This window comes from Granulicatella sp., assembly GCF_057274575.1.
The window spans coordinates 1-42,095 of record NZ_DBHISP010000013.1 but is presented as its reverse complement, the minus strand read 5'-3'; the positions used below and the strand labels follow the sequence as shown (position 1 = coordinate 42,095).

General features: G+C 40.0%; 37 protein-coding genes, 1 other RNA gene and 1 other annotated feature. Of the genes, 36 read left to right on the top strand and 2 right to left on the bottom strand.

Features of this window, described 5'->3' with window-relative positions:
* Positions 1-421 precede the first annotated feature (421 nt).
* From ACO5V7_RS07255 to serS, 3 genes are all read left to right on the top strand, one after another.
* A complete protein-coding gene (locus ACO5V7_RS07255; RefSeq protein WP_298646480.1) occupies positions 422-1,090 on the top strand; it encodes a Crp/Fnr family transcriptional regulator in 669 nt (222 codons plus the stop codon).
* Between the two features lie 323 nt (positions 1,091-1,413).
* Complete coding sequence (locus ACO5V7_RS07250) at positions 1,414-2,790, top strand: serine hydrolase (RefSeq protein WP_485485638.1); 1,377 nt, start codon at positions 1,414-1,416, stop codon at positions 2,788-2,790.
* Positions 2,791-2,843: 53 nt separating this feature from the next.
* Positions 2,844-3,056 (top strand) — a binding site (T-box leader).
* Positions 3,057-3,112: 56 nt separating this feature from the next.
* Positions 3,113-4,390, top strand: coding sequence for a serine--tRNA ligase (serS, locus tag ACO5V7_RS07245; protein ID WP_204703553.1), 1,278 nt, complete (start codon positions 3,113-3,115; stop codon positions 4,388-4,390).
* A 65-nt stretch (positions 4,391-4,455) separates the two neighbouring features.
* On the opposite strand, the gene ACO5V7_RS07240 is transcribed toward serS, so the two are convergent.
* Positions 4,456-6,246 carry a glycerophosphoryl diester phosphodiesterase membrane domain-containing protein gene (locus ACO5V7_RS07240; RefSeq protein ID WP_485485637.1) on the bottom strand — a complete coding sequence of 597 codons (1,791 nt, stop codon included), beginning with the start codon at positions 6,244-6,246 and terminating at the stop codon, positions 4,456-4,458.
* Positions 6,247-6,397: 151 nt separating this feature from the next.
* Between ACO5V7_RS07240 and ACO5V7_RS07235 the strand changes: the two genes are divergently transcribed.
* The 17 genes from ACO5V7_RS07235 (at position 6,398) to ACO5V7_RS07155 (ending at position 22,663) form a co-directional block, all read left to right on the top strand.
* Positions 6,398-7,405, top strand: coding sequence for a hypothetical protein (locus ACO5V7_RS07235; protein ID WP_485485636.1), 1,008 nt, complete (start codon positions 6,398-6,400; stop codon positions 7,403-7,405).
* A gap of 175 nt (positions 7,406-7,580) precedes the next feature.
* Positions 7,581-8,738, top strand: coding sequence for an ABC transporter substrate-binding protein (locus ACO5V7_RS07230; RefSeq protein ID WP_485485635.1), 1,158 nt, complete (start codon positions 7,581-7,583; stop codon positions 8,736-8,738).
* Positions 8,739-8,832: 94 nt separating this feature from the next.
* The gene (locus tag ACO5V7_RS07225) at positions 8,833-9,714 is read left to right on the top strand and encodes a branched-chain amino acid ABC transporter permease (RefSeq protein ID WP_298646495.1); all 882 of its coding nucleotides are present in this window, start codon (positions 8,833-8,835) and stop codon (positions 9,712-9,714) included.
* A 9-nt stretch (positions 9,715-9,723) separates the two neighbouring features.
* A complete protein-coding gene (locus ACO5V7_RS07220; RefSeq protein WP_485485634.1) occupies positions 9,724-10,686 on the top strand; it encodes a branched-chain amino acid ABC transporter permease in 963 nt (320 codons plus the stop codon).
* A complete protein-coding gene (locus tag ACO5V7_RS07215) occupies positions 10,686-11,456 on the top strand; it encodes an ABC transporter ATP-binding protein (RefSeq protein ID WP_485485633.1) in 771 nt (256 codons plus the stop codon). Before ACO5V7_RS07220 ends, ACO5V7_RS07215 begins: the two co-directional genes overlap by 1 nt.
* On the top strand, positions 11,457-12,161 hold the full coding sequence (locus tag ACO5V7_RS07210) for an ABC transporter ATP-binding protein (RefSeq protein WP_485485632.1): 705 nt from the start codon (positions 11,457-11,459) through the stop codon (positions 12,159-12,161).
* A gap of 2 nt (positions 12,162-12,163) precedes the next feature.
* Positions 12,164-12,805, top strand: a complete 642-nt coding sequence (locus ACO5V7_RS07205; RefSeq protein ID WP_485485631.1) for a CBS and ACT domain-containing protein — start codon at positions 12,164-12,166, stop codon at positions 12,803-12,805.
* A 723-nt stretch (positions 12,806-13,528) separates the two neighbouring features.
* Positions 13,529-14,758, top strand: a complete 1,230-nt coding sequence (locus ACO5V7_RS07200) for a MalY/PatB family protein (protein WP_485485630.1) — start codon at positions 13,529-13,531, stop codon at positions 14,756-14,758.
* A gap of 10 nt (positions 14,759-14,768) precedes the next feature.
* Positions 14,769-15,164, top strand: a complete 396-nt coding sequence (locus tag ACO5V7_RS07195) for a RidA family protein (RefSeq protein WP_298646512.1) — start codon at positions 14,769-14,771, stop codon at positions 15,162-15,164.
* 28 nt (positions 15,165-15,192) lie between these two features.
* Positions 15,193-15,627 carry a hypothetical protein gene (locus ACO5V7_RS07190; protein WP_298646515.1) on the top strand — a complete coding sequence of 145 codons (435 nt, stop codon included), beginning with the start codon at positions 15,193-15,195 and terminating at the stop codon, positions 15,625-15,627.
* A 70-nt stretch (positions 15,628-15,697) separates the two neighbouring features.
* A complete protein-coding gene (locus tag ACO5V7_RS07185; protein ID WP_485485629.1) occupies positions 15,698-16,252 on the top strand; it encodes a transposase in 555 nt (184 codons plus the stop codon).
* Positions 16,228-17,082 carry an IS3 family transposase gene (locus ACO5V7_RS07180; RefSeq protein ID WP_485485639.1) on the top strand — a complete coding sequence of 285 codons (855 nt, stop codon included), beginning with the start codon at positions 16,228-16,230 and terminating at the stop codon, positions 17,080-17,082. Before ACO5V7_RS07185 ends, ACO5V7_RS07180 begins: the two co-directional genes overlap by 25 nt.
* 100 nt (positions 17,083-17,182) lie before the next feature.
* Positions 17,183-18,436, top strand: a complete 1,254-nt coding sequence (locus tag ACO5V7_RS07175; protein ID WP_485485628.1) for a BaiN/RdsA family NAD(P)/FAD-dependent oxidoreductase — start codon at positions 17,183-17,185, stop codon at positions 18,434-18,436.
* A gap of 254 nt (positions 18,437-18,690) precedes the next feature.
* Positions 18,691-19,401: a hypothetical protein gene (locus tag ACO5V7_RS07170; protein WP_298646521.1), complete on the top strand. Its 711-nt coding sequence runs from the start codon at positions 18,691-18,693 to the stop codon at positions 19,399-19,401.
* Between the two features lie 21 nt (positions 19,402-19,422).
* Positions 19,423-20,172: a DUF4336 domain-containing protein gene (locus ACO5V7_RS07165; protein WP_485485627.1), complete on the top strand. Its 750-nt coding sequence runs from the start codon at positions 19,423-19,425 to the stop codon at positions 20,170-20,172.
* 158 nt (positions 20,173-20,330) lie between these two features.
* Complete coding sequence (locus ACO5V7_RS07160; protein WP_485485626.1) at positions 20,331-20,609, top strand: DUF6110 family protein; 279 nt, start codon at positions 20,331-20,333, stop codon at positions 20,607-20,609.
* A gap of 212 nt (positions 20,610-20,821) precedes the next feature.
* A complete protein-coding gene (locus tag ACO5V7_RS07155; RefSeq protein ID WP_485485625.1) occupies positions 20,822-22,663 on the top strand; it encodes a heavy metal translocating P-type ATPase in 1,842 nt (613 codons plus the stop codon).
* A 602-nt stretch (positions 22,664-23,265) separates the two neighbouring features.
* Here the strand turns inward: ACO5V7_RS07155 and ACO5V7_RS07150 are convergent.
* Positions 23,266-24,045 (bottom strand): D-alanyl-D-alanine carboxypeptidase family protein, encoded by a 780-nt coding sequence (locus ACO5V7_RS07150; protein WP_485485624.1) that lies wholly within the window; start codon positions 24,043-24,045, stop codon positions 23,266-23,268.
* A 198-nt stretch (positions 24,046-24,243) separates the two neighbouring features.
* Here ACO5V7_RS07150 and guaB point away from each other — a divergent pair, with 198 nt between their 5' ends.
* From guaB to ACO5V7_RS07070, 16 genes are all read left to right on the top strand, one after another.
* The gene (gene guaB / locus ACO5V7_RS07145; RefSeq protein WP_485485623.1) at positions 24,244-25,722 is read left to right on the top strand and encodes an IMP dehydrogenase; all 1,479 of its coding nucleotides are present in this window, start codon (positions 24,244-24,246) and stop codon (positions 25,720-25,722) included.
* A 900-nt stretch (positions 25,723-26,622) separates the two neighbouring features.
* On the top strand, positions 26,623-28,431 hold the full coding sequence (glmS, locus tag ACO5V7_RS07140) for a glutamine--fructose-6-phosphate transaminase (isomerizing) (RefSeq protein WP_485485622.1): 1,809 nt from the start codon (positions 26,623-26,625) through the stop codon (positions 28,429-28,431).
* An 802-nt stretch (positions 28,432-29,233) separates the two neighbouring features.
* Positions 29,234-29,719 (top strand): low molecular weight protein-tyrosine-phosphatase, encoded by a 486-nt coding sequence (locus tag ACO5V7_RS07135; protein WP_049554545.1) that lies wholly within the window; start codon positions 29,234-29,236, stop codon positions 29,717-29,719.
* 1 nt (position 29,720) lies between these two features.
* A complete protein-coding gene (locus ACO5V7_RS07130; RefSeq protein WP_049554546.1) occupies positions 29,721-30,842 on the top strand; it encodes an AI-2E family transporter in 1,122 nt (373 codons plus the stop codon).
* Positions 30,829-32,124: a hypothetical protein gene (locus ACO5V7_RS07125; RefSeq protein WP_485485621.1), complete on the top strand. Its 1,296-nt coding sequence runs from the start codon at positions 30,829-30,831 to the stop codon at positions 32,122-32,124. Before ACO5V7_RS07130 ends, ACO5V7_RS07125 begins: the two co-directional genes overlap by 14 nt.
* Before the next feature lie 4 nt (positions 32,125-32,128).
* Positions 32,129-32,623 (top strand): tRNA adenosine(34) deaminase TadA, encoded by a 495-nt coding sequence (gene tadA, locus ACO5V7_RS07120; protein ID WP_485485620.1) that lies wholly within the window; start codon positions 32,129-32,131, stop codon positions 32,621-32,623.
* A 122-nt stretch (positions 32,624-32,745) separates the two neighbouring features.
* Complete coding sequence (locus ACO5V7_RS07115) at positions 32,746-33,012, top strand: SemiSWEET family transporter (protein ID WP_289015091.1); 267 nt, start codon at positions 32,746-32,748, stop codon at positions 33,010-33,012.
* 215 nt (positions 33,013-33,227) lie between these two features.
* On the top strand, positions 33,228-33,773 hold the full coding sequence (locus tag ACO5V7_RS07110; RefSeq protein ID WP_485485619.1) for a DUF6609 family protein: 546 nt from the start codon (positions 33,228-33,230) through the stop codon (positions 33,771-33,773).
* Positions 33,774-33,952: 179 nt separating this feature from the next.
* Positions 33,953-34,171 (top strand): hypothetical protein, encoded by a 219-nt coding sequence (locus tag ACO5V7_RS07105; RefSeq protein WP_485485618.1) that lies wholly within the window; start codon positions 33,953-33,955, stop codon positions 34,169-34,171.
* A gap of 644 nt (positions 34,172-34,815) precedes the next feature.
* Positions 34,816-35,037, top strand: a complete 222-nt coding sequence (locus ACO5V7_RS07100; RefSeq protein WP_485485617.1) for a hypothetical protein — start codon at positions 34,816-34,818, stop codon at positions 35,035-35,037.
* A gap of 619 nt (positions 35,038-35,656) precedes the next feature.
* Positions 35,657-35,743: signal recognition particle sRNA small type (gene ffs / locus ACO5V7_RS07095), an RNA gene on the top strand.
* Positions 35,744-35,821: 78 nt separating this feature from the next.
* Positions 35,822-37,966 (top strand): HelD family protein, encoded by a 2,145-nt coding sequence (locus tag ACO5V7_RS07090; RefSeq protein ID WP_485485616.1) that lies wholly within the window; start codon positions 35,822-35,824, stop codon positions 37,964-37,966.
* Positions 37,967-38,027: 61 nt separating this feature from the next.
* Positions 38,028-39,746, top strand: a complete 1,719-nt coding sequence (gene dnaX, locus ACO5V7_RS07085) for a DNA polymerase III subunit gamma/tau (RefSeq protein WP_485485615.1) — start codon at positions 38,028-38,030, stop codon at positions 39,744-39,746.
* A 29-nt stretch (positions 39,747-39,775) separates the two neighbouring features.
* Positions 39,776-40,093 (top strand): YbaB/EbfC family nucleoid-associated protein, encoded by a 318-nt coding sequence (locus ACO5V7_RS07080; protein ID WP_048713938.1) that lies wholly within the window; start codon positions 39,776-39,778, stop codon positions 40,091-40,093.
* Between the two features lie 17 nt (positions 40,094-40,110).
* Entirely contained in the window at positions 40,111-40,707 is a 597-nt protein-coding gene (recR, locus tag ACO5V7_RS07075) for a recombination mediator RecR (protein WP_371490986.1), read from the top strand.
* A gap of 706 nt (positions 40,708-41,413) precedes the next feature.
* A partial coding sequence (locus ACO5V7_RS07070; RefSeq protein ID WP_485485614.1) for a helix-turn-helix transcriptional regulator occupies positions 41,414-42,095 on the top strand: 682 nt, incomplete at its 3' end.

The window sequence follows — 42,095 nt, the reverse complement described above, 5'->3', positions numbered from 1 at the left end:
ACAGAACTAAATCCTTTGCTTAAATTAATTGTCTAACTTTTTGGGGTCAGTACACTTAGCTGGTGGATATTTATTTTGAATAGATATTTCTGAGAGTAAATGTTGTAATGCTATTCGAGGAACTGAACCTGTGTACCCGTAATAATTACTACGATTTCTTTCATACCTTTGTTAGTTTTCGTAATGTTAGATCATTAATTCGACTATCTATTGATTTTTTACTGTTTTTTATGTAGAAAAAAGGTATGAGAATGGGTAAACTTAACCTCAGTCAATCGGATAAAGTTTTTGTGATAAATCTTATAGCAATTATTATTCTCTACGGTAGTTGAATTTGATACAGAAGTAAGATATTTTTTGATTTATTTTATGATAAGGTGATAATAGTGTATATAAGGAATTGTTTGAGAGGAGTTTTCAATTGAACAGTGAAAAATATTTAATTGAGTTTTTAGAAAAAGAAAATACCCCTACTATTAAGAAGAAAAAACACAAGTACCTGGCTTATCGTGGATTGGAACAGGCATATACTTATATATTGATTGATGGGATAGCAAAGACTAGTATCATTATGAAAAATGGTCGTGAATTTAATTTAGAATACGTAACTCCTGTAGATATTGTGTCTCTTGTTCGTGATGAAGTATCTAATTACACTTCCGCACCATTTAATGTCCGAATTGAAAGTGACGAGGCAACGTTTTATTGTATTCCACGAATTAAGTTCTGGGAATATGTAAAGGCAGATAAACATTTACAAGATTATATTCGGGAATACTATCGGAATAAACTGTCTGAAACGATTGAAACATTACAATATATGACAATGAATGGGAAAAAAGGAGCAGTCTGCTCTTTCCTATATAAATTAATGAATCAATTTGGTGTTGAAATAGACGGTGGAGTTCTTATTGATTTTAATGTCACTAACGAAGATATCGCTGGTTTTTGCGGAATATCTACACGTAATAGTGTGAACCGTATTATTCATGACTTAAAAGAAGAAGGTATCGTAGCAATTTACAATCAGAAATTATTGATTTTAGATAAACTCTACTTAGAGGAATTTACAAGCAGAGAGAATTTTTAAATCAATAGGAAGAAAATCGACGTTAGAAGAAGAACAATTTTTGGAAAAACATAAAGGATTTTAAAGAAAACACAAAAAGAAAAGGGTTCATTTCTTTTTGTGTTTTTTCTTGTTAAAAAATGGAAGGGCATCCATTATTGATGTGGATACATTAATATTTTCTCCTCGAACAGCAAGCGAATATGAGATTAAAAAGAAACTGCAATTTTGTAATAAAAGATTAATCAGATTACCATTGTTTTTCCTTTATTTTTTCGGTAACATGAGTAAGCAGATTTGAGAGATTTAGGAGATATAAAAACATGAAAGGTCCTCGTAAATGGATGAAAAAATTCGTGTGTGCCCTTAGCGTTTTTGCTATGAGCGCTGCGAGTTTTACGCCAGTTATTTATGCGCAAGATGCCGCAAAAGAAAAAGAAGAAACAGCTGCGATTCAAGATGTACAAAGCTACATTGCAATCGAGCAAACGAGCGGAAAAATTTTGATGCAAAACAATCAAGATGAAGTTCGTGGAATTGCTTCAATGAGTAAAATGATTTCACAATATTTAATTTTAGAAGCGATAAAAAAAGGAGAAATCACTTGGGAAACAAAAATCCCCATTAGTGCCAGAGCCAATCAATTAAGTGCCAATTATAATTTATCCAATGTGCCACTATGGCCAAATGAAAAATATACGATCAAAGAACTTTTTGATGCTATCTCGATTTATTCAGCCAATGCAGCCACTCTTGCTATCGCTGAATATATAGGTGGTTCCGAGGCGAATTGGATTGAACGCATGGAGGCAAAACTAAATCAATGGGGCATTAAAGATGCAACGATTATTAATGTAACAGGATTACCGAATAAATATGGCGGAAGCGAAAAAAATCCAGCCTTTGGAGACGAAGATGAAAATAGTATGTCCGCCCGTTCTGTTGCGATTATTGCTAAAAATTTAGTGAACGATTTTCCTGAGATTTTGAAGGTATCGTCGATTCCAACTCAAACTTTCCGTCCAAATGGATTAGGAACAACTAAAATGGATAACTTCAATTACTTACTTCCAGGTCTCTTGTTTGAGTATGAAGGGGTAACAGGATTGAAGACTGGAACGAGTGAATCTAGTGGAGCATCGATTACTACAACAGCAACAAGAAATGGCTTTTCTGTAATCGTGGTGAGCATGGGTTCTAAAGAGCCACTAAATCGATTCAAAGTCACAAGACATCTTCTAGATGAATTGTTTAAAAAATACGAAGGTCTCATTGTCGGTTCTCCTGCAAAATCCGTGCAAAATTTAGCGCCGATTCCTTTGGAAGGTGGAACGGAAGAAACACTTAGTGTAGACTATGGAAAACCTTTTGTTGCAGCAGTCCCAAAAGGGACCGCTCTTAGCCAAATTAAAATAGGATTTACTCCGTTAGATGAATTGAAAACAGAAGATGGAAAATTAAAAGCACCTGTTCAAGCAGGACAAACGGTTGGGACATTGACCTTTGAAATGCCAGGTGAAAATCTAGGATATGTGGATGGCAAGAATCACGGAACGGTAGAAGCATTAGCCGCTTACGACGTGGAGCAATCAAATATTGTCACAGAAAGCGTCCGTGGAGCAAAAGTTTTTGTTGGACAAGTTGTTCAACAAATTCAAAACTTCTTTGGAAATGTATGGAGTGAAATCCAAAATGTATTTACCCCCACAGCCTCTAAATAAAAATACAGTAAAAGGCTTGCACTTTTTGCTTAGGACGTGTACAATCTTAGACAAATGATACAGTATGAATAGTACCTGCAATCCTTTAGTAGAGAGTTAGTGATTGGTGAAAACTAGCAAAGAGAGACCAGCGAATCCACATACAGTGCGAGAGCGAAAACATTGATTAAGCTATCCGGAGAAAACCGTTATCTCACAAATGAGCGCAATGGCAACATTGAAACCGGGTGGTACCGCGAAGACAATTACTCTACTTCGTCCCTAAGACTAGAAATAGTCGGGGGCGGAGTATTTTTTTATACAGAAAATGGAGGGAAAACATATGTTAGATATGAAACGCATTCGTGAGAATTTTGAAGAAGTAGCAACAGCTCTAGAGAACCGCGGTGTCGACCGTGCAACAGTAGAAGAGTTACGCAACTTGGATGAAGAACGTCGCGCACTCATCACGAAAACAGAACAATTAAAACAATACCGTAATACAGTGACGGAAGAGATTTCTCTTCTTAAACGAAATAAGGAAGATGCTAGTGCTAAAATCGCTGAAATGAAACAAGTCGGTGAAGACATCAAAGCAACCGATGCCGAGTTAGCCGAAGTGGAAGAAAAGGTCGAATATATCGCATCTCGCTTACCAAACACTGCAGCGGAAGGCGTACCAGTAGGGGCAGATGAAACAGAAAACGTAGAAGTTCGCCGTGAAGGGACTCCTCGGGTATTCGATTTCGAACCAAAACCTCACTGGGAAGTAGCAGAAGCGTTAGACATCTTAGACTTCGAACGTGGAGCTAAAGTATCAGGAAGCCGTTTCTTATACTACAAAGGCCTTGGAGCTCGCTTAGAACGTGCTATTTACAACTACATGCTTGATTTACACGTTGAAAAACATGGGTATACTGAAATGATCACACCATACATGGTAAATGAACAATCAATGTACGGAACTGGTCAATTCCCTAAATTCAAAGAAGATGTGTTCCAATTAACAGACGAACGCAACTTAACATTAATCCCAACAGCGGAAGTACCACTTACAAACTACTACGCAAACGAAATTTTAGACGAAGCGCAATTACCGATTTACTTCACTGCGCTTAGTCCATCATTCCGTTCTGAAGCGGGTAGTGCGGGTCGTGACACTCGTGGTTTAATTCGTCTTCACCAATTTAATAAGGTAGAAATGGTGAAATTCGCGAAACCAGAAGATTCATTTGATGAATTAGAAAAAATGACAGACAACGCAGAGGATGTACTGCGCGGTTTAGGATTACCATTCCGTACGATTGTCTTATGTACAGGAGACATGGGATTCTCAGCAGCGAAAACATATGATGTAGAAGTATGGATTCCAGCGCAAGATACGTACCGTGAAATCAGTTCTTGCTCAAACTGCGTGGATTTCCAAGCGCGTCGTGCGAAAATTCGTTTCCGCCGTGAAGATAGTGGCAAGATTGAATTAGTGCATACATTAAACGGTTCAGGACTTGCAGTTGGACGTACAGTCGCTGCCATCCTTGAAAACTATCAAAATGAAGACGGTAGTGTGACGATTCCAGAAGCGCTTGTACCATACATGGGTGGCGTTACAAAAATTGGATAAAGCATCCGCTTTGAAATAGAAATGAGCCTCTGTGGAAACCCCACAGAGGCTCTTGTTTTTGTCAATTACTTGCTGAAGACTAAAGTAATTCCAAGTGCTCGTAAAAATTGATCCATCAATGTATTGTTCTTTTTATAATCGTCTTGGAAATCTTTCACTAGTTGAACTTCATCAGTAATAATCCCATTCACAGGACTGTTCAAATATTTTTGAATGACATCTTCACTATTGATGGTCCAAACATAGACTTCATGTCCTTGTTGCTGCGCATTTAGAACGAGTAATTCTTGATAAGAAAAGTCTTCTATGACGAAGAAATCAACTTTAGGATTGCCAAATCCTCCGAATTGGAAGGGAATGACATAGCCCGTATTAATTTCTGGAGCTTTTTCTTCTAGTTCTTCCATCACTTTCAAATCGAGGGACATGACTTTGTTAGAAGAATCGATGCCTAACTCTTTATATTTTTGGATAAAGAGGTCAACATAATTTGCAGGTTCTCCCCCATGAGGTTTTAATTCAATGATGAGTGGAATATTCAAATCTTTAGCTTCTCGGTAAAATTCCTCGAAGGTTGGGATATGGCTAGCAAATTCCGACTGATAAATCGGTAATCCCCTTATTTCCTCCAAGGTCATATCTTGAACCCGTTTATTCAGACGAGCGAGTCGTTTTAGATTGTAATCATGCATCACTACGAATTGATGATCTTTGGTAAGGAGGATATCCATTTCTACCATTGTAGCTCCTGCCTCTTTTGCAGCTTTAATTCCTTCAAGGGAATTTTCGACCGCCTTTGAAGTATATCCACGATGGCCGATAATCGCTTGGTCAGGCATTGCGTCTTTGGCATAGGTTGATAGCGTTGTGGAGGCCGCATTTCCAATCACAAAAATGAGAGCAACGGCTGTGACGATTTTTCTCTTATGTTTCACTTCAGGAAGATGTTGGTATAAATGAAGGGAAACTAGTTTTCGTTCGTGAATCACTTTTGTCATGACGATAAATGTAGCCATTTTCGTATAAATGATAATGAACTCTTGAATGAGTTTGGCGATGGTAAGGACACTACTCAGTAGAAAAACATTATCTCCTTCAGGGTTGATAAGGGATACCAAAGCAACGCTCAAAAAGGAAATAGCCACAACAAAGATGAATAAAACAGCCTCGACGACACCAACGATAAAGAGGAGTCTCCACGTATTCCCTTTTGTAATATTCCAACTTTGTAGAATATTTTTCGAAAAAGGTTGATCTGTTAAAATTTGCAAAGGAATTGCAAGAGAACTTCTAGCGTGCAAATAGAGGAGCAATAAAATCAAAATTATGTAAAGAACGACGCCATTCCCGGTTTTAGTGATTTCTCCCGTTATGAAACTAGGAATATAAATATTTTTGGAAATAAAGGTTAAATCCCCTAAATTGATAATCGGAAGGAGTGTTATAAAATAGAGTAAAAACGCAATAAAATGTCCGTTTAAGAGTTGCCTTAATTCAATAAAGGCATTTTTAACACTGGTTCGCCAAGAAAAATGTGTTTGTCGAATCGTTCCGTATATCATAAAAATCAGAATCGAGAATTCCAAAAACAAAATAAAGGCAAACGCGAGTAAGTAAATAAGGATGAAAGGAATCATCCAAGGGTTTAATAAAACATGTTTAAAATTTGAAAAGGTTAAATTGGCTTGACCCGCAAAGAATAGCATCCCTTTAAAGATGAGAGATAATAATCCAAATCCAAAGAAAGAGATAAACAGCTGTAAGAATAAGGAGTTGCGTAAATACATCCAACTATTCTTGGTTAAATTGCTGAAGGTAAAGCGAATCGTTTTCCACACTGGAATCTTGGGTTTCATGGGACCTCCAATAAATTTCTTTCTATCAACATAGCATGAACAAACGCGTCTATCAAGTTGAATTCTGAAATCTTAATAAGATTGACACTTATTGAGCAAATTTAATATAATGAAACATATTTAAGAGTTTTTATACTTTAGGAGGACTAAAATGAAAAAGAAGTTATTAACATTTTTATGCTTAATGGCAACGGTTGTATTAGCTGCCTGTGGCTTTAAAAAAGTGGATGCAGGGGATTACATTAAAACAGCCTTTAGTGGTATAGATACCAAAGGACGTTTAACGTATCAATTCAGTACAGAGGAGTTAATCACTACTTTCTTAGTAGAAAATCCTAAAGTGGATGCAAAAACTGAAACAGAGTTAAAAAATGCACTTTCTGAAGTTAAAATCACTCCAAGTAAAACTGAAAATTTAACAAATGATGAAGAAATTACTTTAACCTTCACAAACACTAAAAACTTAGAAAAATTTGTAACAATCCCTTCAGAGAAAAAGGTAAAAGTAACGGGATTAACAGCTGTTAAGAAGTTAAATTCTGAAGAATTAGCTAAATTGGTCACCTTAGAAGCAACTGGATTCAACAAAAAAGGAAAAGCGCAAGTTCGTGTAAACGACCCTCGTGTAGCTTCCATTCGTTTTGTAGTTGAAAATGATGGACAATTAGAAAATGGGAAAGATGCTAAAATTAAAATTGCTGGAAACTTTGATAGAGTTTTAGAATCAAACGGTTATATATTAGAAGGCGATGGAAGCTTCACTCTTCCTGTAAAAGGTTTAAAAACCGTTGCGGACAAATTTGAGGATGCAAAAAACAAAGATGAAGTTGTTAAAAAATTAAAAGAAGAAATCAACAAAAAGTATACAGATGCGACTGTTACTTTTGATAAAACTTATTATCGGGGACTATCAAGCGGTATAGGAGAAAGTAGATATGGCGATGGTTTAATTGAAGGAAACGGAAACCTCGTTATGCTAATTCGAGTAGAATACAAATATGCTGGTAAACGTACGCTTGCAATTGGTCTTACAAACTTAGTAACGAATGCTGAGGGAAATATTGAATTGAAAGATGCACAACTGGTTGATAAATATTTTGACGATTTTGCAACCGCTGCTCAAAAATTAGAAGCGATTGGATATACAGAAGTAAAATAAGATATTTTATAAGAGACTGCCCCATGTAAAGGTGGTCTCTTTTTCTGTAAATAAAAGTATTTTTCATTTTTATGAAAAAAATTTTTATAAATGAATAGAAAACAGTTGCGTGAATTGTCAGAATATTATATACTACTCTCATCTTATAAATTAAAAGTATGAAAAGAGGGATCTTATGAAATTAAAACAATTCACATTAGGAGCTGTGGTTGCAGCCATTTTAGCAGGTTGTGGAAGTGCAGCAGATGGCAACACAGTCAAAATCGGAGGGAACTTCGAATTAACAGGGAACGTAGCAACTTACGGAACTTCAATGAACAATGCAGCACAATTAGCGGTTGAACAAAAAGGAAAGTTACTCGATAAGGAATTAAAATACGTTTCATATGACAACAAATCAGACAAGACAGAAGTAGCTTCTGTTGCGAAAAAATTAGCTTCTGAGAAAGTAGTCGGTGTAGTTGGACCAGCAACAACAGGGGATGCAGCAGTATCAACCCCTGTAAACGAACAAGCAAAAATTCCAACAATCTTCCCAGCAACAACAGGAGACGGTGTAACGTTGAAAAATGCTGCAGATGCATCTTCAGTATATGAATACATCTACCGTGTATGCTTCTCTGATAGCTACCAAGGGGTTGTAGGAGCAAACTTCGTTAACAAGAAATTCGGAAAAGCTAAAGTAGCCATCTTGCAAGATACAGGTAATGACTACTCTAAAGGGTTAGCAGATGCTTTTGAAAAAACTTACACTGATAGCAAAATTGGTGGTTCAGTTGTAGCACGTGAATACTATCAATCTAAAGATACAGACTTCCAAGCGGTATTAACAACATTGAAATCTAAAACATTCGATGTATTATACGTACCTGGTTATTACGAAGAAGTGGGTCTAATCATCAAACAAGCTCGTGAAATGGGAATCACTCAACCAATCGTTGGTGGTGACGGTCTTTCAAGTGATAAGTTAGCGGCATTAGCTGGAAATAGTTCAAATCTTTCAAACGTTTACTATACATCTCACTTCTCAACATTGAGTAAAGATAGTGATGTTCAAGCGTTCGTAAAAGCCTATAAGGAAAAATTTGGTGCAAATCCAGATACTTTTGCAGCTTTAAGTTATGATGCTACTCAATTGTTAATGAAAGCTATCGAAAAAGCAGGTTCAACAGATCCTCAAGCAATCACAAAAGCTTTAGCAGAAACAAAAAACTTTGACGGTGTTACAGGAACATTCTCAATGGGTGCTGACCATACACCAATCAAATCAGCAGTTGTAATCGAGTTCCAAAACGGCCAAGAAGTGAGTGCTCAAGAGTACTCTGCTGAGTAATTTTAGGATAAGCATATTTTGAAGAGAGGCACGGAGAATTTCTTCCGCCTCTCTTTTCCACTAGATAAAGGATAGAAATGAAAGGAGAAAATATATGGAGTTGTTAATGCAACAATTGGTAAACGGGCTCGCAGTCGGAAGTATTTATGCTTTAATTGCACTCGGATATACCATGGTTTATGGGACGATTAAACTGATTAACTTCGCACATGGAGATGTGTATATGATGGGGGCATTCATTGGCTATTTTGCGGTAATGGTCTTGAAATTGAATGTATTCCTGGCTTTACTTGTAGCAATGGTCACTTGTGCAATTTTAGGGGTTGTCATTGAACGTGTGGCGTATAAGCCACTCCGTAAATCGACTCGTGTGGCTGCTTTAATTACAGCCATTGGGGTTTCATACTTGTTAGAAAATGCAATGAGTTATTTCTTTGGAGCGGAGTCCCGTCCGTTTCCTTCAGATTTTGGAATAGAGACATTCACTTTATTCGGAGCTGTTTCAGTGAATGGAAAACAAATCTTGATTTTCGGCATTACAGTTTTATTAATGGCTTTATTACAATTTATCGTTCGTTATACAAAAATGGGGAAAGCCATGCGTGCTGTTGCCGTTGATGAGCAAGCAGCTCAACTCATGGGGATTGATGTAGATGGAGTGATTTCATTTACATTTGCACTTGGGTCAGCACTTGCTGGGATTGCTGGTGTCCTTGTTGGGGTTTACTACAATACAATTTCTACAACAATGGGGATTACAGTGGGCTTAAAAGCCTTCGTTGCAGCCGTACTTGGAGGTATTGGAAGTATTCCTGGGGCCATGGTCGGTGGTTACCTCATCGGTCTATTAGAAACAATGGTAAGTTTCTTCGGTTACTCACCATACCGTGATGGAGTCGTTTACTTCTTATTATTTATTATTTTAATCATATTACCAGCTGGATTGTTTGGTAAAAACGTCAGAGAGAAAGTGTAGGTGAAGAAGATGCAAAGATTTCATAAAAAGAATATTCGTTGGACATTGTTCGCGTTGGGAATGTACGCTCTTCTTTTCGTACTTGTAAAAATAGGAGTCATCAACTTCTACTACGAAAGTACCTTCATTAATATCATGATTAATATTATCTATGCTGTTGGGCTAAACTTGATTCTAGGGGTTGCCGGACAGTTCTCACTTGGACATGCCGGATTTATCGCTATTGGTTCTTATAGTGGTGCAATTCTTGGAAAAATGATGAATGGGTTACCAGGACTATTTGCTGGAATGGCAGTAGGGGTTGTCATTTCTGTCATCGTAGCGTTTCTTGTTGGGTTACCAACGCTTCGATTAAAGGGAGACTACCTTGCGATTGCGACTCTAGGGGTTGCTGAAATCATTCGTGTAGCCGTGACCAATATGAAAATCACAAATGGAGCTGCTGGAATTAGTGGGGTACCTTTAACGAACACATGGACGATTACTTATATTTTCTTAGTGGTAACAACGATTTTAATCTTAAATTACACTTTCAGTAGTGCCGGTCGTGCGACTTATGGGGTGTTACAAGATGAAATTGCTGCGGAATCAATGGGAGTTCAAGTAACGAAGTACAAAATCTTGGCCTTTGTATTAGGAGCAGCTACTGCAAGTATCGGTGGTACGCTTTCTGCGACAACGCTAGGAGCGGTAACACCTGGTGACTTCACTTTCATGAAATCCATCGATGTATTAATAATTGTTGTATTCGGAGGAATCGGAAGTTTCACAGGTTCGTTTGTAGCAGCAGTGCTACTTGGCATTATCAACCTTGTCCTACAACCATTTGGACAATTAAGAATGATCATCTATGCAGTAGCGTTAATTTTAATTATGATTTTCCGCCCGGGTGGATTACTTGGAACATGGGAATTCAAACTAGGGAACTTGAAGTTTTCTAAGAAAAAAGAGGCAAAGGAGAGTGGGAAGTAATGTTATTAGAAGTAAATGGACTAACTAAAAACTTTGGTGGACTTTCCGCAGTTTCTAATGTTTCTATGAAAGTAAACAAGGGAGAACTCATCGGACTCATCGGGCCAAATGGTGCTGGGAAAACGACATTCTTCAACTTGTTAACAGGCGTATATGAACCAACAGAAGGAACCGTAAGTTTGGAAGTAGATGGGCAATTGAAAAACTTGAACGGGCTTCCACCTTACAAACGTACCAATCTTGGAATGGCGCGTACCTTCCAAAATATTCGTCTCTTCAAGGATTTAACGGTACTAGAAAATGTAATGATTGCGATGCACTCGCATTCTAGCGATTCATTATTCTCAACCTTATTCCGTACAAAGAAATACTATGATACAGAAGCAAAAATGCGCGAAGAAGCGATTGAGTTGCTAAAGATTTTTGAGTTGGATACACTTAAAGATGAAAAAGCAAAAAACTTAGCTTACGGACAACAACGTGAGCTAGAAATCGTTCGTGCTTTGGCGACAAAACCCAAAATCTTATTCTTGGATGAGCCTGCAGCAGGGATGAACCCTCAAGAAACAGCTGAATTGACAGAATTAATTGCGAAAATTCAAAAAGAATTTGATTTGACAGTGGTTTTAATCGAACATGATATGTCGCTCGTCATGAAAATCTGCCAACGCATTTATGTGTTGGAATATGGAAGACTTCTTGCAGAAGGAACTCCAGAAGAAATTAAACAAAATCCTGCGGTTATTAAAGCGTACTTAGGAGGTGAGTAGATGTTAGAAGTTAAAAATTTATCAGTTCATTACGGAATGATTCAAGCCGTACGTAATGTCGATTTTAAGGTGAATGAAGGCGAAATCGTGTCTCTAATCGGGGCAAACGGGGCTGGAAAATCAACTATCTTGAAGACTTTATCAGGACTTATCCATCCTTCAGAAGGCGAAATCGTATACTTAGGTGAAAACATCGCTTCAACATCTGCGAAGAAAATCGTTGAGAAAGGACTCGTGCAAGTGCCAGAAGGACGTCACGTATTCCCAGGATTAACGGTAAAAGAAAACCTTGAACTAGGGGCATTTCTACGCAAGGATAAAGAGGGTATTCAAAAAGATATGGAAGCCGTCTTCGAACGTTTCCCAATCTTGAAAGAACGTAAAGACCAAGATGCACAAACTCTCTCTGGTGGGGAACAACAAATGTTAGCGATGGGACGTGCGTTAATGAGCCGTCCAAAACTATTGCTGCTGGACGAACCTTCAATGGGGTTAGCGCCTATCTTCATCCGTGAGATTTTCAAAATCATTCAAGAAATCCAAAAGACAGGGACAACGGTTTTACTCATCGAGCAAAATGCGAAAATGGCATTATCGATTTCAAATCGTGCGTATGTACTCGAAACTGGGTCAGTAGTACTTAGCGGTACAGGACAAGAGTTGTTAGAAAGTGATGAAATTCAGAAAGCATATCTAGGAGGGTAATCATGGAAGTTAAAGATTATATGTCAACCAACGTCATTACAGTAACACCTGAAACGACGGTTATGAAAGCTCTAGACTTAATGAAGGAACACGACATTCATCGTCTACCTGTTGTGGAAGGTGCAAAGTTAGTCGGTTTACTCACAGAAGAACTCGTTGCGGGGCATTCGCCTTCTATGGCAACAAGCTTATCAATGCATGAGTTGAACTATTTATTAAATAAGACAACAGTAAGCGAAATTATGCAAAAACAAGTCTTAACAGTGAAGGCTCATACATTATTAGAAGAAGCTGCGTCCCTCATGCGTCAACAAAAAGTCGGCGTACTGCCAGTAGTAGATGCGCGTGGCCACGTGGAAGGGATTATTACGGACAAAGATATTTTTGATGCGTTTATTGAAATTTCTGGATATAACACGCCTGGTTCTCGTTTATTTATTGAAATCAATGAAGATAAACCAGGTCCGTTGGAAGAAATTTCGAATGTGTTACGCGAGAATAACGTGAACGTTTCGACGATTTCGGTATACCACCGTGATGGTAAAGTGCAAGTGGTTCTTCATGTGGATTCGACGAATCCGGATGAAGTGGCGGACTTTATCGCGCAAAAAGGATATCGCGTGATTTCGGCGTTGAGAAAATAAGTTAAAACTTCGTCTCCCTAGGACGTCTTCATAGTATTGACAATAGAGGCACCGGGCCAAGCCTACGTCTTGGCTCCTACCGAGCTTCAAGCGGACTGCTAATAATGGATATTCTGAGATGAGTTAGACGCAGTAGACAAATGGATTGACCTTCGCCTGTTTAAGCTGGGTCAATCCTATTTGTCCTTGCGGGGGCAAGACGACGAAGAAAAAAGTTTCTTCTGTCTTGCACCCATTTCACATCGGTTGCATCTCTCTATTGTTCATACTATAGAGTCCTAGGGAGACTTCGTTTTTTAACCTATTTTGTGATGCGCAGTTATCACGTGATATCGTTTTGCGGAGTCCACACTTCATCTTTGGCAAGGAACGGGACTAGTATTTAATAAGTGATAGAAATAACTGCACCGGACTGGTAACATTATAAAAAAACTGCATAGATTTAGACGCAGTAGACAAATGGATTGACCTTCGCCTGTTTAAGCTGGGTCAATCCTATTTGTCCTTGCGGGGGCAAGACGACGAAGAAAAAAGTTTCTTCTGTCTTGCACCCATTTCACATCGGTTGCATCTCTCTATTATTCATACTATGGAATCCTAGGGGGACTCCGTTTTTTTTGCACGTACTTTTCACGTGATGTCGTTTTGCGGAAGTGACGGCTGACGTTGAGTGGATGCGAGGGACGGTGTATAATAAAAGTGAGATTCTAGGAGGTTATGCGGATGAAATTTGATTTTACAACAGAATTTGATAGGCGTGGAATGGACGCACTGGCCGTTGATGGGCTGGGGTTGATTCCAGGAAAGTCACCAGATAGACCGAAGAAAGACTTCGATGTGATTCCAATGTGGATTGCGGATATGAGTTTTGCGACGGTACCAACTGTTATTGAAGCCATGAAAAAACGGTTAGACCATCCTCTTTTCGGGTATTTTATGCCTTCTAAAGAGTACTACGAAAGCATTATCCAGTGGCATGCGCGTCACCATCAAGTGACAGAATTAAAGCGTAAGCATATTGGTCATGAAAATGGAGTGTTAGGTGGAGTTGTTTCGACATTAACCTCTTATGCAGCACCTGGAGATGCGGTGTTAGTGCATAGTCCAACGTATGTAGGATTTACACAATCGCTCAATGACAATGGATTAAAAGCCGTGCATAGCCCGCTTGTGAAAGATGCTCAAGGTGTCTACCGTATGGATTTTGACGATATGGAACAAAAAATCAGAGCACATAAGATTCATGTAGCGATTTTTTGCTCACCTCATAACCCAAGTGGCCGTGTATGGGAAAGAGAAGAAATTGAACGCGCAATGGAAATTTACCGTAAGTATGATGTGATAGTCATCTCGGATGAAATCTGGTCGGATATTATTTTTAAAGGCCATAAGCATATTCCAACACAATCGATTTCAGAGGATGCAAAGAATCGTACAGTGGCCATGTATGCACCAAGTAAGACGTTTAACTTGGCAGGGCTCGTGGGAAGTTATCATGTGATTTATAACGATGCACTCAGAGACCGCGTCGAGTCAAAAGGGATGAAACCTCACTATAATGCGATGAACGTGATGTCTATGCATGCTTTAATTGGGGCATATCAAGAAGAAGGATACAAGTGGTTAGAAGAATTGCGTGAAGTGATTGAAAAGAATGTGAACTTCGCGTGTGACTTTATTCACCGTGAATTTGAAAGTGTGGAGGTCACAAAACCAGAAGGCACGTATATGCTTTTTATCGACTGTTCGCAGTTTTTGAAAAAATACAATCTAATGCTGGAACAGCTTGAAAAACGCGGGTGGGATGTCGGCGTGGCTTGGCAAGACGGCAAGATGTTCTTCGGGGAAGGATGTATTCGTATAAACCTTGCGTTGCCGTATGCGCGTCTTGTAGAAGCATTTGACCGTATGAAAAAATATGTATTCGTGGACACAGTACCGCCATTAGACTAGGAGGAAGAAAATGACAAAAAGAGTGATTCAAACAGAACAGGCTCCAAAAGCAATCGGACCTTATTCACAAGCTGTTGCATATACAGGGGAGACGATTGTTGTTTCAGGGCAATTACCAATTGTTCCAGAAACAGGGGAGTTTGCAGGAAGTGATATTGTGAGCCAAACGCATCAATCATTGAAAAATATCCGTGCGATTTTAAAAGAAGCAGGAGTAGGAATGGACGCGGTAGCATCGACAACCGTACTACTAGCAGACATCAACGACTTTGCGAAAATGAATGAAGTATATGGAGAATATTTTGCATCTCCATATCCATCTCGTATGGCGTTCCAAGCAGCCGCTTTACCTAAGAATGCCCTAGTGGAAATTCAAGTGACAGCTGTAAAACATTCTCATAAGTGATTCTTGCTGGATAGGAAGGAGAATTTGTATGGATCGTAACAATTTAGCCCGCTTTTGTGGAATTGTTGGGCTTGGGTCAGGAGTATTGTTCTGGTTAGCGCCAATTGTCGCGTTAAAATTATCTTTTGTGAATACTGTAGATGTTTCCTCACAGTTCTTTTGGATTTTGTTGATGCTCAATTTAATTGTTATTTATTTTGGAATCAAAGGTTTTCAAACATTTAAAGGAGATTCAAGAATCAAAAACGGAGTGCGAATTTTCTATTTAGTCGCAGGTATTCTGATTTTTATGCCGACGCTGCAACAAATTTTGCCAGCTATTCCATTTTCCCAAGTGATTATTACGATTCTTTACCGGATTAGTTTAGGAACTTTAGATATTCTCCCTTATTTTACGGGAGGAAGTATATTAATCGTCTGTGGAGCGTTCTATTTAGCTTCACTAAAAGAATGGAAAGAGTAAGTGGAAAAGGTCTAGAGAGTTTTGATATGTACCCCCTTTACTGGACAAACCAGTAAAGGGGGTATTTATTATGCGTTACTCATTTGAGTTCAAAATGAAATGTGTCGAATTATATCGACAAGGAATATGGGCTGAGACACCTGAAAAAGTTATGAAGAGGAGTTTTCGAAGAAAAATATTGAATTGGGATAAAATTGAAAGGATTCGTGGTCCTAAAGGATTGGAGCGTGTTAAAAAACAAAGAAATTGGACGGTAGAAGAAAAATTGACATTTGTTTTACAGGTTTTAAATGGAAAAGCTCTAACAGAGGTTGCTTTTTCAGCGGGAATAAGTGAAGGATTATTAGGTTCTTGGGTTCACAAGTATAAAACTTATGGATATAATGGTCTAAAGAACAAGATAAGAGGACGACCATTATCTAAGGAGCCTATTATGAATAAAAAAGCTGTACCTGATAACCTTTCAGAATCCGAACGAGAAGAATTAGTTCGATTACGTGAACGAAATGCATATTTAGAAGCTGAAATTGCTGTTATAAAAAAACTGAGAGACTTGAGAAAAGAACAGGAAGCTGCGCTTCTCAAGGCGAGAAAGCAGCGATCATCAAGGAGTTACGAGAAGTAGGATACCAACTAAAACATCTTCTTAAAGCGATGAAAATGGCTAAATCTACTTACTATTTCGAATTGAATACAATTGATGCTGTGGCTGAGAAGAATGGTGTTTTATTATCAGAAATCAAAAAAATATTTCATGAAAATAAAGGTAGATATGGCGTTAGAAGAATTTACCAAGAACTTTGCCGTAGAGGTCACGTTGTTAATCATAAAAGAGTTCAACGTCTTATGCATGTAAATGGATTGTTTGGAAAACGACCTAAAGAAAAATACCATTCTTATCAAGGCAATGTTGGAAAAGTTGCTGATAATATTATTAACAGAGATTTCACGGCCGATAGGCCACTTCAAAAATGGAGTACAGATGTATCTCAATTCACTTTCCCTTGGGGAAAATGTTTCTTTTCTCCAATTTTAGATATGTCTTCTAATGAAATAATCTCCTATGATCTTTCTTTAAGTCCCAACTTAGAACAGATTCAAAGAATGTTAAATAAAGCTTTCAAAAAATTTCCTGATGTTAATGGGTTAATTCTCCATTCTGATCAAGGTTGGCAATATCAACACGCATTTTATCAACAATCATTAAAAGAACGAGGAATTGTTCAATCAATGTCTCGAAAAGGAAATTGTTATGATAATTGCATTATAGAAACGTTTTTCGCCAGAATGAAGAACGAAATGTTCTATGGTTTGGAAAAGGAATATTCTACCTTTAAGGAATTTCAAACGGCAGTTAAAGATTATATAGATTATTACAATAACAAAAGAATTCAAGAAAAAACAAAATGGATGTCCCCTGTTCAATACAGGGAAACATCCATGCGTTCAGCTTAATTATTAATGTGTCCAGGATTCTGGGTACATATCAGTTTCTCTAGGCTTTTTTATTTTGCATGCTTTATAATAGTTGGGACAACTAGAATTGGAGGCAAGTATGAAAGTTATTGTAATCGGTGGTGGAACGAGTGGGTTGATGGCTTCAGTTAGTGCAGCGATGCATGGTGCTGAAGTGGTCTTATTGGAGAAAAATACTACTTTAGGGAAAAAATTATTGCACACAGGAGGCACACGTTGTAATGTCACCAATCGACGTTCTTCTGAGGAAATCGTTAAACATATTCCGGGGAATGGACGTTTTTTATATAGTGCCTTTTCTCAATTTGACAATCAAGATATTATCCAATTTTTCGAATCGCGTGGAGTTCGTTTGAAAGAAGAAGACCATGGACGCATGTTTCCTGTGACAGATTCTGCTAAGACGATTTTGGAGACCTTTATTCAGGATATCAAGAAGCTAGGGGTGCAAGTGCGTACGAATGTGAAAGTGAAGACGATTCGTGTAAACGAGGGAGCCTTGGAAGTGGTGGAGCTTGATAACGGCGAGCAACTACAGGCCGATGCAGCCATTTTAGCGACCGGAGGAAAATCCTATCCGAAGACAGGTTCGACTGGAGATGGATATGGGATTGCCCGTGTTGCTGGTCATACAATTACGCCTCTCTTTGCGACAGAAGTTCCCTTGACAAGTAGCGAAGAATTTATTCAAAAAGGAGAGCTTCGTGCGCTATCCTTACGAAATGTTGCACTCAGTGTCCTCAATGGGAAAGGGAAAGCGGTTGTTACGCATCAGATGGATATGATTTTCACCCACTTTGGTATCAGCGGACCAGCAGTGTTACGTTGTTCAAGCTTTGTGCATCAGGTACAAGAAAAGGAAAATAAGAAAGAAGTCGTAATGAGTTTAAATGCATTACCAGACTTCAGTGCTTCAGAACTAGATGCGAAGTTGAAAGGTTTTGTGGAGGAAGCGCCTCTAAAATCGATTAAAAACCACTTGAAGGGGCTACTTCCTGAACGATATGTAGAATTTTTACTAGAAAAAGTCGGGATTGATGACCAAATGGCGGTAAGTCGCTTGACGGCGGCTAACTGGATTGCTGTCAAAGAATGTCTGACGAATTTCCGTTTTACGGTGAATGGATCTCTCCCGATTGAGAAAGGCTTTGTAACTGGCGGAGGAGTGCATCTAAAAGAGGTGAATCCGAAAAGTTTGCAATCGAAATTAACACAAGGTTTGTATTTCTGTGGGGAAGTGCTAGATATTCATGGCTATACAGGTGGATATAATATCACCGCTGCTTTTGTGACAGGTTATGTGGCGGGCATGCACGCAGCTTTTGGTGATTAAATTTCTCTATTTATAGCAAAAATTGTCATAATTTATTCATAAAATTTGAGTATAGTTTTTCTATTCCCAAATAAGATTTATTTACTAATAGTAAATAAAACTCTATCCTTTTTTCCTCTCATCCATGATGAGAGGTTTTTGTTATGGAAATTTTGATTGAAAAGGATTCGAAAGTATTAGATTTTCTAAAAAAGACTGTTTAGAAGAGACATTTATGCTAAAATGAACCTATCTGAAATTTTGAGGAGTTTGTAATGGCTGAGAAGAAATTAATGGAGAAAGTGTTGCATCAAGTGGTGCGTACATTTCCGAAAGTAAATATGCCAATGGAATACGTTCCCTATCCAATTCCATATCCACCACTAGCAAAGAGTCGCTTTGAAGTCTTTGTGCATGTGGCGGAGCGCGGAAATGGCCCTCTTGGACATGTAGATATATGTATTGATGGCTATGTCTATTCGTACGGAAACTATGATGAACGTGATTTGAAATTAGGTGGCTGGATAGCAGAAGGGGTGCTTATTAAAGCACCACGTGAAGAGTATATGCTATTTTGTAAAAATCATTATCAAAAAGCGCTACATATTTATTCGATTGCGGTCACTTCTGAGCAAATGGACGCTATTCATGCGTATTTAGAAAAAATATTAGCACCAACAAAGACATGGGAGCCGACGAGTGAGGCCATTTATTATAATCCAACCTTTGATCGTTTTGAGGAAATGTATGTGTACTTTATGGCACAGCAGATGGATACCGTGTTTTATAAATTTAATCGTTCCAAATTCATGACGTATAATGGCTGGACTAGAAATTGTTTGAGTTTTGCCGACCACACCGCAAAAGTGCTACATGAAAAAACATTGCGTGCTAAAAATATGATCTTCCCGGCCCAATATCATAAGCGCCTTCAAAAACTCTTGAAGAAGAACTCGCCGTTAATCACCCATTATGAAGTGTACTAAGCATAAATGGAGAAATACGTAATGAAATCTTCAGTGAAATTATATGGACCACTATATACATTAAAGGCAATTGGTGAAGATATTTGGATTGTTGATGGAGACATTGTCGAAATGAACTTCAAACTGACTCAAGTGCCCTTTAGCACGCGGATGACAGTGGTACGATTAAACAATCGCGACTTGTGGATTCATTCTCCGATTCATTTAACACAAGAGTTGAAAAGTGAAATCGAAGCTCTGGGAAATGTGGCACACATAGTAGCTCCCAATAAATTGCATTATGTCTTTATGGAAGAGTGGAGCCAAACGTATCCGACTGCAAAAGTGTGGGCAACAAAAGGGTTGGAGAAAATTTTTGAAGAATCAAAGGGTATACAGACCTACACCGTACTAGATAAAACCGTTGCTATTAGTTGGCAATCAGAAATAGATTATCTCCCGTTTGAAGGAAGTGCACTCATCGAGGAGTCTGTATTCTTCCACCAAAAGAGTCGTACATTAATTTTAACAGATTTGATTGAGAATATTGAACTTTCAAAAGAGTGCTCTTGTTGGCACCGTTTATTATTCAAAATAGGAGATAATACTTACCCCAATGGCCATACGCCAAGAGATTTACGAATGACCTTTTTGTTTCACAAAGAAATAGCTAGAAAGTGTTATCAAAGAATCAAGGGTTGGAAGCCAATCAATGTTCTTTTTGCGCACGGAAAGTGCTTTATAGGGGATGCAGAGGAAAAGTTACCTCAAGCTTTCTTTTGGTTAGAATAATGGAATAAGCTACCTTGGATTCCCAAGGTAGCTTTTAGTTTGAAAGCGAAAGAGATCAAGAGAATCTTAAATGTTTCATTGTTGAAAGTTGGGGATTAAATCCGTATACTATAGTTAGAATTGAATAATTCTAATTAGAAAAAATGGAGGTAATAATAATGATTAAAGAACTTGTAAGTTTAGGAAAGCTTGCTAAAAAATCAAGTGTATTTGCGGGAGGAGTTTTATTTGGATCGTTAGGATTAAAACTATTAGCTAGTAAAGAGGCAAAGCATGTATATGCTAAAGCAGTCGCTACTTCTTATAAATTAAAAGATGGTATTGACGCAACCGTTTCTACTGTAAAACAACATGCAGATGATGTCTTAGAAGAAGCAAAAGACTTATATGCTGAAGAAAAAAATACACAATTAGTAGTAGAAACTAGTGAAAAATAATGAAGTTTATTATTAAGCATCAATCGAACTCAAGAGTGCGACTAGAGCTCCCTTTTACATGTCCGCATCCGGTACAAATGTATTTAGAGGAATTAGCTTGCACAGTTCCTGGTATTGAAAAGTTGCACTTTTATAAAGATTTAAAGCATGTAGGAGTGTGTTTTTCTCAAGGGAAAGATCAACAAGTTCAAAGGTTTTTATCTTTGATTCAAATGGAGAAAGTAATTGAAAAACAAAACGAAGTCGAGTGGCTAGTCGCGTCTTCGCCATATGATATTATTTCAACGCATCTCTATCGAAGAATGCTTTCAAAAGTCTTTCTTCCAACACCTCTTCGTGTGGGATGGATACTTCTGAAAATGGTGAAGTTTGGAAAGGCTGCTTTCCAATCAATTTGTGAGAAAAAACTTTCTATGAGTTTACTCGATTTTGTGGCTATAGCGACTTCTGCAGCGATGGGAGACTATAAAACTGCTGATATGATTATGTTCTTATTGAATTTAGGAGACGATTTAGATGACTGGTCCCAAAAGAAATCCATTGAAGAACTTGAAAAGAATTTAACGAATAATATTTACGAGATATGGATTGAAAAAGAGGGCGAGCGCTTCAAGAAAATGAGTAATCATGTTGAAGTAGGAGATATCTTCGTTGCAACAGAAGGCCAAGAAATTTACTTTGACGGAAGAGTTGTCAATGGAAGAGGATACTTAAATGAAAGCTCATTAACAGGCGAGTCTTTCCCTGTCTCTAAGAAGATTGGAGATATTGTCTATGCCAATACAGTTGTTGAGCATGGAGAACTATTGGTAGAAGTGACGAATAAGCAACAAAATTTACGATTGCAGCAAATTGTGCAACTCATCAAATCTAGTGAATTTCATCAATCGAAACAGCAAAAGCAATTAATGGAAAAAGCAGATGGATTAGTGAAATATAATTTCATAGGGATGGCGTTGACGTATCTATTCACACGCTCAGTTTCTAAAGCACTCACTTTTCTATTAGTGGATTATTCCTGCGCGTTAAAATTATCTTCACCAGCAACTTATTTAACAGCCATTAAAGCAGCTTCTAATCAGGGAATTGTGATTAAAGGATCTAATTCTTTAGATGAATATGCGCAAGTCGATACTTTTGTTTTTGATAAAACAGGAACATTGACAACTGGAATTCCAAAAATTCAACGAATTATTGCGTATGAAGGATATGATGATGCGGAAGTTTTACGAATTGCAGCTTGTTTGGAAGAACATATTTACCATCCAATTGCGACGGCTGTTGTTAAGAAAGCAGAAGATGAGGGAATTGAACATGAAGAAATGCATGGAAAATTAACTCACGTAGCTTCAAAAGGAATCGTGTCATCGATTGATGGAAAAAGAGTTCTCATCGGAAGTCTAGAATTATTAGAGGATGAGAAGACGACTATTTCCAATGAGCAACAAGAAGTGATTGAAGAATATAGCAAAAAATACAACTTACTTTATTTAAGCTATGACGGAAAATTAATTGCCATTTTCCTTATTGATACTCCGTTAAGAGGAGAAGCAATTGTGTTATTGAAAGAGTTAAAAGAAAAAGGAAAACAAATTGTACTTCTTACGGGGGATACACAAAAACGTACAGAGACGATTTGTTCGCTGATTCCATTTGACAGAGTCTATACACAAGTGAAGCCAGAACAAAAGCATCAAGTAATTGAACAGCTTCAAGAGGAAGGCCATCATGTTTTGATGATTGGAGATGGAATTAATGATTCTGCTGCACTGTCCCTTGCAAATGTAGGGGTTGTTATGGCGGGTGCTTCAGATATCGCTCGTCAAGCCAGCGATATCCTATTCTTAAATGAACAGTTGACAGGACTACATGTGTTAGATACGATTACGGATCAATTAAATCATCAATTGGATTTGAATTTAAAAAATACAGTAGGAATTAATTCTTTCTTGATGGGGTTAGGGCTAATCGATGTGTTATCTCCAAGTGTTTTGGCGGTACTGCACAATGTGACAACCACTTTTATTATTGGAAAGAGTTTGACATATATTTAAAAATAAAAGCAAGGTGAATTCACCTTGCTTTTTATTTTTGTTTCAACTGATTACAAATTATGAAGTGTATTAAAATAAGCTACCTTGGAACTCCAAGGTAGCTTATTTGGTTGTGTTAGCGATTTGATGGAGTTAGTTCTATTTCTGAACGTGATTCGCAGTTTTTTTGATGATGGAGTTGATTGAGTTTGATAGAATACTGCTAAAACTTAAAATAGTATTGTCTTATTAAAATTATTTTTAAAACTTCAATTCCAATGCCCACACCCAAATCTTTCGCACTGTGAAGGATTTTCCAACGTTCCATTTCTGAACGCTCTTCGCAGTGGTTTTTTACTTCTGTCTTTCTGCCTTGTATCCTGGAGTTGAGTTCGTCTTCGCAGAAATCGCGTCCACTTCCCAACCCATACTCACATCGTTTTTAACGATGCTTGCGTTGGTTTGGTCCAGTGGTTGATTTCTAACCGCGAAGACTCACATCCCGAAGTTGAGTTCGAAAAGGCATAGGCTCAAGCCTTTCGAGGTTAGTCCGCACGACTGCAAGCAGTCCTTTGCGTCTAACCTGCGAACCGTCATCGCCTATGAGCGCCTTTTCTCACATCCTATTCATACCCTCCGCCTTCGACTCCATAGTACTCTTCAAGAGAAAGGCCGGAGTTATAGATGTCTGTTGCTTTGTCACCAACGTAACGCAAATGCCAGGCTTCGGCTTGGTATCCAGTGATGGCTTCTTTCCCAGCTTGGAATCGGATAATAAATCCATATTCATGCGCATGGGTGTGGAGCCAGTCGATGGCGTCCTTATTTTCTTCACCGTCAAGTAGGTTTCCCGTTGTATCTAGGAGATCAAAGGCCAATCCTGTTTGATGTTCGCTGTAGCCAGGTCTTGCAGAATACGTATCTGCAGCGGCTTTGCCTTCACGAGCGACATAATTGTTATAGAGTTGTTCTTGATATTCATAAGAGCGATATCCGCTGTAAGTGTTGCTAATCGGATATCCTAGTTCTTGCATTTTGCGAATGAGTTTTCTTACTTGTGCCCCAGCGGTAGGATCCTCTCCAGGAGCGTAAGTTGACGGGAGAGCGTGTTTCTTATTGACAACCATCTGATAGCCTAAAGAGATATCCGCCATCCCACTCCCTTGAGAGGATTGTTGTTTTTCTGTCGCTATGTCCTTAGTAGAGGATTCTTCAGAGGAAGCCTCTGTGCTAGAAGAAGTCGTTTTTCCCGTTGTCGTTGTGCTAGTAGTCGTGGTATTTTTTGTTTGCGTAGAGGTTGATGGAGAGGTCGTAGTTTCAGTTGGATTGTTTTTTTGCGAGCAACCAAGAAGAACTAGGCTCAGTACAACCGCCGATAACAGTTGTTTTTTCACGCGAATCATCCTTTCCTTGTTACTTATAGTGTAGCACAATCTGTGAGGGGGGAGATAGATATTTTTAAAAAATTAATGTTTCTAAAATTACGAACAATGAAATGTAAAACTTTTATGAATGATTAGAAAAACTTTAAAAAAGCTTGCATTTTGCCAAAAAAATGGTATATTATTCGTTAATAAATTCAATCACTGGAGGTTTGTGCGATGTCAAAATGGGAAACAAAATTTCAAAAAGAAGGGTACACATTTGACGATGTTTTATTAATTCCAGCAGAGAGTCATGTATTGCCGAATGACGTTGATTTGCGTGTGCAATTAGCGAAAAATATTCGTTTAAATATCCCTTTAATCAGTGCCAGCATGGATACGGTCACAGATGCGACGATGGCGATTGCGATTGCGCGCCAAGGAGGTCTTGGGGTCATCCATAAAAACATGTCGATTGCCGAGCAGGCGGAAGAAGTGCACAAAGTAAAACGATCAGAGAGTGGAGTTATCATTAATCCATTCTTCCTCACTCCAAGCCATAAAGTAGAAGATGCGGAAGCGTTAATGTCTAAATACCGTATTAGCGGTGTTCCGATTGTCGACGATTTAGAAACGGGTCATCTTGTAGGAATTTTGACAAACCGTGATTTACGATTTATTTCAGATTATTCGATTTTAATTGATGAAGTGATGACCAAGGAACATCTGGTGACGGCTCCAGTTGGAACATCCCTCAAAGATGCAGAAGCCATTCTTCAAAAACATAAAATCGAAAAATTACCTTTAGTAGATGACAAAGGTTGTTTAGCAGGGTTAATCACCATCAAAGACATCGAAAAAGTCATCGAATTCCCGAACTCTGCTAAAGATGAGCATGGCCGTCTATTAGTAGCGGCTGCAGTGGGTATTACTTCGGATACATTTGAACGTGCAACAGCGCTACTAGATGCGGGTGCAGATGCCATCGTCATTGATACAGCTCACGGGCACAGTGCCGGAGTGATTCGTAAAATCAAAGAAATTCGTGAAACTTTCCCAGAAGCTACATTAATTGCTGGGAATGTGGCAACTGCCGAAGGAACTCGCGCCTTATTTGAAACGGGTGTCGACGTGGTTAAAGTCGGAATCGGACCAGGTTCCATCTGTACAACTCGTGTCGTTGCCGGTGTCGGTGTTCCGCAAATCACAGCGATTTATGATGCCGCAACGGTGGCTAAAGAATTTGGAAAAGCGATTATTGCAGACGGTGGCATTAAGTACTCAGGGGATATCGCCAAAGCCATCGCAGCGGGTGGACATGCGGTGATGTTAGGAAGCATGCTTGCCGGAACCGATGAATCTCCAGGGGAATTTGAAATCTTCCAAGGACGTCGCTTCAAGACATACCGCGGAATGGGCAGTCTAGCAGCGATGGAAAATGGTTCAGGGGATCGTTACTTCCAAGCGAAAAACGAAGCCAATAAACGCGTGCCAGAAGGAATCGAAGGGCGTGTTGCTTACAAAGGTTCTGCGGCGGATATTATCTTCCAAATGGTCGGCGGACTTCGCTCTGGTATGGGGTATGTGGGGGCGCGTAATTTAGAAGAGCTTCGCGAGAATACGCAGTTTGTGCGTATGAGTGGTGCGGGGCTAAGAGAAAGCCATCCGCATGATGTGCAGATTACGAAAGAAGCTCCAAACTATTCTATCTCATAAAATAAAATATCTTGCGATTATCAGCTATTGGCTTTCATCCTTTCGGATGTTTCCTATAGTAGCTGTAATGGGGCACCGGCTCGAGCCTGTAGTCTCTCGCCTTTAAATCCTCAAAGACGGAGTAAGGAATGAATTCCTAACTCCGTCTTATTCGTTTTAATGCGTATTCCCATTACTGCTACTATGGAATCCGAAAGGACAGCCAATCGCCTCTTAATCGCTTATTATATGAGGTGAATAGTTGAGCTAGAAAGAAAATGAACATCATGTGTGCTTTTCACCACATACGACAAACTGGTACTCTCTTTGAGAGACAGGGAGGGGAAAGGATATTATGTGTGCCTTTCACCATTAACGACAAAGGGGTAGTCTTTTTGAAGGAGAGAGGGATAGGACAGGGTGTATGCTTTTCATGGAACAAAATGGTGTGTGCTTCCGAACTAAAAATACAAAAGTTTCGGAATAGAGACGGAGCTTTAATAGGAAAGAGTTAAGAAATGTTGATGAAGTGGTACTGAGAGGACTAGTGCCAAGAAATGCGATAAGGGTGCGGTTTTAGTGGGTTTGCTGTTGAAGTTTGGTCTTTAAAATATTAGAAAAAAGGAAAATTAGTTGTTTTTTTAGTGGGTCATCGGTTATGATGAACTTGTTTCTGAAAATTTATGAAAAGCTTTGAAAGGAAGCGACAAGGATAGCGCCAGGCCTGTTTAAAAAAACGGGTGACGAGGAATGAGTTTATCGAAATACTCGGCGGATGACTCAAGGCAGTGCAGTCTACAGCTACATACAAACCATTTTGTAAGGAAATGACAAAATTGATAGCACGCACCAGAAACATAATCAAAAATTACAGAAGTAGGAGGCGCCGAGAGGGACCTCTTATTAAAGGAGTTAAACATTATGTGTGGAATCGTAGGATGTATTGGACATGGAAAAATCCAAACAGTAGTATTAAACGGATTAGAAAAGCTTGAGTATCGTGGATATGACTCAGCAGGATTATTTATTATGGATGAAGATGGATCAACACAATTAGTGAAACGTGTAGGTCGTATTCAAAATCTTCGTGATGCAGTGGATGAAGAAATTCCAGCATTTGCAGGAATTGGGCATACTCGTTGGGCAACGCATGGACCAGCGACAGAAAATAACGCTCACCCTCATCAATCTCAATCAGGTCGTTTCACATTAGTGCATAACGGCGTCATCGAAAACTATGACGAATTGAAAAAAGAATTCTTAAGTCATGTGGACTTCAAGTCTCAAACGGATACTGAAGTTGCCGTAAACTTAGTAGAATACTTTGCAGAAAAAGAAAACTTGTCAGGAAAAGAAGCGTTCCGCCGCGCATTACAAGAAATCCGCGGATCATTTGCTTTCGGGTTATTAGACAGTGAAAAACCAGGCGTTCTTTATGCTGCAAAACATAAGAGCCCATTATTAGTTGGGGTTGGCGAAGGCTTCAACGTGATCTGTTCAGACGCAATGGCAACCATCGCTGAAACAGACCGTTATATCGAAATCAAAGACGAAGAGTTAATCACTTTAACTGCAGACTCAGTAGAAATCGAAACAATCGACGGCAAACCAGTAGAACGTGCACCATTCGTTGCAGAATTAGATGCAGACGATTTAGAAAAAGGGGCATACGCTCACTACATGCTAAAAGAAATGGATGAACAACCAGCCGTATTACGTAAAATCATCCAAAACTACCAAGACGAGAATGGTCAATTACAAGTCGATAAAGAAATCCAAGATAGCATTTTAGCAAGCGACCGCATTTACGTGATTGCCTGCGGAACAAGCTATCATGCAGGATGGGTTGGAAAAGCTTTAGTCGAACAACTTGCTGGAATTCCAGTAGAAGTTCACTTAGCAAGCGAATTTGCATACCACCAACCATTATTATCACAAAAACCATTCTTCATTTTCTTATCACAAAGTGGAGAAACAGCGGACAGCCGTCAAGCGTTAGTAAAAGTAAACGAGCAAAACTTCCCATCGTTAACAATTACAAACGTGAAAGGCTCAACTCTTTCTCGTGAAGCAAGTTATACTTTACTATTACACGCAGGTCCTGAAATTGCCGTAGCTTCAACAAAAGCTTACACAGCACAAATCGCAGTAATGGCCGTTTTAGCAGACGCACTACGCGCTTCTAAAGGATTAGAAGCTCCATTCGACATGAAGCATGAATTAGGCGTAGTAGCCGCTTCAATCGAGAGCGTATTATCAGACAAACAAGCCGTTCAAGACTTAGTTCAAGAGCGCTTATTAGAAACTCGCAATGCTTTCTACATCGGTCGTCACTTAGACTACTATGTAGCGATGGAAGCAGCGTTGAAATTAAAAGAAATCTCATACGTGCAAACTGAAAGCTTTGCCGCAGGAGAATTAAAACACGGAACAATCGCCCTTATCGAAGAAGGCACTCCAGTAATCGCATTATTAAGCGAACCAGTTGTAGCGAGCCACACTCGCGGAAATATCCAAGAAGTGAAAGCTCGTGGCGCTGTCGTAACAACAATCGCGATGGAAGGCGTTGAACAAGAAGGCGACGATATCATCGTTCCAGCGGTGCCAATCCTACTTGCACCAATCGTATCTGTAGTGGTAACGCAATTAATCGCGTACTACACTTCTCTAGGTAAAGGCTTAGACGTGGACAAACCGCGTAACTTGGCCAAATCGGTTACAGTAGAATAGAAAAAATGGTGGACGGCTGTCCACCATTTTTTGTTTTCGAAGGACGCAAAATCCATTTGAAATAGGAGAGGAGAATTAGACCGGAGGTCTAAAAAATAAACTTCATACCGCTTCGGATATCTTCATAGCTGCGATAATAGCTGTACCGGGGCGAGCCTAGGGTCTCGCTCCCTATCGAGCTTCAAACTGACTCTAGGAAATGAATTTACAGAGTCAGTAATTCACATCGATTACAATCGCTATTATTGCCGCTATAGAATCCGAAGGGTATTCCGTTTATTTTTTATCCCAACGTTTGTGCCTTATTTCAAATGGATTTTGCTTCATTCGAAAGAAAGAGAGAGAAGAAAAACTAAGTTAGGTGCAGAAAATATAGTCGCTGCAGGGGTGCGGTGATGAAGGGGCGTGACATGCGTTCAAATGTTTCTCGCACTGTAACAGATGAGGGTGCCTTGCAAAAAATTGCGGATGTGCTTACTCGAACAAAATTCTGCTAGCAAAAATTGGATAAAGAGTGCAGACAAGATTACGGAAAATCATGCGGATTTTATAATCGAAGTGATGGGGGATAGCATTCGAAGTGAATTACGGACTCTTTTAGAGTCCGTTTGAATCTCGAAAGTGCTTGAGACGTAGGCTCAAGCCGGTGCCCCATTACAGCGATTATAAAAAAATCCGCAAGGATTTGAAGGAATCTTGTCTTTGCTTTCTACAGGGGATATTTTAGAAAATTTAGTTCGTTCGAGTAAGCTATAACACCACACAGACATTTTTTTGCGAAGGCGCAAGGTTGTCTGTTATAATGAAAGGAAAGAATGGAAAGCGAGGGACGGTCATGAAGGTTGTGTTCGTCTGCCTGGGGAATATTTGTCGTTCGCCAATGGCAGAAGCTGTATTTAGAAAAATGGTTCATGAAGAAGGACTGGAAGATAAAATTACGATAGATTCCGCTGCGACAAGTACGTGGGAGCATGGGAATCCGGTGCATCACGGCACTCGGAAGAAGCTCGAGGAGCACGGCATTTCCGCAAAAGGGCTTGTGTCACGGACGTTGGATGAAACCGACCTGGACGCAGACTACATTCTTGGAATGGATGCGTCGAATGTGCGTAATATTCACGCTTTTGTCGATGGAAAATCGGATGCGACGGTGGCTCGCTTGTTAGAAGTGGCAGGAGTGCCGCGCGATATTGCCGATCCGTGGTATACAGGAGACTTTGATGCGACGTACCGTGATGTGACATTGGGATGCAATGCGCTCTTAGAACAATTAAAAAAGGAATTATAGTATGGATAAGATTAGAAAAGATTGGGCAGTGATGATTGCTCTGGCGGCTGTTTCGTTACTTGTCGTCTTGAATTTTAGCGCCATCCTCACATGGATTTCCGAATTTATTGGGATGATGTTCCCGCTTATTTTAGGGATGATTTTGGCATTTGTTTTAAACGTGCCAATGAAGCGAATTGAACAAGTGTTGGAGAAGATAAACTTCCCGCAAAAGCTGCGTAGAAGTGTCGCAATCCTGAGCATTATTGTGATTCTGCTTCTGATTATTTCGCTGTTGATTTGGATTATTGCGCCGATGATTGCTAAAACCGTGTCACAACTGGGCGATAGTGTAAATCACTTACTATTCGTGGTTGCGGATTTTGTACAACATTCAAAATTAATGCAATCCAGTGAAGTGAGTCAGATTACCGACTCACTAAGTCAAAGCAATATCGTATCGTCTGTCATTACATTCCTTGGCGGATTTACAACGAATATTTCAGGGCTCTTCTCAAATGTGTTCTCTGTAATTATGGGGATTTTCTTCATGATTAATATTCTCGCAAGTAAGGAAATGCTCGCACGTTTAACGCTTCGCATTCTTAATGTGGTCTTGCCAAAAGATAAAATCGAGCACATTACTTATGTTGGGGAAGTCATCGTGGATACGTATGACCGTTTCTTGATGAGTCAAATCATCGAGGCGGGAATCGTTGGGGTTATGATTTTTGCTGGATACTCTCTTGTAGGGTTGCCATATGCAGGACTTGTTGGGGTGCTGTCCGGAGTACTCTCATTCATTCCGTATATCGGGCCGTTTATGGCGTGCGGAATTGGAATGCTTTTCACCTTTACAGAAAGCCCAATCCAAGCACTCATTTCACTTGTCGTCTTTATGATCGTTCAAATAGTGGAAGGAAATGTCGTCTATCCGAAGGTTGTCGGCAGTTCCGTTGGTTTGCCAACGATTCTAACCCTTGCTGCTGCGTTAATCGGTGGAAATCTCTTTGGTTTAGTAGGAATGATTTTCTTCATACCAATTTTTGCCGTGATTTACCGTTTCGTGAAAGAATGGGTGGAGAAACATGAACAAGCTGCTTCAGTGGTAGCTGTAGGAGGTATAATTGATGAAGAAAATTAGTGAACTAGGGATTACAGGGAAAAAGCTCCTAATTGAAGGGATTGCATTCCTTATTGCTGGGGTGTTGCTCCTAATCTACGGACCAAGCTTCCCAGAATTGATGTTACGTCTGTTTTTAACATTCTTATGGGCTCGTGAACTATGGAATTTCTTGTTCCGTTGGTTTAGTAAGGCGGCGGCAAAAGATCCATTATGGCTGAATGTTGCTAAATTTTTCCTTTACGGATTTTTAGCAGGAAATCAATTTTTTATCTCGCTTCCGATTGCGATTGTCAGTATCTTGATGGGGCTTAACGAAGTGATGAAAGCGGCCACTAGTGGCGTAACGTACTATATTTATGTCAAAGACGGTATCCGTCCGCGACTGCGCTTGCTCATTGATACCATTTGGCTCTCAGTTGTCGGGGTAGCGACTTTACTGGCTCTTGGGGGCGACGGCAACTTACAAATGTTCTTCCTTGCGCTTTATTTCATAGGGCTTGGGACTAGTAACATTCGTGACGGTTGGTTCTTCGAGGCCGAAGTTGGAAAGAAAGTCCTTCGTAGACGCTTGCGTCGAGGGATGCCGTTGGTACTGGCTGCGATTATTCCTCGTGTGACTTTGCAAAAAATCAATGATGCGTTGGAACTTGGAGAAGGCGAAACCGCTTCTGAAATTTACGACCGTGCCAAAGAAAATGCAGAACCAAACTTAGAAATGTTTATTCACGTCACAAAAGACGGATTTGGGGCAATCGGGCATGTCGACCTATGTTATAAGGGACGCATTATTTCATTCGGGAACTACGATACGAATTCGGAGCGCCTGTTTGGAACGATGGGGGACGGGGTACTTTTCAGTGCCGACCGTGAAAAATACATTGAATTTTGTAAACGCGAAAACCATAAGACCTTACTTGGCTATGGCCTAGCGTTATCTCCAGAACAACTCGCGGCCATCGATAAGGAAATCGCCAAATTGATGTCGTTGACAGTACCGTGGGATCCACCGCAAATGGTGAAACCGAAGCGCCCTGGAATCGACAAAGAAGAACCGATGTATGCCTATAAGCTCAAACAAGAAGCGGACGCAAAATTGTACAAGTTCGTCTCTTCAAAATTCAAAACGTATTTTGTGATGAGTACCAACTGCGTATTGCTAGCAGACACAATTGTCGGAACAGCAGGAACCGATATTTTAAGCGCCCGAGGATTTATTTCCCCAGGGACGTATCAAGATTACTTAGATAAGGAGTTTGAGAGACCGCACAGTCTAGTCGTGACTAAGCGCGTCTATCAGTAAGAACATGGAACTTCAGGAAAAAGAATTCTTTATGAGGGAAGCGTTGAAGGAAGCGCAGAAAGCCTATGACCAAGCGGAAGTGCCAATCGGAGCGGTCGTCGTCCTAAACGGTGAAATCATAGGTCGTGGCTATAACATACGCGAGAAGGAACAAGACGCCACCCTGCACGCTGAAATCAAAGCGATTCGCCAAGCCAACCAGCACCTTGGAAGCTGGCGACTCGAAGACTGCGAACTCTTCGTCACCTTGGAACCTTGCCCAATGTGTAGCGGAGCGATGATTCTCGCGCGTCTTAAAAAGGTTACGTTCGGCGCTTTTGACCCGAAAGCTGGGACAGCAGGCACCTTTATGAATCTGCTTCAAGACGAGCGGTTCAACCATCAAGTCGAAGTCGAGCAAGGTATCTTGGAAGACGAATGCAAAACCCTCTTGCAAACCTTCTTCAAAGGCCTTCGCGAACGCAACAAACAACGAAAACAAGCACAGCTTTCCGAATAGGGGCTGTGCTTTTTAATGTTCTTAACAAAAACTTATACTTGTAAACGGTTATCTACTCTTGAAAAATATTTTCTTTTTATATATTATTTTACATAGTTCGAAAAAGGAATGGAGCAGATAGTATGAAATTATCAGAAAAACAAACACAAGTCTTAGGTTGGATCGCAACATGTATGTCTGTGGCGATGTATGTAGCATATATTCCGCAAATTATGAATAACTTAGCCGGAAACAAAGGAGACTTCATTCAACCACTCGTTGCCGCATTGAACTGCTCATTATGGGTGTACTACGGAATCTTCAAGCCAGACCGTGATATCCCGCTAGCAGCTGCAAACGCACCAGGAATCTTCTTCGGTCTAGCATCTGCTTTAACAGCATTATTATAATAATGACTAGCACAGCTTCGATTACGAGGTTGTTCTTTTTTGATTTCTACGGAACTTTGCGGATTTCTTCATAATAGCAGTTCCTTCGAAATCGATACAATTATGACTTTAAAAATGGAAAGCAACGACAAAAGTGCGATGATTGAAATCCGATATTTACAGGAGTAGAATAGAGGATGTTGTTAAAAGTTTCAAAGTTAACTGGAGGAATACGTATGTCATTTTTAGGTTATAACAAAGGAGAAACATTAGAATTCAACTACAAAAAGGCGTGTGGCTTATGGCTCATCGCAGTCGCATTCGTGATTGCACTTGCGACAGTTGTAGGTGGAGAACAAATCATTAATATGCAGGTTTTTAGTATCGGCTATATGGTGAGCTTCTTTTCCATCAATCTGAATAAAAAAGTCCTTCATAAGTTTTCGGACGGCCCTTCAACACCTTTCCAACGAAAAGTGTCCTTATACTCAGTAATTCTTTTATTTATCTTATTAGTGTTATTAGGTGGCCCATTCTTCGAAACAGAAAACTGGAGACTCATCTGGTTAGGCGCGCTTCTTGCGACAGGGATCCATTTCTTCCCGTACTACTTCGTCCATGGAAAATCAATGATCTTCCTAGGATTGGCATGCGTAATCAATGCAGCGGTCGGATACCTCTCTCCGCAAAGCTCCCTCGTGACCATCGCCTATATCGATGCCATTATTAAATTAGCCTTTGGACTTTACCTATTCTTATTATCCAAACCATCCAAAGCATAAAATATTTTAGAGAACAAGCAGCAAATCAATCTGGTTTGCTGTTTTTTAATTTTCCGCAGTTCCTTCGAAATCAAGCAAACCATGACTTTAGTAATGCAAAGCAATGACGAAAGTGCCTGTTGCACGACTCCTTAAAATGATTTAATAAAGACAAGGAAAACAGTTAAGGAGCGATTCAAATGAACATCAAAAAACAAGACACAAACCAACTTATAAAAGATTTAATGATTGTGGCGCTCGTCATTAATGCATTAGCCCTTGCCCTCCACATGGGTCTAAACATATTTGCAGGACAATCATTGATCCCTGCAGTTACAAAACATTTCATCTTTATCCTAATCCCGATCATGTACCTAGCAGACGAGGCTAAGAAAAATAAAGAAGTGGGCAACCGCTAAGCACAAGCAAACATTTTTAGATAGTTTTTCCTTCTGGAGAGACTATCTTTTTTAGTGTCTCTTTTGCCATCCCTCGGCACGGTTTTATTTTAGAAAAACCAGCAGATTCACTTGAAAAAGAAATACTAAATAGAGGCGCATGAAACTCCATCGTTTGAGGTAGGGAGCAGCCTATTTATTTCTTCACGTTGATTTCGAAGAATCTTGTGGATTCTATAGGAAACCTTCACAGTGCGAAGGTTTCGTAACGTGTTACGCATTAAATGCGAGGGAGAAAGACAGAAATACTCTAAATATATTATGTATTTAGAGTATTTCGTTTTCTTTCCCCCACAAAGTTGAATAGGAATGAGCTAGCTGGTTACAGCAAAGCTCATTCCATTCAACCACTGTGCTTAGGAGGTGTAGGAATTTATTTCGTACACCTCCTTTGAGGCTTTAAAGGTGAGAGACTTCGGCTCGAACCGGTGCAACGTTACAGCTACTATGAAGCAATCCACAAGGATTCGAAGAAATCAAAAAACAGGGATTTCTATTTACAACCCATGACTTTAGTAATGGCAATCCATGACAAAAGTGCCTATTGCAAGACTCCTTTACATGCTTTAATAAAGATAACGAAAAGCCGATAAGGAGAGTTCAACATGGAAGAACCGAAACAAAAAGAAAATTCTCAATTAGCCAAACAATTATTTACGCTAGCCATCGTGGTCAATGTCCTGGCTTTAATCCTTCGAATAGGGCTGAAATTATATACAGGCGAATCCTGGCTAAGTGTGTTCGATGGAAATCTATTGTGGACGCTATTACTATTGATGTTATTTTTCGATGAAAGAGAAGAAACAAAAAAAGCCAACCATCAGTAAGCACAAGCAAACATTTTTAGATAGTTTTTCCTTCTGGAGAGACTATCTTTTTTAGTGTCTTTTTTGCCATCCCTCGGCACGGTTTTATTTTAGAAAACCAAGCAGTTTCAATTGAAAAAGAAATGAAAATAGAGGAGCGAAAAAATCCATCGTTAGCGCTAGGGAGCAGCCTATTTATTTCTTCACGTTGATTTCGGAGAAGCTTGCGGATTTTATAATCGCAGTAACGGGGAGTAAGACAGAAGCTAAAAACCGACTCACAGTGTGAGTCGGTTTTGCTTCGTTGTCTTACCCCCGCAAGGCTGATTAGGATGAAGCAAATCACAAGTGATGAAGCTTTATCCAATCAGCTACTGCGTCTATATCATAAAAGTTCTTTGGGATTAAGAAGGGTTACTGCTACTATGAAGCAATCCGCAAGCATTTGAAGAAATCAACCCCCGAAGGGTGGTTCAATCAAAAAGAGAAAATAAATATGGATTACTCCACTAAATCCCAGCACTGAACCTGATAGGATTGTATAATCTGCACTCTTATTTTGTCGTTTCCAATAATTTTTTCTCAAGGTTATCTGCTTGCTTTTCAAAAAGAAGTTTTGTATAATAATACGTGCCGTTAGGCCATATGGCAATAGCGAACTTATGAATCGAGTCAGGTCCGGAAGGAAGCAGCTATAAGTAATGTTCGCTATGTGCTGTATGTACATAGAAGAAGATTCAGGCTGGACCAGAGGTTCAGCCTGTTTTTATGAGAAAGAATATCCAGTGGAGGGAGAGTGAGTCGCATGAAGAACCAGAATTTCCAAGAAGAAGCTCAGCATCTAGAAGGTGTAAAAAAGCTAATGGAAGATAGAATTGCATTCGAAGAAAAACGTCTGCAAGAACGCGACCTGGATATCACTAGACAAGATACAATTCAGTATGGAATCCAGCAATTAGAAAGACAAAAAGAATCTCCATACTTTGGAAGAATTGACGTTCAATTTGGAAAAAACGAAAAAGTAGAAAAAATGTATATTGGACCAGCGACGTTCTTTGATGAAGAAGATCGAGTGCAAGTGTATGACTGGAGAGCACCCATTGCAAGTTTGTTTTATGAAGGAACCTTAGGAGAGCTAAATTACGAGACTCCAAATGGGGCGCAAAAAGCACAAGCCTTCCTAAAACGCGACATCGTCATCAAAAAAGGGACCTTACAGTCTGTTTATGATATTGAAAATGAAGAATCGCTCTTAATGGAAGCCTTAAGTGCACCGACCAATAAGGATGGGCATTTAGAAGGAATCACCGCAACGATTCAAAAGGAACAAAATGAAATTATCCGTCTGAACCCGAAAGACTGGCTCATCGTGAATGGATGTGCCGGAAGTGGGAAAACGACGATTTTACTTCAACGCATTGCGTATTTGATGTATCAAGCCAAAGACAAGCGGATGAGCGATATGCTACTCCTATCACGCAACCAACTCTTTGCAAAATACGTATCGCATGTGATCCCAAGTTTAACGGGAAGCGAGTTATACCAACAAACGCTAGCGCAACATACGATTGAGTTATACCGCAAGATGTACTTGCATAAAACGACGACTTTAAGCCAAGTGCCAACCCGTAAAGTGTACTTAACGGATAGTGAGTGGATTGCACTCGTTCATCGCAATCTCCAAGGGCTAACGGCGAAAGACTTACCGTATCGAGCAATCGGGATTAAAGGACAAGCGGTCTTCACGATGAAGGACTATGAAAAACTCACTGAAAATGTGAATGTGAGCTTACCATTGCATCAACAATTAACGCAAATGCAAACCGTTTTAGAGCGTACTTTAAAACGCCGTCTCAATAAATTCTTTATGTCGCAGAAGGCCAAAGCCGTCTACGAGTCTATGAATGCGATGCAAATCGAAGTCTTGATGAAGGATGTTGAGACGAAGAGTGAGGCAGAGTATTTCCAAGTACTTGGACAAAAAGTCTTCGAAAAAGAAGTGCTTGAAGTGACGCAACAAGTAGAAATGTTCGCATTCGTGGACATCGCCTACTTGGTTCAACAATGGATGCCAAAAGCCAAAGCGCGCCGTCAAGAACTAGAGAAGATGGACAATGCGCCAATTCCGTTGAAGAAAATAGAAGGGTCTCGCCTTCAAGTGACGGCAGAAGGGATTCGCCTGTTGCAATATGTGGCGACAAGAGTCACTCCAGTTCGCGATTATGTGGGGTATAGCCATCTCTTTATCGACGAAGTGCAAGACGTGTCCTTATTATGGCTAGGCACTCTATCGAATTTTTATTTCCGTGCGAAATTCACGGTCGTTGGGGACACTTACCAGTCGTTTACGACATCTTCTTCGATTTTCACATTGGAAGCCAGACATCCTGAACTCGTCGAATTGGTCTTTCCAAACCGGTCCTTGATGAATCGCTCGCTTGAAATCAGCTATCGTTGTACCGCACAAATTACACGATTTGCCAATGGAATCTTAAAATGGCCACTCGATAAAAATGTATTCCCACGTACGGGAAGCGAAGTAACGCTGTATAGCGATGCAGATGGCATGCAGCTCACCCGCTTGAAAGGCTTATTGGAAGAAAGTCCCAAAGTGTATCACACAACGGCGATTTTATGTCGAACGATGGAAGAAGCTAAAGCCTTACATCAACTGCTAAACGTGGAAGACATTGCGCTTCTAGAAGATAGCAGTGAGTCTCTTGGCAGTCGCTTTGTATTAACGACGATTCAAGTGGCGAAAGGGATGGAGTTTGACGAAGTGATCATTTGGAATGCAACCGATGAAGCGTATCATACCGCGAAAGAACAAATGATGCTGTATACGACTTGTACAAGGGCAAAACACCGTCTATCCCTCATTGTTCCAAAAGGGACAGAAAGTCGCTTTATTCAGACTTCACAGGCGCCGATGAAACGCGTCGAACAGTAGAATTTTTGAAGAATCTATACTAGAATAGAACTGTAAATTTTTAAAAAGGCAGGGAAGTAATATGGCTTATCAAGCATTATATCGAAAATGGCGTCCACAAACGTTCGATGATATGGTCGGGCAGAGTGCGGTGACGCATACGTTAAAAAACGCGATTAGTAATCAAAAAACGAGTCATGCTTACTTATTTACGGGGCCTCGTGGGACAGGAAAAACGAGTGCCGCGAAGGTCTTTGCAAAGGCCATTAACTGTCCAAACCAAAGAAACGGCGAACCTTGTAACGAATGTGAAATCTGTAAAGGCATCACGAACGGAACGATTGGCGATGTGATCGAAATCGATGCGGCCAGCAATAATGGGGTTGAAGAAATCCGTGATATTCGCGACAAGGCACGTTATGCACCAACGCAAGCCGAATATAAAATCTATATTATCGACGAAGTGCATATGCTCTCAACAGGAGCGTTCAATGCACTCTTAAAAACTTTAGAAGAACCGCCTCAAAAGGTCATCTTCATTCTCGCAACGACGGAACCGCATAAAATTCCAGCGACGATTATTTCTCGGACGCAACGGTTTGACTTTAGACGGATTACCTTGCAAGAAATTATCGACCGCTTGGCGTATATCCTAGACCAAGAAGGCACCCCGTACGAAGCGGATGCCTTAAGCGTAGTGGCTAGATGTGCCAATGGGGGAATGCGGGACGCTCTCAGTTTACTTGACCAAATGATTTCATTTGGCGACGGAAAAGTCACATTTGAAGAAGCGATTCAAGTGTCGGGAAGTTTGACTGATGACTTGATAATTGATTTTGTAGCGGACTTACAAGCGCAAAAAGCTGAAGAAGCGTTGGAGAGCTTACAACAACTCTTTAAAATGGGGAAAGAAGCCAGTCGTTTGGTGGAAGAATGGCTGGAATTTGCTAGAGACCTCCTCGTAGCCAAACAAAGTGGCGAGACAGTTGGTCGTAGCGAACGCTTCTTGCAGTTTAAAGATGAAGTGGATGCAAGCTTTTTATACCGCTTTGTGGAAGCTTTAAATCAAACGCAACAAGAAATGCGCTTCACCACAAAACCAACGATTTCACTCGAAGTCTTAACAATCAAAATGGCACAACCACAAACAAGTGCGACGCCTAGAACAATAGAGGCGCCAAGTAGCGAGGAAGTGGAGCAATTGCAACAACAACTCGCGCAGTTAAGACAACAAATGGCCACGTTGATGCAAGGAGGAAGCGTTCATTCTTCGCAACCAGCTCCGCCAAAACCAGCTACAAAAGCACCAAAAGCAAGCTTCAAGCCAAATGTTTCGGCCGTAAACAAGATTTTGATGGAAGCGACTAAAGCAGACATCGAAAAGGTGCGCGACTTATGGGGCGACTTGCTCAGCTGCTTAACACCGCAACAACGAGCGCTGATGAATCAAGCACAACCGGTTGCTGCAGGGCCAAATGGGTTTGTGATGCAATTTATGTATGAACATATTTGCGGACTAGCTGAGACGACTGTAGGATTCCATGAAGAAGTTCAAGGGCATCTCGAACGCCTCGGAGGCTACAGCGGAACCTTTGTCGGAGTCACGAGCGAACAATGGCAACAAATTCGTTCCGATTTCCTTTTGGAACGCAAGAAGAGTAAAGAAGGCGAAGCGGTCTCTCATGTGACGGAAGCACCAGTTGTGGAAGAGCCGATTTCTGAGGAAGAACAAGAATTTAAACAAAAAGTACAAGATACGATTGAGCTTTTCGGAGAAGAGTTCGTTCAAATTGAAGAATAGAAAAAATACGAATTAACGGAGGTATAACCATGCGTGGAATGGGAAATATGCAAGGCATGATGAAACAAATGCAAAAATTGCAAAAACAAATGGCGCAAGCTCAAGAAGAGTTAAACCAAACAGAATACACTGGAACTTCTCAAAGTGATTTGGTCAAAGTAACGGTAAACGGAAAACGCCAAGTATTAAACGTGGAAATCAAACCAGAAGCTGTTGATCCAGATGATGTAGAATTATTACAAGACTTAGTGTTAATGGCGACCAATGATGCGTTAACGCAAGCAGAAAAAGCCAACGACCAAACAATGGGTCAATTTACTAAAGGATTAAATATCCCAGGATTTTAATCGATGGAGGTTGGAGCATGCATTATCCAGAACCGATTGCACGATTGATGGACAGCTTTATGAAGCTTCCGGGGATTGGTGCGAAGACGGCTGCACGACTTGCCTTCTTCTGCATGGATATGCGTGAAGAAGACGTCTTAACTTTTGCGAATTCGCTCATCAGCTGCAAGCGTGACTTACGCATGTGTTCGGTTTGTGGCAATGTGACGCAAGAGGATCCGTGCGAGATTTGTGCGGATACAACGCGCGACCATACGAAGATTCTTGTGGTGGAAGATGCCAGAGATGTGATGAGTATGGAGCGGATGAAGGAATACAAGGGGCTCTATCATGTGCTTCACGGGGTGTTGTCTCCGATGGAAGGGACGGGGCCGGATGATATTAATATTACGTCCTTGATTACGAGGTTGCAGAATCCGGAAGTGCAAGAGGTTATCATCGCGACGAACGCGACAGCGGAAGGCGAAGCGACTGCCATGTACTTGTCGCGTCTCATCAAGCCAGCGGGCATCAAAGTAACGCGTCTGGCGCATGGGCTAGCGGTCGGCAGCGACATCGAATACGCAGACGAAATGACTCTCTTCCGAGCTATCGAAGGACGAAGAGAACTATAAAAAATAAAATAACAGGTTGATACTGCTAAGATAAATGAGAATTGGAAACTCCCGTTTCCTTGGATATCTTCATAGTAACGACAATAGCTGTACCGGATTGAGCCAAGGTCTCAATCCTACCGAGCTTCAAAGAGGGAGTAAGACAGAAATTAAAACTGGACTCATAGTGTGAGTCCAGTTTTTTTCGTAGTCTTACCCCCGCAAAGCTGATTAGGATTAAGCAAATCACAAGTGATGAAGCTTAATACAATCAGCTACTGCGTCTACCTGGATAAAGTATTTTCCATAAGAAGCATCTCATAACTCCCTCTAATTCACATCGGTTACTGTTCGCTATTGTTGTTACTATAGAATCCGAGGAGGGTCGTTTCCAATTGTGCAGTGTCAACCTGTTTTTATTTTTTGCTTCGAAAGTACGGGGGAGAGTGCGTTTCGATGGGATGCGGGGTTAGGGATGAGCCAGACAGGTTACTTCTCTGAGTTTGTGAAGGGGACGGGGCATGGCAGAGCTTGTCTTCCGGTCTTGGAAAGGAAACAATGCGAATGTCTTAAATCGCCCTCTAATTCACATCGGTTACTATTCGCTATTGTTGTTACTATGAATAAGAGAGATAAGTAGCACTATCATGATTTGGAAGAACATTTCATAATATGACAATAAATGTCAAGTTATTATGGTACAATAAATATAGGAGATGTTAAGACGATGAAAGATAATAGGCTATTTAGGATACTATATTATATTTTAGAAAAGGGAAAAGTTACGGCAAGTGAACTTGCAGATAAATTTGAGGTGTCAGTCAGGACAATATATCGAGATATTGACTCTATCAGCAGTGCAGGTATTCCCATCTATGCGTTGCAAGGAAAGGGTGGTGGAATAGAAATTGCTGAAGATTTTGTGCTTAGTAAATCACTACTGTCTGAAAACGAGAAACAACAGATTATGTCAGCTCTTCAAGGATTGGATAATACCGCAATACAGCATGAGAATGAGCTTTTAACAAAACTGTCCGCACTCTTTAAAATGAAAAATACCAGTTGGATAGAAGTTGATTTTAATAATTGGCAAAACAATAAGATGTATGAAAAAACATTTAATGATATTAAGTCCGCAATTTTAAGTAAGAACATTATTTCATTCACATATTTTAGCAGTAATGAAAAAGAAACAAGCAGAAGAGTTAAACCTGTTAGATTGCTTTTCAAGAGTCAAGATTGGTATCTATATGCCTTGTGTTTACTTAGAAATGACTTTAGATATTTCAAATTGTCCCGGATAAAGAATTTGGAAATCCAAGCGGAAAAGTTTGAAAACAGCTTTGATGATGTGATACTCAAAAAAGAAATGCCATACGAGAATACAGTGCATATAAAAGTCAAGTTTG

Coding starts and splice junctions, on each gene's coding strand:
- ACO5V7_RS07250 (WP_485485638.1), top strand. CDS start 1,414: ATGAAAAAATTCGTGTGTGCCCTTAGCGTTTTTGCTATGAGCGCTGCG.
- serS (WP_204703553.1), top strand. CDS start 3,113: ATGTTAGATATGAAACGCATTCGTGAGAATTTTGAAGAAGTAGCAACA.
- ACO5V7_RS07240 (WP_485485637.1), bottom strand. CDS start 6,246: ATGAAACCCAAGATTCCAGTGTGGAAAACGATTCGCTTTACCTTCAGC.
- ACO5V7_RS07235 (WP_485485636.1), top strand. CDS start 6,398: ATGAAAAAGAAGTTATTAACATTTTTATGCTTAATGGCAACGGTTGTA.
- ACO5V7_RS07230 (WP_485485635.1), top strand. CDS start 7,581: ATGAAATTAAAACAATTCACATTAGGAGCTGTGGTTGCAGCCATTTTA.
- ACO5V7_RS07225 (WP_298646495.1), top strand. CDS start 8,833: ATGGAGTTGTTAATGCAACAATTGGTAAACGGGCTCGCAGTCGGAAGT.
- ACO5V7_RS07220 (WP_485485634.1), top strand. CDS start 9,724: ATGCAAAGATTTCATAAAAAGAATATTCGTTGGACATTGTTCGCGTTG.
- ACO5V7_RS07215 (WP_485485633.1), top strand. CDS start 10,686: ATGTTATTAGAAGTAAATGGACTAACTAAAAACTTTGGTGGACTTTCC.
- ACO5V7_RS07210 (WP_485485632.1), top strand. CDS start 11,457: ATGTTAGAAGTTAAAAATTTATCAGTTCATTACGGAATGATTCAAGCC.
- ACO5V7_RS07205 (WP_485485631.1), top strand. CDS start 12,164: ATGGAAGTTAAAGATTATATGTCAACCAACGTCATTACAGTAACACCT.
- ACO5V7_RS07200 (WP_485485630.1), top strand. CDS start 13,529: ATGAAATTTGATTTTACAACAGAATTTGATAGGCGTGGAATGGACGCA.
- ACO5V7_RS07195 (WP_298646512.1), top strand. CDS start 14,769: ATGACAAAAAGAGTGATTCAAACAGAACAGGCTCCAAAAGCAATCGGA.
- ACO5V7_RS07190 (WP_298646515.1), top strand. CDS start 15,193: ATGGATCGTAACAATTTAGCCCGCTTTTGTGGAATTGTTGGGCTTGGG.
- ACO5V7_RS07185 (WP_485485629.1), top strand. CDS start 15,698: ATGCGTTACTCATTTGAGTTCAAAATGAAATGTGTCGAATTATATCGA.
- ACO5V7_RS07175 (WP_485485628.1), top strand. CDS start 17,183: ATGAAAGTTATTGTAATCGGTGGTGGAACGAGTGGGTTGATGGCTTCA.
- ACO5V7_RS07170 (WP_298646521.1), top strand. CDS start 18,691: ATGGCTGAGAAGAAATTAATGGAGAAAGTGTTGCATCAAGTGGTGCGT.
- ACO5V7_RS07165 (WP_485485627.1), top strand. CDS start 19,423: ATGAAATCTTCAGTGAAATTATATGGACCACTATATACATTAAAGGCA.
- ACO5V7_RS07160 (WP_485485626.1), top strand. CDS start 20,331: ATGATTAAAGAACTTGTAAGTTTAGGAAAGCTTGCTAAAAAATCAAGT.
- ACO5V7_RS07155 (WP_485485625.1), top strand. CDS start 20,822: ATGGAGAAAGTAATTGAAAAACAAAACGAAGTCGAGTGGCTAGTCGCG.
- ACO5V7_RS07150 (WP_485485624.1), bottom strand. CDS start 24,045: ATGATTCGCGTGAAAAAACAACTGTTATCGGCGGTTGTACTGAGCCTA.
- guaB (WP_485485623.1), top strand. CDS start 24,244: ATGTCAAAATGGGAAACAAAATTTCAAAAAGAAGGGTACACATTTGAC.
- glmS (WP_485485622.1), top strand. CDS start 26,623: ATGTGTGGAATCGTAGGATGTATTGGACATGGAAAAATCCAAACAGTA.
- ACO5V7_RS07135 (WP_049554545.1), top strand. CDS start 29,234: ATGAAAGGAAAGAATGGAAAGCGAGGGACGGTCATGAAGGTTGTGTTC.
- ACO5V7_RS07130 (WP_049554546.1), top strand. CDS start 29,721: ATGGATAAGATTAGAAAAGATTGGGCAGTGATGATTGCTCTGGCGGCT.
- ACO5V7_RS07125 (WP_485485621.1), top strand. CDS start 30,829: ATGAAGAAAATTAGTGAACTAGGGATTACAGGGAAAAAGCTCCTAATT.
- tadA (WP_485485620.1), top strand. CDS start 32,129: ATGGAACTTCAGGAAAAAGAATTCTTTATGAGGGAAGCGTTGAAGGAA.
- ACO5V7_RS07115 (WP_289015091.1), top strand. CDS start 32,746: ATGAAATTATCAGAAAAACAAACACAAGTCTTAGGTTGGATCGCAACA.
- ACO5V7_RS07110 (WP_485485619.1), top strand. CDS start 33,228: ATGTCATTTTTAGGTTATAACAAAGGAGAAACATTAGAATTCAACTAC.
- ACO5V7_RS07105 (WP_485485618.1), top strand. CDS start 33,953: ATGAACATCAAAAAACAAGACACAAACCAACTTATAAAAGATTTAATG.
- ACO5V7_RS07100 (WP_485485617.1), top strand. CDS start 34,816: ATGGAAGAACCGAAACAAAAAGAAAATTCTCAATTAGCCAAACAATTA.
- ACO5V7_RS07090 (WP_485485616.1), top strand. CDS start 35,822: ATGAAGAACCAGAATTTCCAAGAAGAAGCTCAGCATCTAGAAGGTGTA.
- dnaX (WP_485485615.1), top strand. CDS start 38,028: ATGGCTTATCAAGCATTATATCGAAAATGGCGTCCACAAACGTTCGAT.
- ACO5V7_RS07080 (WP_048713938.1), top strand. CDS start 39,776: ATGCGTGGAATGGGAAATATGCAAGGCATGATGAAACAAATGCAAAAA.
- recR (WP_371490986.1), top strand. CDS start 40,111: ATGCATTATCCAGAACCGATTGCACGATTGATGGACAGCTTTATGAAG.